The sequence below is a fragment of the Pseudomonas sp. GW821-FHT02H06 genome, assembly GCF_059421525.1.
Genome location: NZ_JBWKVD010000018.1, coordinates 57672 through 106610 on the forward strand (window position 1 = coordinate 57672; position 48939 = coordinate 106610).

28 protein-coding genes (1 of these 28 cut by a window edge) are annotated in these 48939 nt (G+C 63.5%); 12 read left to right on the forward strand and 16 right to left on the reverse strand.

Annotated elements, in window-relative coordinates:
• The 10 genes from AC07VF_RS22825 to AC07VF_RS22870 all read left to right on the forward strand — a co-directional run.
• A protein-coding gene (locus tag AC07VF_RS22825; RefSeq protein ID WP_495009048.1) for an amino acid adenylation domain-containing protein crosses the window boundary here: on the forward strand, window positions 1-5389 show its 3' portion. 4358 nt of this gene lie to the left of the window's left edge; 5389 of the gene's 9747 nt are visible here — the last part of the coding sequence; its start codon lies off the left edge, out of view; it ends in the stop codon at window positions 5387-5389.
• A complete protein-coding gene (locus AC07VF_RS22830) occupies window positions 5389-21567 on the forward strand; it encodes a non-ribosomal peptide synthase/polyketide synthase (RefSeq protein WP_495009049.1) in 16179 nt (5392 codons plus the stop codon). Before AC07VF_RS22825 ends, AC07VF_RS22830 begins: the two co-directional genes overlap by 1 nt.
• Window positions 21560-22990, forward strand: a complete 1431-nt coding sequence (locus AC07VF_RS22835; protein ID WP_495009050.1) for an aspartate aminotransferase family protein — start codon at window positions 21560-21562, stop codon at window positions 22988-22990. The genes AC07VF_RS22830 and AC07VF_RS22835 overlap by 8 nt, the downstream gene beginning before the upstream one ends.
• Window positions 22991-23166: 176 nt before the next feature.
• Window positions 23167-25365: a TonB-dependent siderophore receptor gene (locus AC07VF_RS22840; RefSeq protein ID WP_495009051.1), complete on the forward strand. Its 2199-nt coding sequence runs from the start codon at window positions 23167-23169 to the stop codon at window positions 25363-25365.
• An 817-nt stretch (window positions 25366-26182) separates the two neighbouring features.
• On the forward strand, window positions 26183-26383 hold the full coding sequence (locus AC07VF_RS22845; RefSeq protein ID WP_065986085.1) for an MbtH family protein: 201 nt from the start codon (window positions 26183-26185) through the stop codon (window positions 26381-26383).
• Window positions 26384-26417: 34 nt separating this feature from the next.
• Window positions 26418-27410, forward strand: a complete 993-nt coding sequence (locus tag AC07VF_RS22850) for a TauD/TfdA family dioxygenase (protein WP_495009052.1) — start codon at window positions 26418-26420, stop codon at window positions 27408-27410.
• Window positions 27411-27421: 11 nt separating this feature from the next.
• Window positions 27422-28255, forward strand: coding sequence for a formyl transferase (locus tag AC07VF_RS22855; RefSeq protein ID WP_495009053.1), 834 nt, complete (start codon window positions 27422-27424; stop codon window positions 28253-28255).
• A 42-nt stretch (window positions 28256-28297) separates the two neighbouring features.
• Window positions 28298-29011 (forward strand): siderophore-iron reductase FhuF, encoded by a 714-nt coding sequence (gene fhuF / locus AC07VF_RS22860; RefSeq protein ID WP_495009054.1) that lies wholly within the window; start codon window positions 28298-28300, stop codon window positions 29009-29011.
• A gap of 690 nt (window positions 29012-29701) precedes the next feature.
• Window positions 29702-29857: a hypothetical protein gene (locus AC07VF_RS22865; protein WP_282373564.1), complete on the forward strand. Its 156-nt coding sequence runs from the start codon at window positions 29702-29704 to the stop codon at window positions 29855-29857.
• The gene (locus tag AC07VF_RS22870; protein WP_282373563.1) at window positions 29850-30146 is read left to right on the forward strand and encodes a hypothetical protein; all 297 of its coding nucleotides are present in this window, start codon (window positions 29850-29852) and stop codon (window positions 30144-30146) included. Before AC07VF_RS22865 ends, AC07VF_RS22870 begins: the two co-directional genes overlap by 8 nt.
• A 341-nt stretch (window positions 30147-30487) precedes the next feature.
• Here AC07VF_RS22870 and AC07VF_RS22875 read toward each other — a convergent pair whose 3' ends face one another.
• The 7 genes from AC07VF_RS22875 to AC07VF_RS22905 all read right to left on the reverse strand — a co-directional run bounded on the left by AC07VF_RS22875 (window position 30488) and on the right by AC07VF_RS22905 (window position 37225).
• Window positions 30488-31720, reverse strand: a complete 1233-nt coding sequence (locus AC07VF_RS22875; RefSeq protein WP_495009055.1) for a sugar MFS transporter — start codon at window positions 31718-31720, stop codon at window positions 30488-30490.
• Between the two features lie 192 nt (window positions 31721-31912).
• Complete coding sequence (locus AC07VF_RS22880) at window positions 31913-32275, reverse strand: L-rhamnose mutarotase (protein WP_495009056.1); 363 nt, start codon at window positions 32273-32275, stop codon at window positions 31913-31915.
• Between the two features lie 10 nt (window positions 32276-32285).
• Window positions 32286-33062 (reverse strand): L-fucose dehydrogenase, encoded by a 777-nt coding sequence (locus AC07VF_RS22885; protein ID WP_495009057.1) that lies wholly within the window; start codon window positions 33060-33062, stop codon window positions 32286-32288.
• The gene (locus AC07VF_RS22890; protein ID WP_192174268.1) at window positions 33059-33940 is read right to left on the reverse strand and encodes an amidohydrolase family protein; all 882 of its coding nucleotides are present in this window, start codon (window positions 33938-33940) and stop codon (window positions 33059-33061) included. The genes AC07VF_RS22885 and AC07VF_RS22890 overlap by 4 nt, the downstream gene beginning before the upstream one ends.
• Window positions 33941-34104: 164 nt before the next feature.
• Window positions 34105-35382 (reverse strand): L-fuconate dehydratase, encoded by a 1278-nt coding sequence (locus AC07VF_RS22895; RefSeq protein ID WP_495009058.1) that lies wholly within the window; start codon window positions 35380-35382, stop codon window positions 34105-34107.
• Window positions 35383-35573: 191 nt separating this feature from the next.
• Window positions 35574-36419: a fumarylacetoacetate hydrolase family protein gene (locus AC07VF_RS22900; protein WP_495009059.1), complete on the reverse strand. Its 846-nt coding sequence runs from the start codon at window positions 36417-36419 to the stop codon at window positions 35574-35576.
• 65 nt (window positions 36420-36484) lie between these two features.
• The gene (locus tag AC07VF_RS22905; RefSeq protein WP_495009060.1) at window positions 36485-37225 is read right to left on the reverse strand and encodes an SDR family oxidoreductase; all 741 of its coding nucleotides are present in this window, start codon (window positions 37223-37225) and stop codon (window positions 36485-36487) included.
• A gap of 244 nt (window positions 37226-37469) precedes the next feature.
• On the opposite strand from AC07VF_RS22905, the gene AC07VF_RS22910 reads away from it, so the two are divergent.
• Window positions 37470-38231, forward strand: a complete 762-nt coding sequence (locus tag AC07VF_RS22910; protein WP_495009061.1) for a FadR/GntR family transcriptional regulator — start codon at window positions 37470-37472, stop codon at window positions 38229-38231.
• A 305-nt stretch (window positions 38232-38536) separates the two neighbouring features.
• Here the strand turns inward: AC07VF_RS22910 and AC07VF_RS22915 are convergent, their stop codons facing one another.
• The 9 genes from AC07VF_RS22915 to AC07VF_RS22955 all read right to left on the reverse strand — a co-directional run bounded on the left by AC07VF_RS22915 (window position 38537) and on the right by AC07VF_RS22955 (window position 47447).
• On the reverse strand, window positions 38537-39370 hold the full coding sequence (locus tag AC07VF_RS22915) for an oxidoreductase (RefSeq protein ID WP_495009062.1): 834 nt from the start codon (window positions 39368-39370) through the stop codon (window positions 38537-38539).
• A 246-nt stretch (window positions 39371-39616) separates the two neighbouring features.
• The gene (locus AC07VF_RS22920) at window positions 39617-40942 is read right to left on the reverse strand and encodes an MFS transporter (protein WP_495009071.1); all 1326 of its coding nucleotides are present in this window, start codon (window positions 40940-40942) and stop codon (window positions 39617-39619) included.
• Window positions 40943-41341: 399 nt separating this feature from the next.
• Complete coding sequence (locus AC07VF_RS22925; protein WP_192174263.1) at window positions 41342-41638, reverse strand: hypothetical protein; 297 nt, start codon at window positions 41636-41638, stop codon at window positions 41342-41344.
• A 93-nt stretch (window positions 41639-41731) separates the two neighbouring features.
• Entirely contained in the window at window positions 41732-42469 is a 738-nt protein-coding gene (hutC, locus tag AC07VF_RS22930; RefSeq protein ID WP_463582693.1) for a histidine utilization transcriptional repressor HutC, read from the reverse strand.
• Between the two features lie 53 nt (window positions 42470-42522).
• Entirely contained in the window at window positions 42523-43335 is an 813-nt protein-coding gene (locus AC07VF_RS22935; RefSeq protein ID WP_495009072.1) for an amino acid ABC transporter ATP-binding protein, read from the reverse strand.
• A 74-nt stretch (window positions 43336-43409) separates the two neighbouring features.
• Window positions 43410-44081, reverse strand: coding sequence for an amino acid ABC transporter permease (locus AC07VF_RS22940; protein WP_495009063.1), 672 nt, complete (start codon window positions 44079-44081; stop codon window positions 43410-43412).
• The gene (locus AC07VF_RS22945) at window positions 44078-44737 is read right to left on the reverse strand and encodes an amino acid ABC transporter permease (protein ID WP_463582695.1); all 660 of its coding nucleotides are present in this window, start codon (window positions 44735-44737) and stop codon (window positions 44078-44080) included. The genes AC07VF_RS22940 and AC07VF_RS22945 overlap by 4 nt, the downstream gene beginning before the upstream one ends.
• A 372-nt stretch (window positions 44738-45109) precedes the next feature.
• The gene (locus AC07VF_RS22950; RefSeq protein WP_346626409.1) at window positions 45110-45946 is read right to left on the reverse strand and encodes a transporter substrate-binding domain-containing protein; all 837 of its coding nucleotides are present in this window, start codon (window positions 45944-45946) and stop codon (window positions 45110-45112) included.
• Window positions 45947-46070: 124 nt separating this feature from the next.
• On the reverse strand, window positions 46071-47447 hold the full coding sequence (locus tag AC07VF_RS22955) for an FAD-binding oxidoreductase (protein WP_495009064.1): 1377 nt from the start codon (window positions 47445-47447) through the stop codon (window positions 46071-46073).
• 337 nt (window positions 47448-47784) lie between these two features.
• Here AC07VF_RS22955 and AC07VF_RS22960 point away from each other — a divergent pair, with 337 nt between their 5' ends.
• Window positions 47785-48747 (forward strand): isopenicillin N synthase family dioxygenase, encoded by a 963-nt coding sequence (locus tag AC07VF_RS22960; RefSeq protein ID WP_495009065.1) that lies wholly within the window; start codon window positions 47785-47787, stop codon window positions 48745-48747.
• The last annotated feature ends 192 nt before the right edge of the window (window positions 48748-48939 follow it).

The window sequence follows — 48939 nt, forward strand, 5'->3', positions numbered from 1 at the left end:
GCTGCCCAATGCCGTGGCGCTGATTCTCAACGACCAACTGCAGCCGGTGGTGCAGGGCGACGTCGGTGAGCTGTACATCGGCGGGCCGGGTCTGGCGCGGGGGTATCACCAGCGTCCGGCCATGACCGCTGCGGCCTTCATTCCGGATCCGAGCGGCAGCGGTGCTCGGCTGTACCGCAGTGGCGACCGCGCGCGGTTGCTGGCCAACGGGCAGATTCAATTCCTCGGCCGTGCCGACGATCAGGTCAAGGTGCGCGGCTACCGCGTGGCCCTGGGTGAAATCGCCCAGCGCCTGCGCCAGCTGGACGGCGTGCGTGACGCCCACGTGCGCGTCGATGATCGCGGCCAATTGATCGCTTATGCGCTGGTGGCGAGTGGTGCAACGGTGGACGGCGAGGCGCTGCGAACACAGCTGGCCCAGAGCCTGCCGGACTACATGGTGCCGAGCCACATCCTGACCCTCGATGCCTTCCCGCTGACCGCCAACGGCAAGCTCGACGCCAGCGCGCTGCCGACGCCGACCCTGGCGTCCAACGATTTCGAAGCGCCCCGTGAAGGGGTCGAAGCCGCACTCGCCGCGCTGTGGCAAGCGGCGCTGAACGTCGAGGCGGTGGGCCGTCACGACAACTTTTTCACCCTCGGCGGCGACTCGATTCTCAGCCTGCAGATCATCGCCCGGGCCCGGCGTCAGGGCATTCGCCTGACGCCCAAGCAGCTGTTCGAAAAACAGACCATCGCCGAACTCGCCCAGGTCGCCACGGTGGCCGAAGCCAAACCTGCCGCCGCGCCCGTCACAGCGGCGGTCGCACCCCGCGAGTTTGCCCTGACGCCGATTCAGGCGCGCTTCTTCAGCCTGCCCATCGCCCAGCGTCAGCACTGGAACCAGTCGCTGCTGCTCGACGTGCCCGAGGCGCTGGACACTGCGCGGTTGCAACAGGCCCTCGCGGCCGTACTGGCCCATCACGACAGCTTGCGCCTGAGCTTCCATCAGAACGATGCAGGCCAGTGGCAGCAGCGTTACCGCGACAGTGAAAGTGCCGAGCGCGTGCTGTGGACCTGTGAACTGAGCCGCGAAGACGACCTCGATTCGCTTAACGACGAAGCCCAGCGCAGCCTGAACATCGACACCGGTCCGCTGCTGCGGGTGGTCCATGCGCGCCTGCCTTCGGGCGAAGCGCGTTTGCTGCTGGCGATCCATCACCTGGCCGTGGACGGCGTGTCGTGGCGGGTGCTGCTGGAAGATCTGCAACTGGCTTACAGCCAACTGGCGGCTGGAAAGGGCGTGGCATTGGCCGATAAAACCGCCAGCTTCCAGACCTGGTCGCAGTCGTTGAGCACCCTGGCGCACAGCCCTGAACTGCAAAAACAGCTGCCGTACTGGCAAGGGCTGAATGCCGCCGATGCCGTACTGCCCGGCGATGCGTCCGTGGAAAGCCTTGTCGGCGACAGCGAAACCCTGCACCTGACCCTCGACGCGACCGCCACCCGCCGCCTGCTCAGCGAAGCCCCGGCCGCCTACCGCACACGCATCGATGACCTGCTGCTGGCGGCGCTGTCCCAGGCGCTGTGGCAGTGGAGCGGCCGTCGTCGCCACGTCATCAGCCTCGAAGGCCACGGCCGCGAGGACGCCACCCGCACTCTGGACCTGAGCCGCAGCGTCGGCTGGTTCACCAGCCTGTACCCGCTGGCGCTGGACGCCGCGGATGACGCAATCGCCACCCTCAAGTCGGTGAAGGAAGCCGTGCGCGCGGTACCGGAAAAGGGCCTCGCCTATGGCGTACTGAAATACCTCGCCGGCGCAGAGTTGCCGGATTTGACCGGCCAGGGCGTGACCTTTAACTACCTCGGCCGTTTCGACGACAGCGAGGGCGCGCTGTTCGCATTGTCGAGCCGCACGCCGGGCAATCTGCGTTGCCCCCAAGGGCCGCTGGCCAATGCCCTGGCGGTCGATGGTCAGGTGCGCGACGGCCAGTTGCAGCTGGACTGGACCTTCAGCCGCGCGCGCTTCAGCCGCGACAGCATCGAGCAACTGGTGGCGCTGTATGAAGCACAGCTGCTGCAGCTGATCGCCCATTGCGGCGATGAATCCAACGCCGGCCTGACGCCGTCTGACTTCCCTCTGGCCGGCCTGAATCAGGATCAGCTCGACGGGCTGGGCATTCCCGCGCGGGAGATCGAAGACATTCTGCCGCTGGCGCCGATGCAGCAGGGCATTTTGCTGCACAGCCTGCTGGAGCAGGGCAATGGCATCTACCTGATGCAGGACCAGTACGACGTCGGCGCCCACGTGGATTTCGACGCGTTCAAGTTCGCCTGGCAGCACGTGGTGCAGCGCCACCCGGCGTTGCGCACGGCGTTTCACGGCCTGGAAAGCGGCGTGCAGCGGCAGATTGTGATGCGTCGCGTGCCGTCGCCGGTGCAACTGATCGACCTCAGCCATCTGTCTCGCGAAGCCGCCGAAGCCGAGCTTGATGAGCTGCTGAAAAGCGAGCGCGAGCAGGGCTTCGATTTCGCCCGGGCGCCGTTGCTGCGCCTGCGCCTGATCAAGTTCGGCGAGGCGGACTTCCGTATCGTCCAGAGCCACCACCACGCGCTGATCGACGCTTGGTGCCGGGGCCTGATGCTCACCGAATTCTTCGCCCATTACCGTGCGTTCCTTGATGGCCGACAGGTCAGCCTGCCGCCGGCGCGGCCGTATCGCGACTTCCTCGCCTGGCTCGCCGAGCAGGACGAAGCGGTGAGCCGTGATTACTGGCGCAACGCGCTGGCGGGCTTCACCGACGTCACGCCGCTGCCGTACCGCCACAGTGTGCAGCGTAACCAGCAGGGTGAAACGCAGATGCGCGACGTCACCCTGGCGCTGGGCGTCGAGCAGACCGCAAAACTCGCCGAACAAGCGCGTCAGCATCGCCTGACCGCCAACACCTTCGTGCAGGCCGCCTGGGCCTTGTTGCTGATGCGCCATGCCGACCGCGACGAAGTGCTGTTCGGCGTCACCGTGGCCGGTCGTCCGACCGAGCTGGAAGGCATCGAAGGCGCACTGGGGCTGTTCATCAACACCTTGCCGCTGCGCATCCGCCGGCCCGGCATCGGCGCCTCGGCGCTGGAGCTGCTCAACGCGTTGCAGGGGCAGAACGCCGACATGCGTCAGCACGAACACCTGTCCCTGGCCGACATTCAGCTGCTCGCCGACACCCCGCGCGGCCAGCCGCTGTTCGACAGCCTGTTTGTTTTCGAGAACGTTCCGTTGGGGGCCGAGGTGCAGCAGGCCGTGAACGAATACCGCATCAACCCGCTGGCCAACCGCACCCACACCAACTACCCGTTGACCGTGGTGCTGCTGCCGGGCGAATCCCTGAAACTGCAGCTGACCTACGACACCCGGCACTTCAACGACGCCGACATGGGCACGCTGGTCAGCCACTTCCGTCGTCTGCTCACGCAGTTGATCGACAACCCGCAGCAGACGCTGAGTCAGTTGCAGATCCTTGAGCACAACGAGCGCGAGCAGTTGCTGGCCCAAGGGCTCGGCCCGGTGCAAAAGCATTGGTACGACATCAGCTACCTGGAGCGTTTCGAGGCGCGGGTGCTGGCCCATCCGGCCCAGGAAGTGGCCCGTTGTCAGGGTCAGAGCCTGAGCTACCGCGAACTCAATCGTCAGGCCAACCGCATCGGTCACGGCCTCATTGCGGCGGGCGTGCAGGGCGATGACGTGGTGGCGCTGTTTGCGCCGCGCGGCCTGCCGTTGTTGAGCATGATCGTCGGCGCGTTCAAGGCCGGTGCGGCCTATCTGGCCCTGGATGATCGTCACCCGGCCGGGCGCAGCGCGCGCATGCTGGTGAGCAGCGCCGCGCCGGTATTGCTGACGCCCCGCGAATGTCTGCCCCAGGTCGAGGCGATCGTTGCGCTGGCGGAACGCAAGCCCCGTGTGCGGGTGCTTGAAGAGCTGCTGACCGGAAGCGATTCCCTTGCTGACCAGAACCCCGGCCGCTACGCCACCGCCGAGCAACTGGCCTACGTCATCTACACCTCCGGCTCCACCGGCGAGCCGAAAGGGGTGATGGTCAACCAGCGCGGCATGCTCAACAACCAGATGTCCAAGCTGCCGTATCTGCGCCTGGGCGAGGGCGATGTCATTGCCCAGACCGCCGCCACCGGCTTCGACATTTCCGTGTGGCAGTTCCTGACCGCGCCGCTGTTCGGCGGGCGCGTGGAGATTCTGCCGGACGCCGTGGTGCAGGATCCGCAACGCCTGCTGGAAGAAGTGGCGGCCAATCAGGTCAGCGTCCTGGAGTGCGTGCCGGCGGTGATCGACGCCATGCTCGCGGTCGCGCCCCAGCGCCTCGATGCCTTGCGCTGGCTGCTGCCGACGGGTGAAGCATTGACCACGGACCTCGCCGCGCGCTGGTTTGCGCGCTACCCCGAGGTGCCGCTGGTCAACGCCTATGGCCCCGCCGAGTGCGCCGACGATGTCGCGCTGCACACCCTGATCGGCGCGCCGGCGCTCAACGCCAACATGCCGATCGGCCGACCCACCGACAACAACTGCTTGTACGTGCTGGATTCCCACCTGCAACTGGCAGCGCCCGGCGTGGTGGGCGAGCTGTACATCGGCGGCGTCGGTGTGGGCCGTGGCTACGCCGCGCGGCCAGGGCTGACCGCCGAGCGCTTCCTGCCGGATCCGTTTGGCGAGGCGGGTGCGCGGCTGTATCGCAGCGGCGACCTGGCCCGCTGGAACGCCGACGGCGCGCTGGAATACGTCGGCCGTGCGGACTTCCAGGTGAAGATCCGCGGCCAGCGCATCGAGCTGGGCGAAATCGAAAACCTGCTGTTGGCGCAACCCTCGGTGCACGACGCCGTGGTCAGCGCGCAACCGACGGCCCACGGTCCGCAACTGGTGGCCTACGTGGTCGCCGAGGCGCAGCAGGCGTTGTCCAGTGACGTGCTGAAAACCGCGCTGGCGCAAACCCTGCCGGCGTTCATGGTGCCGGCGCACATCGTCGTGCTGGCGCAGATGCCGCGCAACGCCAACGGCAAGCTCGACCGCAAGGCGCTGCCGGCGCCGAGCCTGGAAGAACGCGAGTTCGAAGCGCCACAGGGCGAGCGCGAGGAAGTCCTCGCCGAACTCTGGCAGAGCCTGCTCAACGTCGAGCAGGTCGGTCGTCACGACAACTTTTTTGAACTCGGTGGCCATTCGTTGCTGGCGACGCGGCTGCTGTCGCGGATTCGCGAGCGTCTCGGGGTGAGCATCCCGCTGGCCCAGGCCTTCGAGGCCACCACCGTCGCCGCTCAGGCGGCGCTGATCGACACCTTGCAGGGGCAGACCCTGACACTCGACCGGCTCGATGCCCTGGACGAGTTAATGAATGAGCTGGAGGAAAGCAACTGATGTCGCAACCGAGCATGACTTCCCGGAGCAAGCTGCTGGCCCTGGCCACGCGTTTCCTCAGCCTTGGCAGCGCTCAGCGTCGGGTGTTTCTGAACAAGCTGCGCGAGCAGGGCCTGGATGCGTCGTCGTTGCCGGTGCCGCCGGGCGTGGCGGGCGAGCGCAGCCCGGCGTCGTTTTCCCAGCAACGGCTGTGGTTTCTGGAGCAACTGGAACCGGGCAACAGCACGTATCACCTGCCGGGTGCCTTGCGCCTGAAGGGCGAGCTGGATGTTGGGGCCGTCCGAACGGCGTTCGAGCGCGTGGCCGAGCGTCATGCCAGCCTGCGCACGGTGTTTGGCACCGCTGAAGACGGCACGCCGGAGCAGGTGATTCTCGGCGATCAGTCGTTGCCATTCGAACGTCTGCACGCAGACGACGAGGGCGAGGTGCAGGCGCTCGCCGATGCGTTCGCCCGACGCCCGTTCGACCTGGCCCAGGGCCCGCTGTGGCGCGTGGCGTTGATCGAACGCGCGGCAGATGAGCACGTTCTGCTGGTGTGCCTGCACCACATCATCGCCGACGGCTGGTCGATTCAAGTGCTGCTGCTGGATTTCGTCGAAGCGTATCGCGCTGCCATTCAAAACGACACTGACTCACTGCCACCGCTGCCCCTAACTTACGCCGATGTCGCCCTGTGGCAGCGCGCCTGCCTGGACGCGGGCGAGGGTGATCGGCAACTGGCCTACTGGCAGCAACAACTGGGCGATGAACCGCCGGTGCTGGAATTGCCGGCGGACCGTCCGCGCCCGGCGCGCCAGAGTTTCCGTGGAGCGCGCCTGCCATTCAGCTTCGACGCGGCGCTGTCCGGGCGTATGCGAGAACTGGCCCGGCAGCGCGGCGTGACGCTGTTCACCGTCCTCCTCGCGGCCTATCAAGTGCTGTTGCAACGGCTGAGCGGGCAGACCGATCTGCGCATCGGCGTACCCATTGCCGGGCGTCAGCGCGCCGAAACCGAGGGCCTGATCGGCTTTTTCGTCAACACCCAGATTCTGCGCGGCGATGTCCAGTCCGACGCCAGCTTCAACCAGATCATCGATGGCGTTCGCCTGGCGTCCCAAGGCGCCCAAGCCCACCAGGACCTGCCGTTCGAGCAACTGGTCGACGCCCTGGCGCCGGAACGCAGCCTCAGCCACAACCCGCTGTTTCAGGTGCTCTACAACCATCAGCAACGCCAGGACGAAGCGCTGCAATTGATGCCCGGCCTCAACGCGACGCTGATGCCGCTGGACAACGGCAGCGCGCAGTTCGACCTGGCGCTGCACACCTGGGAAAACGCGGCGGGGGAGCTGGCGGGCAACTGGAATTACGCCACTGACCTGTTTGATCACGGCAGCATCGAGCGCCTGCATGGGCGTTTTGAGCAGCTGTTTGCCGAGTTGCTGGAGCGTCCGGACATTGCGATTGGCGACTTCGAGTTGCTGGACGCTGAAGACCGCGCGCAGTTGTTGTCGGTGAATGACACGGCGCGGGACTGGGGTGCCGAGCCGTTTGTTCATCGCCACTTTGAGCTTCTGGCGCAGGTGCATCCCGAGCGGGAGGCTGTACGCTTTGGCGATACGGTGTTGAGTTATCGGGAACTGGATCAGCGGGCCAATCAACTGGTCCATTACCTTCGCGAGCAGGGCGTCGGGCGCGAATCCCTGGTGGGCGTCGCGGCGTTGCGTTCGGTGGAAATGGTGGTGGCGCTGTACGCAGTGCTGAAAGCAGGTGCTGCGTACGTGCCGCTGGATCCCGAGTATCCCGCTGATCGTCTGCGCTACATGCTCGAAGACGCCGGGATTGGTTTGTTGCTGAGCCACAATGCGGTGATCGACGATCTGCCGGTTGTCGAAGGGCTGCGGGTGATCAATCTGGATCAGCTTTCAGTGTCGGATTATCCCGTCACGGCGCCGGTTGTAGACCTGCACCCCGAACAACTGGCCTACATGATTTACACCTCCGGTTCGACCGGGAAACCCAAGGGCGCGGGCAACACTCACGCGGCGCTGTTCAACCGTCTGGCCTGGATGCAGGACGCTTATTCCCTCGACACCACCGACGCGGTGCTGCAAAAAACGCCCTTCAGTTTTGACGTGTCGGTCTGGGAGTTCTTCTGGCCGTTGATGGTTGGCGCGCGTCTGGTGGTAGCTCAGCCAGGTGATCATCGCGATCCGCTGCTGTTGAAATCCTTGATCGAACAACAGCACATCACCACGCTGCACTTCGTCCCGTCGATGCTCGGTGCCTTCATGGCTCAGGACGATCTGAGCGGCTGCGCCTCCCTGAAACGGATCGTCTGCAGCGGCGAAGCCTTGCCTGCCGATCTGGCTCGGGAAACCCTGCAGCGCCTGCCAAATGCTGGCCTGTTCAACCTGTACGGCCCGACCGAAGCGGCCATCGACGTCACCCACTGGACCTGCGTGGATGAACCGGGCGCTTCCGTACCCATCGGCGCCCCCATCGCCAATCTGCAGATCCACATTCTCGACAGCCGCCTCAACCCGCAACCCATCGGCGTTCCCGGCGAACTGTACATCGGCGGCGACGGTCTGGCTCGCGGCTATCACCTGCGTCCGGGGCTGACTGCCGAGCGCTTCGTCGCCAGCCCATTCGGCAACGGCGAGCGTCTGTACCGTACCGGTGACCTGGCCCGCTGGCGTGCGGACGGCGTGGTGGAATACCTCGGCCGTCTCGATCACCAGATCAAATTGCGCGGCCTGCGGGTTGAAATCGGCGAAATCGAAGCGGCGCTGCTGGATCACCCGGCGGTCAACGAAGCCGTGGTCATCGCCCGTGAATTGGCGACCGGCATGCAACTGGTGGGTTATCTGGTCGCCAATGATTTCGATGAAGAACGCCTGCGCGCCCAGCTGAAACAGCGCCTGCCGGATTACATGGTCCCGGCCCACTTCGTCACGCTGGACAGTCTGCCGCTGTCGGCCAACGGCAAGCTCGACCGCAAAGCCTTGCCAGACCCGCAAATCCAGCAACGTGCTTTCGAAGCACCACTGGCCGGGGTCGAAGCGCAACTGGCCGCGCTCTGGCAAGACCTGCTCGGCGTCGCCCAGGTCGGTCGTCAGGACAATTTCTTTGCCCTCGGCGGCGACTCGATCCTCAGCCTGCAAATCATCTCTCGCGCCCGCAAGGCCGGCATCGTGCTGTCGCCCCGGCAGATGTTCGAACGCCAGACCATCGCCGAGCTGGCCCAGGTCGCTCAGGTGGTCACTCAGAATGTGACAGCTGTCGAACCCATCGAGCTGAACCGCGACATCCCGCTGACGCCGATTCAGCATTGGTTCTTCCAGCAACCGATGAAGAACCGCAGTCACTGGAATCAGTCGCTGCTGTTGAACCCGAGCGAAGCCCTGGACCTTCCGGCGCTGACCCAGGCCCTTCACGCCATACTTAACCATCACGATGCCCTGCGCATGAGGTTTGTGCAGCAGGACAACGGCCAGTGGCAGCAACGCTATCGTGCAGAGCTTTCATCCGAAGAGCAGGCTCACGAAGGCCTGTTGTGGCAGCGTGAATCCAGCCTCGCGCAACTCAATGCAGCCTGCGACGAAGCCCAAACCAGCCTCGATCTGAGAGACGGCCCGCTGCTTCGCGCCGTGCATTTCACCCTGGCCGAAGGCGGCGAGCGTCTGTTGCTGGTGATTCATCATCTGGTGGTGGATGGCGTGTCGTGGCGCATCCTGCTGGAGGACCTGCAAAACGCCTACACCCAGGCGCAAGCGGGCCTCGCCATCGACCTCGGCGACAAGACCGCATCCTTCCAGCGCTGGGCCAACCGCCTGCTGGATTTCGCCTACAGCGACGCCGTGCTCGCCGAAGCCGATTACTGGCGCAACCTGCCGTCAGCACCGGAATTGCCTTGCGCCAATCCCCAGGCCGAAGCGCGTCAAAACCACGTGCGTCAACTGCACCTGCAACTGGACGCCGCGCGCACTGACCGGCTGATCAGCGAGGCCCCGGCGGCGTATCGCACGCAGATCAACGACCTGCTGCTGACCGCGCTGGTGCGGGCGATGAAGCGCTGGAGCGGCGAATCCCGGGCGATGATCGCCCTGGAAGGCCACGGCCGCGAAGACCTGTTCGACGGCGTTGATCCGGCGCGCACCGTCGGCTGGTTCACCAGCCTGTACCCGGTCAGCCTGCATGCCGACGACGACCTCGACGCGGCACTCAAACACACCAAGGAAACCCTGCGCGCCGTGCCCAATGGCGGCCTCGGTTACGGCCTGCTGCGCCATCTGCGCGGCGAAGCCTTGCCGGCGCTGGACGGCTGCGTGCTGTTCAATTACATGGGCCGGCTGCAACACAGCAGCGGGCTTTTCAGCCTGGCCGAGGAGGGCAGTGGTGCCCAGCGCGCCGCCGATGCGCCGCTCAATGGCGAGCTGTCCATCGACGCGCAGATCCGTGACGGCCAATTCAGCCTGACCTGCAGCTTCAGCGACGAGCGCCACGAGTCCGCGTCGGTTCAGCGCCTGCTCGACGCCTATGCCGAAGCGCTGGACGAGGTGATCGAACACTGCCGTCGGCACTCTGCGGTCACGCCGTCGGACTTCCCGGCACTCGCTTTGACTCAGGCACAACTCGATGCACTCCCGGTTGCGGCTTGGGACATCGAACAGCTGTACCCACTGACCCCGATGCAGCAAGGCCTGCTGTTCCACACCGAGCTGAGCGGCAGCGAGGTCGCCGATCCCGCCAGCGCTCGCGACCTGTACATCAATCAGGTGGCGCTGGACATCGAACACCTGCCGGTGGCCCGCTTCAAATCGGCATGGGCGGCGGCGGTTCAGCGCCATCCGATCCTGCGTGCGGCGTTCCTGCGCGTGCCTGGCAGCGAACAGCCAGTGCAGCTGATTCGTCGCGATGCTGCGCTGGTCGTACGCGAACTTGACCTGCGCGCTGGCGATCAATCCCTCGCGGACGTGCTGGTGGCCGAGCGGGAAACCCCGTTCGACCTGCACGCGGCGCCGCTCATGCGCGTGTTGCTGGTTCGCCAGAGCGAGACGCTGTGGAAACTGGTCTGGACCTTCCACCACATTCTGCTGGACGGCTGGAGCAGCGCGGCGGTGCTGGGCGAGGTGATTCAGGCGGCGATGTCTGACACCACGCCGCAGCCCGCCGGGCATTACGCGGATTACGTCGATTGGCTGCTGGGCCGCGATGCCGAGGGCAGCAAGACCTTCTGGCAGACCCACCTGGCCGGTTTCGACCAACCGACCATGATGGCAGCAGCCCTGACCGCGCCGACGTCCAGCACCGGCGAGCCGTTGCCGAATCAGGTGCGCGTCACTTCCATGGACCTCAACAGCGAGCTGCTGAACAGCGCCGCCCGCCGTCAGCGCGTGACCGTCAACACGCTGATTCAGGCGGTCTGGGTCCTGCTGTTGCAGCGCTACACCGGGCAGCAGCGGGTCGCGTTCGGCGCCACGGTGTCCGGTCGTTCCGCGCAGGTGCCGGGCATCGAGCGCATGCTCGGGCTGTTCATCAACACCCTGCCGCTGGTGCAGGCGCCGCAAGCGCAGCAGAAGGTCGGCGACTGGCTCAATGACCTGCAAGCCCACAACCTGGAACTGCGCGAGCACGAACACACGCCGCTGTTCGAGGCCCAGCGTTACGCAGGTCATGCCGGCCGTGACCTGTTCGACAGCCTGCTGGTGTTCGAAAACTACCCGGTGGACGCGGTGCTGCGGGACAAGCAGGCCAACGGTGTCAACCTGGGTTCCGTCGAACTCAGCGACAAGACCCACTACCCGTTGAGCCTGGCGGTGGTGGCGGGCGAGCACGCCCACGTTCACGTCAACTACCACAGCAACGTGTTCAGCGCCGAACAGATCGAGCGCTTGTGCGGGCATTTTCAGGCCTTGCTGGACGGCCTCTGCCGCTTCCCCGAGGCGCGCATCGGCGAGCTGTCGATGCTCACCGAACGCGACATCAGCGCGATGCACGCCTGGAACACGCCGCCGTTTTCGCCGTACGTCGATCGTCCGATTCACGAGCTGATCGCCGACCACGCGCGCATTCGGCCCAACGCCATTGCGCTGGTCCATGGTGAACAGCGCCTGACCTTCGCCGAGTTTGACCGACGCGCCAACCAACTGGCCCATGCCTTGCGCGCCCGGGGCATCGGCACCGAAGTGCGCGTGGCGATTGCCATGGAGCGCGGCATTGATCTGTGGCTGGCGTTTTATGCCGTGCTCAAGGCGGGTGGGGCGTATATCCCGCTCGACCCGGATTACCCGACCGAACGCCTGCGCTACATGCTCGAAGACGGCGGCGTGAAGCTGCTGATCAGCCACGATGCGGCGCTGGATCGCGTGCCGGTGGGCGACGTGCCGCTGCTGAACATCGACGAACTGGATTGCTCGTCCGAACCGGAAATGGCACCGGATGTGGTGATTCACCCGCAACAACTGGCGTACCTGATTTACACCTCGGGCTCGACAGGCAAGCCGAAGGGTGCGGCCATCGCCCACGCCGACATTTCGATGCACATCCAGACCATTGGCGAGCGTTATCGCTTTACGCCGGAAGACCGCAAGTTCCACTTCCTGTCGATCAGCTTCGACGGCGCCCACGAAGGCTGGATGATGCCGCTGTGTTACGGCGCCCGAGTCGTGCTGCGGGATCAGGAACTGTGGAGCGTTGAGCAGACCTACGACACGTTGATCCGCGAAGGCATCACCGTGGCGTCGTTCCCGCCGAGCTACCTGCGTCAGCTGTCCGACTGGGCCGGGGTGCAGGGCAAGGGTCCTGGCGTGAAAACCTACTGCTTCGCCGGTGAAGCCTTCAGCCGCGAGATGCTCCACGACGTGATCCGCAATTTGCAGCCGCTGTGGATCATCAACGGCTACGGCCCGACCGAAACGGTAGTGACGCCGACCTTGTGGCTGGCCTCCGCCGAGACCGCCGACTTCACCACGGCCTACGCGCCGATCGGTGACCTGGTGGGGGATCGTCAGGGTTACGTGATGGACGCAGACCTCAATCCGCTGCCCCAAGGCATTGCCGGTGAGCTGTACCTCGGCGGTGCCGTGGCGCGGGGTTATCTGGACCGTCCGGGCGCGACCGCCGAGCGCTTCTTGCCGCACCCGTTCCGTGCCGGTGAGCGCCTCTATCGCAGTGGCGACCGCGTGCGGCTGAACAGTGAAGGGCTGCTGGAGTATCTGGGCCGTATCGACCACCAGATCAAGATCCGCGGTTTCCGCATCGAAGCCGGTGAGATCGAAGCCGCGCTGAAAACCTGCAAGGGCGTTCGCGAGGCCTTGGTCATCGTCCGTGACAGCACAAACGGCAAGGTCTTGCTCGGTTATGTCGGCGGCAACGGTCTGGCCGAGGACAGCCTCAAGCAGCAGCTGAAAAACACCCTGCCGGAATACATGGTGCCGGCGCACATCGTGGTCATGGAACGCCTGCCGCAGTTGCCCAACGGCAAGCTGGACCGCAACGCGCTGCCCGATCCACAGGTGATCTCCAGCGATTATCAGGCGCCGCAAACGCGCCTTGAACAGCAATTGGCGGCGCTCTGGCAGCCACTGCTGGGCATCGACGCCGTCGGCCGCAACGATCACTTTTTCGAGCTCGGCGGCCACTCGCTGCTGGCGATGCAGCTGATTTCCCGGCTGCGCCATGAGCATCAACTGAGCGTGCCGTTGCGCGCGCTGTTCGACGCGCCGCGCCTCAGTGATTTCGCCCAGCGCATTGCGGGCTTGGCCCAAACCGAGGCCCCCCAGCTTGAGCTGACCCCACGTTCGCAAGACCGGGCCGTGCAGTCGTTCTCCCAACAGCGCCTGTGGTTCCTCGATCAGCTGCAACCCGGCGGCCATGCCTACAACCTGCCGGGCGCCGTGCGCTTGTGCGGCGAGCTGAACGAGGTTGCATTGCAGGCGGCATTCGACGGCCTGACCGCGCGTCATGAAGTGCTGCGCACGCGGTTCCTGGCGGTCGAGGGCGTGCCGATGCAACAAATCGAGCCTGCTTCAAGGGTGGAGATCGAGCGGCTGGATATTAGCCATGAAGGGGATATCGACACCGCCTTCAACGCCCTGGCTCAAGACTTCGTCAAGCGTCCGTTCGACCTGTCGCGCAGCCCCGTCTGGCGACTGGCGCTGGTGCGTGTCGCGCCTGACGAACAGCGTCTGCTGCTGTGCCTGCACCACATGATCTCGGACGGTTGGTCGGTGCGCGTGCTGCTGCAGGAATTCTGCGAGCTGTACCGCGCGGCCGTGGAAAACCGCGCGCCGCAACTCGCGCCATTGCCGGTGCAATACGCTGACTTCGCTGCCTGGCAGCGCGAATGGCTGGCGGCGGGCGAGGGCGAGCGGCAGTTGAATTACTGGCGCGAGCAACTGGGTGACGAGCACCCGGTGCTGCAACTGCCGACCGACCGGCCGCGTCCGCCCCAGCAGAGCTATCGCGGTGATCGCGTGCTGTTCGCCTTCGATATCGCGTTCAGTCAGCGCCTGCGCGAGTTCGCCAGACAACAGGGCATCACGCCGTTCATGGCGATCCTGTCGGCCTATCAAGTGTTGCTGCACCGCCTGAGCGGCCAGAACGACCTGCGCATCGGCGTGCCGATTGCCGGCCGTTCGCGGCTGGAAGTCGAAGGGCTGATCGGCTTTTTCGTCAGCACTCAGGTGCTGCGGGCCGAGGTGTCTGCCGAGCTGACCTATCGCCAGGTGCTGGAACAGGCCAAGGCGCGGACCCTCGGTGCCCAGGCCCATCAGGACCTGCCGTTCGAGCAACTGGTCGAAGTGCTGCAACCCCACCGCAGCCTGAGCCATAACCCACTGTTCCAGGTGGCCTACGATCACCAGCAGCAGGACTTCGAATCCCTCGCTGGATTGCCCGGCCTGCGTGCCGACGTGCTGCCGCTGGACGACGGCAGCAGCCAGTTCGACCTGGCGCTGAACACCTTTGAGGACGCCGACGGCGGGCTGGGTGGGTCGTGGAACTACGCCACGGACCTGTTTGATCACGGCAGCATCGAGCGCTTGCATGCCCGCTTTGAGCAGCTGTTTATCGAGTTGATCGAGCAGCCGGACGCGGCAATTGGCGACTTCGAGTTGCTGGATGCTGAAGACCGCGCGCAGTTGGCGCTGGTCAATGACACGGCGCGGGATTGGGATTCTGAGCCGTTTGTGCATCAGCATTTTGAGCGGCTGGCGCAGATGCACCCTGAGCGCGAGGCGTTGCGCTTTGGCGAGCAGGTGTTGAGTTATCGCGAGCTGGATAAGCGGGCGAACCAACTGGCCCATTACCTTCGCGAGCAGGGCGTCGGTCGCGAATCGCTGGTGGGCGTGGCGGCGTTGCGTTCGGTGGAAATGGTGGTGGCGCTGTACGGGGTGTTGAAAGCCGGCGGGGCGTATGTGCCGCTTGATCCGGAGTACCCGGCGGACCGTTTGCGCTACATGCTCGAAGACGCCGGCATTGGTTTGCTGCTGAGCCACGATGCGGTGATCGCTGATCTGCCGGTTATTGAAGGCTTGCGATTGGTGAACTTGAATCATCTGGCGTTGGCGGATTATCCCGTCACAGCGCCGGTCCTAGAACTGCACCCCGAGCAACTGGCCTACATGATTTACACCTCCGGTTCGACGGGGAAACCGAAAGGCGCGGGCAACACTCACGCGGCGCTGTTCAACCGTTTGGCCTGGATGCAAGAAGCCTATGCACTCGATGCAACCGACGCCGTGCTGCAAAAAACGCCCTTCAGTTTCGACGTATCGGTGTGGGAGTTCTTCTGGCCGTTGATGGTCGGTGCGCGTCTCGTGGTCGCTCAGCCGGGTGATCACCGCGATCCTGTTGCCCTCAACAGGCTGATCGAAAAAGAGCAGATCACCACGCTGCACTTCGTCCCGTCGATGCTCGGTGCCTTCATGGCCCAGGACGATCTCACCGGTTGCGCTTCCTTGAAACGCATCGTCTGCAGCGGTGAAGCCCTGCCTGCCGATCTGGCCCGGGAAACCTTGCAGCGCCTTCCACACGCTGGCCTGTTCAACCTGTATGGCCCGACGGAAGCGGCCATCGACGTCACCCACTGGACCTGCCGCGACGAACCGGGTGCTTCCGTGCCCATCGGTCGCCCGATAAATAATCTTCAGATCCATATCCTCGACAGCCGCCTCAATCCGCAACCCATCGGCGTACCGGGCGAGCTGTACATCGGCGGCGACGGTTTGGCGCGCGGTTATCACCTGCGTCCCGGCCTGACCGCCGAGCGTTTCGTTGCCAGCCCATTCGGCACCGGCGAGCGGCTGTATCGCACCGGTGACCTGGCCCGTTGGCGTGCCGACGGCGTGGTGGAATACCTTGGCCGTCTCGATCACCAGATCAAACTGCGCGGTTTGCGGGTTGAAATCGGCGAGATCGAAGCGGCGCTGCTGGATTACCCGGCGGTCAGCGAAGCGGTGGTTGTTGCCCGTGAACTGGCGACCGGCATGCAGCTGGTGGGCTATCTGGTTGCCGAGGACTTCGACGAAGAACAGCTGCGCACCCAACTGAAACAGCGCCTGCCGGACTACATGGTCCCGGCGCACTTCGTCACGCTGGACACTCTGCCGCTGTCCGCCAACGGCAAGCTCGATCGCAAGGCGCTGCCCGATCCACAGATCCAGCAGCGCAGCTTCGAAGCGCCACTGGCCGGCGTCGAAACCCAACTGGCCGCACTGTGGCAAGAGCTGCTCGGCGTCGCCCAGGTCGGGCGTCAGGACAACTTCTTCGCCCTAGGCGGGCACTCGCTGCTCGGCATCCAGCTGGTGGCGCAAATCCGCCGCGACCTGAAGCTTGAGCTGCCCCTGCGTGCGCTGTTCGAGTCGCCGGTCCTCGCCGATCTGGCCCACTACCTGAACACCCAGGCGCTCGCCACGGCGATGCCGGTTCTGCAGCCCCGTGCCGACCGGGAATTCGCGCCGCAGTCCTTCGCCCAGCAGCGGCTGTGGTTCCTTGCGCAACTGGAGCCCGACAGTGTTGCGTACAACCTGCCGTGCGTGCTCAACCTCAGCGGCGCGCTGAAACTTGATGCCCTGCAACAGACCTTCGACGCCCTGGCAGGCCGTCACGAAACCTTGCGCACCTGCTTCCGCCCGTCGCCGATGCAAAACGGGGAGGCGGTGCCGCAGCAGCGGATTCTGCCCATCAGCAGCGTGCACATCGCCCGCCATGACCTGCGCGACAACGCTGCGCCGGAAGCAGCATTCGACGCGCTGGCCGAGGCGTTCATGAATCAGCCCTTCGACCTCGACGCCGAGCGCGCGCCGTGGCGTGTGGCCCTGGCGCGGGTGGCGGACGATCAATGGCGCCTGCTGCTGTGCATGCACCACATCATCTCCGACGGTTGGTCGGTGCAGGTCATGCTCGAAGACTTCGCCACGCTGTATCGCCGGTTTGCCCAAGGCAGCGACGCGCAACTGGCTGAGCTGCAACTTACAGAGCTCAGCGTGCAATACGCCGACTACGCCAGTTGGCAGCGCGAACACCTGAGCGGCGCCGAGCGCGAGCGCCAATTGAAATGGTGGCGTGAAGCCTTGGGTGACGAACAGCCGGTGCTGGAACTGCCGGCGGACCGTTCGCGTCCCGCCGAGCGCGACGGCAAAGGCGGGCGCCATGCCTTCGTGCTGCCGCAAGACCTGGCCGACACACTGCGCCATACCGCGAAAGCCCACGACGCCACGCTGTTCATGCTGTTCCTGGCCTCGTTCGACACGCTGCTTTATCGCCTCAGCGGCCAGCGCGATCTGCGCATCGGCGTGCCGGTGGCGGGGCGTGCCGAGGTGCAGACCCAGGGCCTGATCGGCTTCTTCGTCAACACCCTGGTGCTGCGCGCCCAGGTCAGCGGCGACCAGCCGTTCACCGCGCTGCTGGCCCAGGTCAAGGACAACCTGCTCGGCGCCCACGCCCATCAGGACCTGCCGTTTGAGCAACTGGTGGAAGCGCTGCAACCGGCGCGCAGCCTGAGCGTCAACCCGCTGTTCCAGGTCAGCTACAACCACCAGCAACAGCCGGATCTGTCGCTGCTGCAGTTCGATGATTTGAGCTGCGAAGCCCGGCAGGGGGACATCAAGGGCGCGCAATTCGATCTGGTGCTGGGCACCTTCGAACACCGCGACGGGCGCATCAGCGGCTACCTCGATTACGCCACCGACCTGTTCGACGCCTCGACCGTGGCGCGTCTGTTCGAGCAACTGGTCACGTTGCTGCGGGCGATCTGCGCGCAACCCCATGCCGCCATCGGCGACCTGCCGTTGCTCGGCGAAACCGACCTGGCCGCGCTGGATCAATGGAACACGCCGCCGTTTTCGCCTTACGTCGATCGGCCGATTCACGAGCTGATCGCCGACCACGCGCGCATTCGCCCCGACGCCATCGCGCTGGTCCATGGCGAACAGCGCCTGACCTTTGCCGAGTTTGATCGTCGAGCCAATCAACTGGCCCACGCCTTGCGAACGCGAGGCATCGGCACCGAAGTGCGCGTGGCGATTGCCATGGAGCGCGGCATTGATCTGTGGCTGGCGTTTTATGCCGTGCTCAAGGCGGGTGGGGCGTATATCCCGCTCGACCCGGATTACCCGACCGAACGCCTGCGCTACATGCTCGAAGACGGCGGCGTGAAGCTGCTGATCAGCCACGATGCGGCGCTGGATCGCGTGCCGGTGGGCGACGTGCCGCTGCTGAACATCGACGAACTGGATTGCTCGTCCGAACCGGAAATGGCACCGGATGTGGTGATTCACCCGCAACAACTGGCGTACCTGATTTACACCTCGGGCTCGACAGGCAAGCCGAAGGGTGCGGCCATCGCCCACGCCGACATTTCGATGCACATCCAGACCATTGGCGAGCGTTATCGCTTTACGCCGGAAGACCGCAAGTTCCACTTCCTGTCGATCAGCTTCGACGGCGCCCACGAAGGCTGGATGATGCCGCTGTGTTACGGCGCCCGAGTCGTGCTGCGGGATCAGGAACTGTGGAGCGTTGAGCAGACCTACGACACGTTGATCCGCGAAGGCATCACCGTGGCGTCGTTCCCGCCGAGCTACCTGCGTCAGCTGTCCGACTGGGCCGGGGTGCAGGGCAAGGGTCCTGGCGTGAAAACCTACTGCTTCGCCGGTGAAGCCTTCAGCCGCGAGATGCTCCACGACGTGATCCGCAATTTGCAGCCGCTGTGGATCATCAACGGCTACGGCCCGACCGAAACGGTAGTGACGCCGACCTTGTGGCTGGCCTCCGCCGAGACCGCCGACTTCACCACGGCCTACGCGCCGATCGGTGACCTGGTGGGGGATCGTCAGGGTTACGTGATGGACGCAGACCTCAATCCGCTGCCCCAAGGGATTGCCGGCGAACTCTATCTGGGTGGCGCCGTGGCGCGTGGTTATCTGGACCGTCCCGGCGCAACGGCCGAGCGTTTCCTGCCGCACCCGTTCCGTGCCGGCGAACGCATTTACCGCAGCGGCGACCGCGTGCGCCTGAACAGCGAGGGGCTGCTGGAATACCTCGGCCGTATCGACCACCAGATCAAAATCCGTGGCTTCCGCATCGAGGCCGGTGAAATCGAAGCGGCACTCAAGGCCTGCGACGGTGTGCGTGAGGCGCTGGTGATCGTCCGCGACAAAGGCCACGGCAAGCAGTTGCTGGGCTACGTCGGCGGCAACGACTTGTCTGAAGACAGCCTGAAGGATCAGCTGAAAAACACCCTGCCGGAATACATGGTGCCGGCGCACATCGTGGTCATGGCGCGCTTGCCGCAGTTGCCCAACGGCAAGCTGGACCGCAACGCGCTGCCTGATCCGCAGGTCGGCAGTCAGGCCTTCGAAGCGCCGGAAGGTGAGCGCGAAGTCGAGCTGGCGCGGGTCTGGCAGCAGTTGCTGGGCGTCGAGAACATCAGCCGTCAGGACAGCTTCTTCGAGCTGGGCGGCGATTCGATCCAGTCGCTGGCGGTCATCACTCGTCTGCGTCAGGTCGGTTTCAAGCTGCTGCCGAAGGACGTGTTCAGCCATCCCCGGCTCAAGGATCTGGCCCTGCGCCTCACGGTCATCGAGGCCAGCGCAGCGCTGTTGATCGAAGACGCGCCGAAGGGCGAGCTGCCGTTGACGCCGATTCAGGCGCACTTCTTCGAGCAACCGATGGCCAACCGCGCGCACTTCAACCAGGCGTTGTTGCTGGACGTGCAGCGCCCACTGGAAGCGCCGCTGTTGAGCCAGGCGCTGGCCGCGCTGCTGGGTCATCACGACGGCCTGAACCTGAGTTTCCATCAGCACGCCGACGGGTGCTGGCAGCAACAGTACCGAGCAACACCGGCCGCCGACAGCCTTTGGCTGCGTAACGTGGCGGATGACCAGGCCATGACCGCGCTGTGCGAACAGGCCCAGCGCAGCCTTGATCTGCGTGAGGGTCCGCTGCTGCGCGTGGTGCTGGCGCAGATGCCGGAAGGGCAAAAGCTGTTGCTGGTCGCCCATCACCTGGTGGTCGATGGCGTGTCGTGGCGGGTGTTGCTGGAAGATCTGGCGCGGGCGTACGCCCAGATCGCTTCGGGCGGTGCGGTGGATCTCGGTCCGAAATCCAGCAGCTTCCAGCGCTGGGCGCGGCATCTGGTCGACGCGGCGCAGGCACCTGAGCGTCAAACCGAAGTGGGCCAGTGGCTGAAACAGGTCGGCACCGCCGAGCCGGTCTGGCCGGTGGACCACCCTGAAGGCCGCGCCACGCAACAGGACCTTGAGCAGTGCGAACTGCTGCTGGGCGCGGGTCTGACCCGTCGCTTGCTGCGCGAAGCCCCGGCGGCACTGGCAGCGCGCACCGATGAAATTTTGTTGGCGGTGCTCGCCGAAGCGCTGAAGGGCTGGACTGGCCAGCCTGACAGCCTCGTCGCACTGGAAGGCCATGGCCGTGAAGCCTTGGCTGAGGGGCTGGAGGTCGGTCGCACGGTGGGCTGGTTTACCAGCCTGTTCCCGCTGCGGGTGCGTGCCGCTGCCGATATCCGCCAGACCCTCGTCGGCGTGCGTAACAGCCTGCGGGGCTTGCCGGACAAAGGCGTCGGCTTCGGCCTGCTGCGCTATCTGGGCGACGATTCGGCGCGGCAGTCACTGGCCGCGCTGCCGGAGCCCAAGGTGGTGTTCAACTACCTCGGTCAGTTCGATCAGGACCTGGGCGATGGCCGCTTCTCGCCGTCGAAGGTGTCGGCCGGCGCGCTGGTCGACCCGTCCACGCCGCTCAATCGCGAGCTGGAAATCAACGGCCAGGTGTTCGCCGGGCAACTGGGGCTGACCTTCCGTTTCAGCGGTCAGCGCTATCAGCGTCAGACCATCGAACGCCTGCAAACGGCCTATCGCGACGCGCTGGTCGCGTTGCTGGACAGCTTGCCTTCATCAAAACCTGCCGCGCCGCAAAGCGTGGTCGTCAGCCGCGACGGTGCGCCGAATCCGCTGATTCGTCTGAGCAGCGGCGCCAGCGACAAGCCGCCGGTGTTCTGTGTGCACCCGGTCAGCGGCACGGTGGTCGGCTACTACGCACTGACCCGGCGTCTGTCCGCGCAGTGGGACGTGTGGGGTATCCAGAACCGCCAGGTGCTGGACGGCCAGTGGCGCGACAGTTCCATCGAGCAAATGGCCCGCGACTACGTCAAGGCGCTGCTCGAACAGCAGCCGTCCGGCCCATATCGGCTGATCGGCTGGTCCATGGGCGGGACGATGGTGCTGGAAATGGCGCGGCTGCTGACCCGACTCGGCAAGCGCGTCGAGTTCGTCGGCCTGATCGACGGTTACGTGCCGGGCGCCGGTCAGCCGCGTCCTGCCGTGCCGGAAACCCCGGTTCTCGACGCCGATGACGAGGGTCTGGAAGCCGACGCGCACTGGCAACAGCTGCTCGGCGTCGAGCGGCATATGCGTCAGTTGGCCAATCAATGCCGCGAGATCCACGCCCTCAGCGTGCCGGTCTACGCCTGGTGGGCCGAGCGCTCGCCGGAAAATAACGATAACGCACCGGCTCTTCTGGAGCAGGGCATGGGTGTTCGCTTGCAGGTTTCGGCCTGGATCGACGCCGACCACCTTTCGATCGTCCGTGATCAGCTGTTCATCACTCAACTTGCCGAGGCCCTCGCGCAGGTCAACGAACGCCCCCATTCCCACGATTTCCAGGAGCACGAACATGCATAGCCAACACAACGTGACGCCGATTGCCGCCCGCCACAGCGAGGCGCTGTCGAGCAGCCCGGACGCCGCCGTCGCCAACGCCGACTACCGCTTTGCGCCGACCCCGCGACTGGAGCGGCAGGCCGCCGTGGAATCCAACGCGCGCAGCTACCCGCGGCGCATCCCCCTGGAACTCAAGCGCGCCCAGGGCATTCACGTGCAGGACAGCGAAGGGCGCTGGTTCATCGATTGCCTGGCCGGCGCCGGCACCCTGGCGCTGGGGCACAACCACCCCGAGGTGATCCAGGCCATGCGCGCCACCCTCGACGGCCAGCGCCCGCTGCACACCCTGGACCTGATGACCGAAGCCAAGGACGATTTCATCAACGAGCTGTTCGCGTTGCTGCCGAAGGAATTCGCCAAGGACGCGCGCATCCAGTTCTGCGGCCCGGCCGGGACCGATGCGGTGGAAGCGGCGCTGAAACTGGTGCGCACCGCCACCGGACGCAGCAACCTGATGGCCTACCACGGCGCCTATCACGGCATGACCCAGGGCGCGCTGGCGCTGATGGGCAATCTCGGGCCGAAGACCTATCTCGACGGCATGGCCGGTGGCGCGCAGTTCCTGCCGTTTCCCTATGACTACCGCTGTCCGTTCGGCGTCGGTGGCGAAGCCGGCGAGCGCATCGGCCTGCATTACATCGAGAACCAGCTGACCGACCCGGAAAGCGGTGTGTTGCCCCCCGCCGGGATGATTCTGGAAACCCTGCAGGGGGAGGGCGGTGTGGTGCCGACCTCGGCGAACTGGCTGCGGGAAATCCGCCGCATCACCCGCGACGCCGGCGTGCCGCTGATTCTCGACGAAATCCAGTGTGGCGTGGGCCGCACCGGCAAGCCGTTTGCCTTCGAACACGCGGGCATCGTGCCGGACGTGCTGGTGCTGTCCAAAGCCATCGGTGGCAGCCAGCCCATGGCGGTGGTGGTCTACAACAAGTCCCTGGACGTGTGGAAACCGGGCTCCCACGCCGGCACTTTCCGTGGCAATCAACTGGCGATGGTGGCCGGTTCGACAACGCTGCGCATCGTCCGCGAACAGCAACTGGACCTGCACGCCGCCGCCATGGGCGAGCGCCTGATCGGCCACCTGCGCTCGCTGCAGAAGGACTATCCGCAGATGGGCGATGTGCGCGGCATGGGCCTGATGCTCGGGGTGGAAATGGTCGATCTCGGTGGCCGCCCCGACGCCCTCGGCCACTTCCCCCACAGCGGCGCACTGGCCTCGACCATCCAGCGTGAATGTTTGCAGCGGGGGCTGATCATCGAAGTGGGCGGGCGGCACTCGTCGGTCATCCGCTTCCTGCCGCCGCTGATTGTCACTGCCACGCAGATTGACCAGATCGCCGACATCTTTGCCGCCGCCGTTTCAGCGGCCGTCAAACAGCGTTAAACCCTTGTTCTAACAGCGTTGAAACAGGGCGTAGGACCAGCGATGGCCCTTCGCCCTTTTTTTATGATAAGAATGGTAATGAGAAACGTTCTTTGTTACATTTTCACGCTTTTTTGACATTGGTGGTCAATTTTGGGGCGTTGCCCCGTGTGATTTTAAAGGGAGGGGGAGTTCGGATGGCGAGCAATAACAAGGGTCAATTCAAGGTCAATGCCTTGGCAGCGCTGATCGCAACGGTCGCCTGTCACGGCGCGGCATGTGCGGCGGACGCCCCGGCCAAGGCCGAGCAGGGCGCCACCATCGAACTGCAGAATTCGGTGGTCACAGGCGAAGCACCCGAAGGGGAGCAAACCGTTGGCTATCAGGTGAAAAACAGCACAGCGGGCACCAAGACCAGCACACCGCTGTCGGAAACCCCGCGCTCGGTGTCAGTGGTGACACGCCAGCGCATTCAGGATCAGGGCTCGCAAAGCCTGACCGACATCCTCGGTTACGTCCCCGGCATCTTCGCCCCGCCCTTTGCCGTCGGCGACGGCCTCGCGGGCGACCTGTTCTCCATTCGCGGCTACAACGCCACCGACTACGGTTACGGCCTGCTCAAAGACGGCCTGCGTCTGCAAGGCAACCGCTACGACACCACCACCGAACCCTATGGCCTGGAACGCACCGAAGTGTTCCGTGGCCCGAGCTCGATCCTCTACGGCGAAAACGCGCCGGGCGGGCTGGTCAACCTGGTCAGCAAACGCCCGACGGAAACCGCCCAGGGCGAAGCCAAATTCACCTACGGCAGCAATAACCGCCGCCAGCTGTCCCTCGACGTGTCCGGCCCGCTGACCGACGACAACCGCATCCTCGGCCGCGTGGTCATGCTCGGTCGCAACGCCGACACCCAGGTCGATTCGGTACCGGACGACCGCATTTACATCGCGCCGTCGATGACCTTCAACTTCGACGAAGACACCGCGCTGACCCTGCTGTCGTCCTACCAGCGCGACCGCACCAAGCTGCTGCTCGGCTACCCCGCTGCGGGCACCTTGCTGAACAACGTCAACGGCAAGATCGGCAAGGACCAGTTCAACGGCAACCCGAACTGGGACGACTTCGAGCGCGAAACCTGGACCCTGGGCTACGAGTTCAAGCACCAGCTCAACGACACCTGGCAGTTCCGTCAGAACTCGCGCTTCATGGAATCGCGCCTGGACCGTCACGAGACCTGGCCGAACAACCTGAACAACGCCGGTTTCGGCAGCACCCTGACCAGCACCGCGTACGATCGCGACAACAAGTCGATCACCTACTCGCTGGACAACCAGTTCGAAGGCCACTTCACCTCCGGCGCGCTGGACAACACGGTGCTGCTGGGCGCCAGTTACGACCGCACTTCGTATAACCAGGACTGGGCAGCCGGCAACGGCGGCACGTACAACGCCTTCAATCCGGTGTTCCCGTCGGCCAAGCCGCGCATGCTCGCGACGGTTCAGAACTCGCAGCTGGATCAGCAGATGTACGGCGTTTACGGCCAGTTGCAGAGCAAGTACGACAACTGGATCTACCTGTTGGGCGGTCGTCAGGACTTCGTCAACAGCCAGTACCGCAACCGCGCCGGCACTATCAGTGGCGTATCGGACCTTGACGGCTGGGACCATCGTTTCAGCTGGCAGACGGGTTTGATGTACCAGTTCGAGAACGGCATTTCGCCGTACGTGAGTTACTCGACGGCGTTCACGCCGGTGCAGCAGTCGTCGCAACCGAACGGCGAGTTGCTCGATCCGATTCTCAGCGAGCAGTACGAGATGGGTCTGAAGTACGAGCCGGCTGGCTGGAACACGACGTTCAGCGCGGCGGTGTTTGACCTGACCAAGACCCATGACGTGATTGCCGGTTCGAACGGCTTCAGCCGTCAGATTGGCAAGAGCGAGTCGAAGGGCGTGGAGCTTGAGGTCAACAGTGATGTGACGAAGAACCTGAGCCTGACGGCGTCGTATACCTACACCGATGCGCGGGTGACGAAGGACAGTCCGGGTTCGTTGTACGAGGATCATCAATTGACCGGCATACCGCGTAATCAGGCGAGTACGTGGGCGACGTATCGCTTCCTCGACGGTCCGATGAGCGGTTTCCGTGTGGGTGGCGGGGTGCGTTATTTCGATAATACGTTCGCGTATACCGCGCCGACGCTGTACGGGAAGTTGAAGACGGGTGATGTGACGCTGGTGGATGCGTTGGTGGGGTATGACATCGATAAGCATTGGTCGGTGGATGTGAATGCGAAGAATCTGTTCGACAAGGAGTATGTGAGCGGTTGCAATAACGCGGGTCGGTGTTATTGGGGCGAAGAGCGGACCGTGCTCGGGACTGTGGCGTTCCGCTGGTAACGCGCCAGGCTCGAGAAGATCAAGAGCGTCTGCCTAGGGGCAGACGTTTCGCCTTCGGCGAGTTACTTGGAAAAGCACCCCAAGTAACCAAAGGTGCTTGCTCCTGGTTGGGCCCGACTTCGTCGGGTTCCTTCACTCCGGTCCCGCTCCGTGGGCCCGCGCCGAACGGACATCCATGTCCTGACGGCGCTCTCGCGGCATCCATGCCGCTCGGCCCACTCCGCGAAACCTCCATTCAGCCTGCACCCAAGTCGCGATGGGTGTCGTCTGGACTTCATGCGTATGAAGATCAAAAGCAACGGCAACGGCAACGGCAACGGCTAAAGCCGGTCCTACAGGCGCGCGCGGTCTGATTAGTGGGACCGGCTTCAGCCGGGAAGAGGCCAGCCCAGGCGCCAGCAATTTTTGCTGATCGCACCCCCTCCCTGTATTGATGGAAAGGCTTCCCGGCTGAAGCCGGTCCTACAGTCGATGTCACTGCCGATCCCACTGGACGCATGCGATGCCTTGGTAGGACCGGCTTCAGCCGGGAAGAGGCCAGCCCAAGCGCCAGCAATTTTTGCTGATTGCACCCCATCCTGTGGGAGCGAGCTTGCTCGCGAATGCTGTATTTCAAACACCGGACATTCGGTGGATGTATCGACCCCTTCGTGAGCAAGCTCACTCCCACAGGTCCTCAGCATTTGCTCTGCCCTCGATCTGCCCTTGATCCGCTTTTACATTTTTCACCAAAAAAGACTAACCACTTAGCCCTCTCGTTCGTCTTTCAGGTAAGGCGCGCTTACCTGCGCCGTTCCAACACCACGAGGGATTACACATGAGCTTCGACAGCGAAAACACACAGTTCCGGGTCGTCATCAACCACGAAGAACAGTACTCCATCTGGCCCGACTACAAAGCCATCCCGGACGGCTGGAAAAGCGTCGGCGTCGAAGGCGACAAACAGACCTGCCTCAACCACATCGAAAGCGTCTGGACCGACATGCGCCCCCTCAGCCTGCGCAAGGCCATGGCCTGAACCCACCCCCTTCAGCCTCAGGAGCGTAACGCCCATGAACATGCGCATGCTCACCCCCGAACGCCTGCGCCTTGAAGCCGGCTTCCCCCTGCGCGTCCAGCCCGGCCAGACCGGCGTCTCCCTGGCCGCCGAAATCGACGCCCTGCGCAGCGTCGTCGACCACTCGCTTGAGCGCGACGGCGCCATCCTTTTCAGCGGCTTTTCCAGCGAAGGCGTCGAAGGCTTCCAGCAGTTTGCCGCCTCCTTCGGCCACCCGCTGCTCAACTACGAATTCGGCTCCACCCCGCGCAGCCAGGTGGATGGCAAAGGCGTCTACACCTCCACCGAATACCCGGCGCACCGCTCGATCCCGCTGCACAACGAACAGGCCTACACCACCGAATGGCCCATGCGCATCTTTTTCTACTGCGCCAAAGCCGCCGTCAGCGGCGGCGAGACGCCGATTGCCGACAGCCGCCGGGTGTTCCAGCGCATCAGTCCGGCGCTGCGCAAACGCTTTGAAGAAAAGCGCCTGATGTACGTGCGCAACTACGGCAACGGCCTGGACCTGACTTGGCAACAGGTGTTCAACACCGAGCGCCACAGCGACGTCGAAGACTATTGCCGCCCCCGTGGCATCCAGTGCGACTGGAACGATGACGGCGACCTGCGCACCCGACAGTTGGTGCAAGGCGTCGCCCAGCATCCGCGCACCAAGGATTGGGTCTGGTTCAATCAGGCGCACCTGTTTCACCTGTCGAACCTCGACGAGGAGATGCAGGAAATCCTCCTCGACACCGTTGGCGAAGAAGGCCTGCCGCGCAACGTCTACTACGGCGACGGCAGCCCGCTGGAGGCCGATGCGCTGGCGGAAATTCGCGGCGTGCTGAGCGAATGCGAAGTGGTCTTCCCGTGGCAGACCGGCGACGTGCTTATGCTCGACAACATGCTCACGGCGCACTCGCGCAAGCCGTTCAGCGGCGAACGAAAAGTCGTGGTCGCCATGGCTGAAGGCGTCAGCGGCAACACCCTGCACACCCTTTCCTGAGTCCGATATTCATGCAGAAAACCAAGCTTGTTTACGTCTGGTCGCTGCGTAACGCCGCGGCGGACAAGGCCGGTCAATACGTCGATTACCACGGCGAGCAGCGCTACATGACCTCGCCGCTGGAGTACCTGGTCAAGGCGCTCAACGACACCGCCCTCGGCGACCATTACTCCCTGGAAGCGATCATTTACGACGAAAACCCCGAGTCCGCACGGGACCGCGAGAGCATCAAGGACTACGGCTTCAAGCCGGGGCAGAGCGCCCACTGGTTCTACCCGGCGGGCCTGACGGTGCAGGGGCGCAAGGTCGATGACCTGCTGGAAAACGTGCCGTCGAGCTACCGCGCCTTGCCCTTGGGCGACAGCGCGCGGCCGGCCGGCAAGTCGGATTTCGAGCGCCGTCTCGGTGAGCGGTTGCACACACTGCAAGCCGATGTCGTGGTGCTCGACGGGCTGCTGGTGATCCTCGATGAACTGGTGCGCGAAGGGGCTGACTTCCATCGGCGTATCTTCAACGTGCACCCGGGCATCACGCGTCTGGAATCGCCCTACGAACGGCGCGGAGCCTATGCCACCCTCGACGCGCTGTACGGCGCCCGGGGCAAGAAAGTGGTCGACTGGACCACGCGGGAGATGGTCGACACGCCGGTGGTGAACATGACCGGCGCGTCGTTCCATTACGTCGACACCGGCATCGATTCCGGTGAGGTGGTGTTCGACGTGCTCGACACCCCCATCGCGCCGGAGGACACCATCCTCGAACTGCGCTGGAACAACTTCAACAACAGCCTGTTTCCCGCGCTGGAGCAGGGGTTGTGGGTGCTGGCGCGGCAGCGGTCTCATTGATCGCATCCCTATGAACAGGTGGCCAGCACAGCGAATCGGGCCATGATTCCTGCGCTGGCGCCGCTGTTCATCGCCGATTTCGAGCATTACCGCGACGCGCTCGTGCTGCCGGACGATCCCCGCGTCGGCGTGCCTATGCGCACCTTTCTCACCGGCGACTACCTGAACGATATCCTCACGCGATTCGCCAGCGCCTACCCCGACAGCGACCCTCGCGGGCTGGCGTCGATCTGGAGCAAGTATTACTTCATCAAACTGATTCCGCCGGTGGTCGCGGCGTCGCTGATACTAAACCATCGCCTGACGCTGCACCTCGATCAGTTGGAACTGATCCTCGACGAGGCCGGGTTGCCTGTCGCGTTCAAGTTGCCTGCCCCGGGGCAGCGATGGATGCCGTGTCCGGCCGATGCTTTCGAGCGTTTCGATGACTTGCTGGAGCAGCACCTCAGACCGTTCATTGATGCCCTCGCGCGGCATTTTCGACTTTCCCCAAAAGTGCTGTGGAGCAACGCCGGCAACTATTTCGAGTGGCTGTTGGGTGTGCTCGAAAACGCGATGCCCCATGCGGATGTGAGTCACGGTCACCACCTGCTCGACGCCCGACATCTCCCCGACGGACGCCGCAATCCGCTCTACCAGCCCGTGCGCTACATCAAGGTCGAAGGGCAAGACGAACTGAAGCGCCAACGCCGGGTGTGCTGCATCCGTTACCGTGTAAACGGCCTCGACTACTGCGGCAACTGCCCGCTGTCCTGACTGACCGCCTACAAACTGTGATCGTTCCCACGCTCTGCGTGGGAACGCCGGGTCGGGCGCTCTGCGCCCCTGAGACGACGCACAATCCGGCTTTCGCGCAAGGCGACGCAGAGCGTCACAAGATGCATGCCCACGCAGAGCGTGGGAACGATCATCAATAGCTAGATGCCTGATTGGTAGGACCGGCTTCAGCCGGGAAAGCGTCAATCCTCACGCCGCAAAAATGAGAGCGCTGCCACCGGCCTCTTCCCGGCTAAAGCCGGTCCTACTAAGGCATCGCATGCCTCCAGCGGGACTGGCTGGAACGCCGACTCGTGGGACCGGCTTCAGCCGGGAAGGCTGCACGCCTCATCTTCCACGCCCTGAGAATCAATCCGTCAACGTAAGTGGGGCGGGAGCCATATTTGGTAGTTCCGCGCGGACGAATCTGTGCGGCGGCGGCCAGTAAATGCCTTCCCTCTACCACCAAGTTTTATGCGCTCGTTCAGAAATGGAAAAGTGAAGATAGGTGGCCGCCGTTTCTGGTTGTGTATTTGTGAACCGCCGGGCAATGCTGCGCCTCACGGTTATGGAATGTGGCAAACCGATAAGGCAGGATTGGCGCCCGCTATTGTCGACCTTAGCCATCACCAGTGAGCATCAGGGTCGCGTACGCGAATACATGGACAGACTCTTTCCAAGGATTGTGAGATGAAAGCGGACCTCTTGGCCCTTGTGCCCAATTGGGGCGACATCGAGCGAAACCTGGACCAGAAATACAGCGACCTCAACCAAAGCGTCAGCAATGGTTTGCAGAGCGCCAACGACGCCTGGGACGGTTTCACTCGGAGGTGCAACTATGAATAACTCAATGCTTGTAAGTATGCTTTTAGAACTTAAGCATATATACCACGGGGAGGGGTGCAGAGATTTTGACAGAGGAATTGACGCGATTGTCAGCATATTGTCGGAGAGCGCTCTGGCAGGAACGCCTGCATGGGATGAGGCTGGTTCTATCTACAGAACTATGGCCGGTTCCAAATCTGGATTTTCAGATATCTACATAGACCGCGACACCGTCGAGGAGCGGATCGCGGCTAACGCGCGACTTGATGCTATCCGGCAAACTCTCTGGGATACCTTTGCCAGGACTTGATGCGGCGCGAGATCGTCGATGACGAGGGACCAACGCTCTTATCAACACCGGTGTTACAGCTTTGTGCTGAACCTGATGCGCTTATGGAAAAACCCGGCTGAGGCCGATCCCATGACATAATCCCGCGCCTCTAGTGGGACTGGCCGAAACCGGATAGTAGGACCGGCTTCAGCCGGGAAGGCATCAGTCGCCACACCGCAAAGTTTAGGCGGTGACCACAGGCCTCTTCCCGGCTAAAGCCGGTCCCACTAGTGGAATGCATACAGTCAGTGGCACCGCGTCCAGATAGTGGGACCGGCTTCAGCCGGGAAGGCGTCACTCGCCACGCCGCAAAAACGAGATCACGCCTCCCGCCCGCGCAACCCGCTGCGCCCATAGAACGCCACCACCACAAAGCATCCCAGCGGCAGCAGGTACGCCAGTGCCGTGGAGAAATGATCCGCCACCAGCCCCATGAAATACGGCATCAGCGCGCCGCCGACGATGGCCATGATCAGGAACGAGCTGCCGCGTTTGGTGTGGGGGCCGAGGTTTTTCACGCCCATGGCGAAGATGGTCGGGAACATGATCGACATGAAGAAGAACACCGCCACCAGCGCCACCACCGACACGCTTTCCACGCCGCTGACCACCACCGCGCACAGCGCGACGTTGATCCACGCGTAGACCATCAGCAGCCGCTGCGCCGGGATACGCCCCATCAGCCAGGTGCTGAAGAAACGTCCGCACATGAAGCAGATCATCGCCACCGACAGGAGGTACGCGGCGCTCTGGCTGGTCATGCTCGCCCAGTGTTCGGTCACGTAATTGATGAAGAACGCGCCGACACCCACCTGCGCCGCCACGTAGAAAAACTGTGTGACCACGCCGCCGACGAATTCCCGGTGCTGCCAGAGGGTCTTGTTGTCATGGCGCTGGATGCTCGACTCCTGCTCGCGCAGATCGGGCATCGGCGTGCGGGCGAACAGCGCCGCCACCAGTAGAACGATCACCGCGATGACCACGTAGGTGGTTTGCAGCGAGCTGTTGTCACTGCCGGCATTGCTGCCGCCGAAGAACAGCGCGCCTCCCAGCAGCGGTCCGACGAACTGGCCAAGGCCATTGAACGACTGCGCCAGATTGAGCCGACGTTCTGCGCCTTTAGGGTCTCCCAGAACAGTGGCGTAAGGATTCGCCGCCGTCTCCAGACAACCCAGCCCCAGGGCGATGACGAACAGCGCAAACAGGAAGAACGGGAAGCTCGCCGCATTGGCCGCCGGCATGAACAGCAACGCGCCGGCGGCGTACAGGCACAGGCCCAGCAGAATCCCGGCCTTGTAGCCGAAGCGGTCCATCAACAAGCCGGCGGGCAGGGCGATGATGAAATACGCGCCGAAGTACGCCGCCTGCAGCAAACCCGACTGGGCCTTGCTGACGTGCAGCGTTTCCTGAAAATGCTTGTTCAGCACATCGAGCAGCCCGTACGACAGGCCCCAGAGGAAAAACAGGCTGGTCACCAGCATCAACGCCACCCGCACCGACGGCGCAGCGCGTTGGTACACCGGGGTCTGGACTTTGCTGTGTTTGGTCAACATAACGCTCTCCTTTTTTGTTGTTGTTCAAGCGTGAAGCGTGACAAAGCGGATGTTCGGTTGTGCAGGGTTCGACGCCTTGCACTCGTACCTGTGGGAGTGAGCTTGCTCACGAAGACGGCGTTTCAGGCGCTAAAGATGTAGGGGGTGTTTCGGCCCCTTCGCGAGCAAGCTCGCTCCCACCATTGAAGGGCTTCAAGGCGGCTGATCCGACAGGCTGAAAATCTGCGCCATGGGCTGCCATTTATTCCCCGGCTCGGTCCACGGCGTCGGTCTCTGAAACCGCCACATCAACGCCTCCCATTCCTGCACCTTGGGGTTGGCCGCCGACGCCTGATCCATCGCGTCGGCGCTGAAGCCCGGGGCGGTGTCCATGACCATGAACAGCCGCGTACCCAGTCGCCAGATCTGCATGTCCAGCACGCCCTGACTGCGCAGGTGTTCGGCAATCTCCGGCCAGATGCGCCGGTGCAGTTGTTCATACTCGGCGATCAACGCCTCGTCATCGGCCATGTCCAGGGCCAGACAAAAACGCTGCGCAACCCTCCCGGTATTCATGTCAGCGCGCTCATGTCAGTGCCCGATCCAGATGCGTATAGCCACCATCGACCACCAGCCATTGCCCGGTGGTGTGGGACGCTCGCGGGGACAGCAGAAACAGCACGCTGTCGGCAATCTCCGTCGGCGTGGTCATGCGCTGGCCGAGGGGGATTTTCTCGACGATCTTCGCCAGCTTCGCGTCAGGGTCGTCGAAGCTGGCAATCCAGCGCTCGTACAGCGGCGTCATCACTTCAGCCGGAATCACCGCGTTCACCCTCACGCCATCGCTCAGCAAAGACGCTGCCCATTCCCGGGTCAGCGACAGTTGCGCGCCTTTCGAGGCGGTGTAGCCGCTGGTGCCGCCCTGGCCGGTGAGTGCAGTCTTCGAACCGATGTTGACGATGGCGCCCTTGCTGGCTTTCAGCGCGTCGACGCACAGATGGGCCATGACGTAGTAGTGAATGAGGTTCTTCTCCAGCGACTCGATGAACGCGCTGCGACCGGCCTCCAGCCCGACGTTGTCGTTGACCCCGGCGTTGTTGACCAGCCCGTCGATGCGGCCAAAGCGCTCCAGCACCTTGCTCACCGCCGCCGCACATTCGGCCTCGTCACGCAGCTCGACCTGGACGAACAGGGTCTGCGGCTGGCGACTGTCCAGCTCGGCGGCCAATTCAGCAGGCAACGGCTGATTGGCGAAGATCACCGGGACCGCGCCTTCTTCGGCCAGCCCCAGTGAGATCGCGGCGCCAATCCCCGAGCCGCCGCCGGTGACGATGATGACCTTGTCTTGCAGGTGCAGATTCATGGGCAGTTTCCTTGCAGGCCGTACAGGCGAATGGCGGTGCCGCCGCGCAGCGCGTTTTGCTCATCGACGGAGAGCGAGCTGATGGCGGTTTCGAACAACTGGTGGACGTCGCTGTAATTGCCCGCCACCAGACAGACCGGCCAGTCGGAGCCGAACATCAGTCGTTGCGGCCCGAACAATTCCAGCGCCAGATAGAAATACGGCAGCAGTTCCACCGGTCGCCAGCGTTGCCAGTCGGCTTCGGTAATCAGCCCCGACAGTTTGCAGGCCACGTGGGGCAGGGCGGCCAACGGGGCAAGGCGATCGGCCCAGGCGATGGGGTCTTCAAGGGACAGATCCGGTTTGCCGAGGTGATCAAGGATCAGGTGATGCCGGTCGTGGCGTTGGCAGAAGTCGGTGGCGGCGTGGAGGTCTTTGTCTTTTATCAGCACGTCGTAAGTCAGCCCGAGGGTTTGCAGCTGCCGCATACCCCGGGCCAACGCCGGGTCCTGGAGGAACAGCGACGGCGCCGGTTCGTCCTGTACCAAGTGACGCAGGCCGACCAGTTTTTCCGCGTCCGCCCAGCGTGCCAATTGCTCGTCGACACCATCCGCCCGCAGGTCCGCCCAGCCGACCACGCCGAAGATCCACGGATGCTCGGCCGCATGGGTCAGAAGTGCGTCCGTCTCGTCGACACTGTGCCGCGCCTGCACCGCGACGCAGCCATCGATGCCATGCCGATCGAGCAGAGGTTTTAAATCGCCCGGCAGAAAATCCCGTTGCAACGCAGCATGGCGCTGGTCAATCCAGGGGTAATCCCTGGCGTCGTAAGTCCAGAAATGCTGATGGGCATCCACCCGCAAGGGCGGTGCCGGAACGCTTGAGTGTCGGGACGACATTGTTGTTGTACTCCGTCCGTTTCATGGCCTCACGCAATTACTGTAGGAGTGAGCTTGCTCGCGAAGGCTTAGGTACAAACGACACACCTGCATCGGGTGTCCCGGCCATTTCGTCCGGTTGCCGCACAGACCAAGCGCGCTCCTACAAGGCTTCGGCAGTGTGCTCAGCCCTTGTATGCATACCGCGCCCGCGAGGCGGCTTTCATCTGAATCGAAAACCCCGGTGCGGCCGGTGGCAAATACGCCGCATCACGAATCACACACGGGTCTTCAAAGTGCTCATGCAGGTGATCAACGTATTCCACCACCCGACCTTCATGGGTGCCGGCGATGCACAGAAAGTCGATCATCGACAGGTGCTGCACGTACTCGCACAACCCGACGCCGCCAGCATGGGGGCAGACCGGCAGCCGGTATTTGGCGGCCATGAGCATCACCGCCAGCACCTCGTTGACCCCGCCGAGGCGGCAGGCGTCGATCTGCACCACGTCGATGGCGCCACGCATGATCAGTTGCTTGAAGACGATGCGGTTCTGGCACATCTCGCCCGTCGCCACCTTCACCGGGTGCACGCCAAGACGAATCGTGCGATGGCCTTCGACGTCGTCCGGGCTGGTCGGTTCTTCAATGAACCACGGTTTGGCGAACGCCAGCTCGCGGACCCAGTCGATGGCCTCGCCGACCTCCCAGACCTGATTGGCGTCGATCATCAGATGACGATCCGGCCCCAGCACTTCCCGGGCGATGCGCACCCGGCGGATGTCGTCCTGCAGGTCGCGGCCAACCTTGAGTTTGATGTGGGAAAAACCGCCGTCGACCGCTTCCTGACACAGCCGGCGTAGCTTGTCGTCGGGGTAGCCGAGCCAGCCCGCCGAGGTGGTGTAGCAGGGGTAACCGTCGGCAAGCAGCGTCCGCAACCGTTGTGCTTTGCCCTCGGCGCGCTCGGTCAGCAGGGTCAGGGCTTCGTCCGGGGTGAGGCAGTCGGTGATGTAGCGAAAATCGATGCAGCGCACCAGTTGCGCCGGGGTCATTTCCGCCACCAGTTGCCACACCGGCTTGCCCTCGGACTTGGCCCACAAATCCCACGTCGCATTGACCACGGCGCCAGTCGCCAGGTGAATCGCGCCCTTGTCAGGGCCGATCCAGCGCAACTGGCTGTCGCTGGTGACGTGACGCCAGAAACGGCCCATGTCTTCGGCGATCCATTCCAGCTTCAGCCCGACCATCACGCCCGCCAGCGCCTTGATCGCGGCGCAGCAGATCTCGTTGCCGCGGCCGATGGTGAAGGTCAGGCCGTGGCCCTGCAGGGTGGGGTGATCGGTCTCGAGAATGACGTAGGCCGCCGAGTAGTCGGGGTCCGGGTTCATCGCGTCCGAGCCGTCGAGGAATTGCGACGTGGGGAAACGAATGTCTTCAACGCGCAAGGCGGTGATGGTGGTCATGGCGGGTCCCTTTGGCATTGTTATGGGCAGCGCGGCGTATTGGAAAAACTGAGGAAAACACTGATCTCAAGTGCATGCAGAACCTGTGGGAGCGAGCTTGCTCGCGAAGCCTTTACTCCTGATGAATATGCAGGGAATGCACTGGCCTCTTCGCGAGCAAGCTCGCTCCCACAGGAATGGTGTTTGCTGCATCAGGCGTCGACTGTCAGCTGCTGCTGTTCACCCAGCCCTTCAATACCCAGACGCATGGTCTGGCCGGCACGCAGGAACACCGGCTCCGGCTTGATGCCCAGGCCCACGCCCGGCGGTGTACCGGTGGAAATCACGTCGCCCGGCTGCAGGCTCATGAACTGGCTCAGGTAACTCACCAGCTTGGGGATCTGGAAAATCATCGTGCGCGTGTTGCCGTTCTGGTAACGCTTTCCGTCGACTTCCAGCCACAGGTTGAGCTGGTGCGGGTCGGCGATTTCATCGCGGGTCACCAGCCACGGACCGATCGGGCCGAAAGTGTCGCAGCCCTTGCCCTTGTCCCAGGTGCCGCCGCGCTCGATCTGAAATTCACGCTCGGAGACGTCGTTGATCACGCAATAGCCCGCCACGTGCTCCAGCGCATCGGCTTCGTCGATGTAGCGACCGCCCTTGCCAATCACCACGCCCAGTTCGACTTCCCAGTCGGTCTTCTTCGAGTTGCGCGGGATTTCCACGTTGTCGTTGGGGCCGACGATGGCGCTGGTCCACTTGTTGAAAATGATCGGTTCTTTCGGAATGTCCGCCCCGGTTTCTGCGGCGTGGTCGGCGTAGTTCAGGCCGATGCAGATGAACTTGCCGATCTTGCCCACGCATGGGCCGAGGCGCGGATTGCCCTCAACCAGCGGCAGGCTGTTGACGTCCTGGGACTGCAAATGGGCAATGCTTTCCGGGCTCAGGGCGGTGCCCGACAGGTCACCGATGAGATCGGTCAGATCGCGAATGCGGCCGTCGCTGTCCAGCAGGCCAGGGCGTTCTTGACCGGGTTCGCCGTAACGCAGCAATTTCATGGGGTGTCCTCTAATGGTGAGTGATCAGAATTCGGTGTGGGTATTGGTGAAGGTCGTGAACAGGCTCAGTTGCTCCAGCCGCCATCGATGATCTGTGCCGTGCCGGTGGTGAAGCCGCTGGCCGACGAGCCGAGGTACAGCGCCAGTTGGGCGATTTCCTCGGGGGTGCCCAGGCGTCCCATGGGTTGGCGCGCTTCAAATGCCGCGTACACCTCGGCCTCTTCGCGTCCCTCGCGCGCCGCCTGATCAGCCACCCGCTGACGCAGGGAAGGGGATTCCACGGTGCCGGGGCAAATGCAGTTGCAGCGGATGTTCTGCCCGACGAAGTCGGCAGCGACCGAACGGGTGATGCCGATCACGGCGGCCTTGCTGGCGCAGTAGGCGAAGCGGTTGGGCACGCCCTTGATGGCCGAGGCCACCGACGACATATTGATGATCGAGCCGCCACCGTTGGCCAGCATGGCCGGCAGGAATGCGCGGATCATCTTGTACATCGCGGTGACGTTGAGATCGAAGGCGAAGCGCCAGTCGTCGTCGGAGCATTCGAGGATGTTGCCGCTGTGCACCACGCCCGCGCAGTTGAACAGCACGTCCAGCGCGCCCACTTCGGCGGCCAGCCGTTCGATGGCGGCGTGATCGGTGACGTCGAGCAAACGCTTGTGCACGCCCTGCAGGTGGTCCAGCGCTGCGCCGTTGATGTCCACGGCGAAGACTTCCGCGCCGGCCTTCAGATAAGCCTCGACGCTGGCTTGACCGATGCCCTGGGCGGCGGCCGTGATGAGCACTCGCTTACCGGTGAGGTCCATGTTGATCCCTTGTTTTTATTGTTGAGACGACCTGACTGGCCATGCTGCCGTCGAGGTCTGCTGATCGAACCGCGCAGCACGTCATGAGATTTGAAGCACGCCGAACCCCGACGGGTTTTGCTATGCTCCGCTCACTGCAGCGCTCCAATGGTCAGGCCATTGGTCCTGTTTTTAGCACTAGTCATGGACTGCAACAAGGCCATTTTTCGATCCAGTGCGCTGTAAAATTCCGAGCCGATTCCCGATGCCAATCCAAGTAATTGATAACCAGAGACTTTATCGCCAGATCGCCGATCAGCTCCGCGCGCTGATCGACAGCGGCGAATTTCCACCGGGCAGCCGCCTGCCGGCCGAACGTGAATTGGCGAAGATGCTGGGGGTGAGCAGGGCGTCGGTGCGCGAGGCGATGATTGCCCTTGAGGTGATCGGGCTGGTGGATGTGCGCGTAGGCAATGGCGTGCTGGTCTGTGAGCCGCCCGTGCAGAAGCTGTCCGATGAACCGGTGATGACCCAGGTCACCCGCGACCAGTGGAAAGACGTCGACCCCGAGCTGGGCATCGAGGTGGATTTCAGCGCGGAGATCCCGCCGTTTGCCTTGCTCCAGGCGCGGCGGTTGATCGAACCGGAAGCGGCGGCGCTGGCGGCACAAAACGCCAGCGATGAAGAATTTGAAGCCATCCGCGAGGCCTTCGAACGCAACGCCCGCGACAACCGCGAGCATTCCCACACCCACCCCGGCGATCGCCTGTTCCACATCCGCATCGCCCAGGCCTCCGGCAATCCGGCCTATGGGCTGATGATCAAGCACCTGCTCGGGCATCAGTACGGCAGCATGTTCCAGCGTTTGCAGGCGCACTACACCTCCGACGACATGCCGTTCCGCTCCGAACACGAACACCGCCTGATCCTCGACGCCCTGCAAAATCGAGATGCAGACGCTGCGAGGCAGGCGATGGCGGGCCATCTGGATGAAGTTATCCGCATCTTTAGCCGGGGCGGGGTTTAGCTCGTAAAGCGGGAACACAGCAGATGTCGTTGTTAACGGAGAACTTGTGGGAGCGAGCTTGCTCGCGAATGCTGACTTCCAGCCGCTAAATATGCAGTGGCTGGACCGGCGCTTTCGTGAGCAAGCTCACTCCCACAGGTCCTCGGCATGGCTCGAAATCTCAAGTCAGCCGCGGTCTCGTGGGAGCGAGCTTGCTCGCGAAGACTTAATGTCTGACACCAGAGAAATTGGCTGAATGCCCCGGCCTCTTCGTGAGCAAGCTCACTCCCACAGGTCCTCGGCATGGCCCACCTTTCCATGACGTCTCACCCATCCGTCGAGCGCGACACCTCTTCCCATTCCGCAAACTCGGCTTCCAGCTGCGCGAGCTTTTCCCGCACCAGCTTCAACGCATCGCTGCCCAGCAGCAGATGCGCCGGCGGGTTGGGGCTATCAATCAGCTTGAGCATCGCGTCGGCAGCCTTGACCGGATGCCCCGGCTGTTTGCCGCTGCGTTCTTCGCGGGCCTTGCGGATCGGGTCGAAGCTGGCGTCGTAGTCGGTAATCTGCCGCGCAGTACGCTGCATCGAACGACCGGCCCAATCCGTGCGGAACGACCCCGGTGCCACCGCGGTGACGAACACATTGAACGGCTTCAGCTCCTTGCCCAGGGATTCAGAAATGCCTTCCAGGGCGAACTTGCTGCCGTGGTAGTAGGAAATCCCCGGCATCGTGATGAAGCCGCCCATGGACGTGACGTTGAGGATGTGCCCGCTCCGGCGCTGACGGAACAGCGGCACGAAGGCCTTGATGATCGCCACCGCGCCGAACACGTTGACGTCGAACTGCCGACGCAAATCTTCCAGCGGTGACTCTTCCAGAATGCCTTCGTGGCCATAGCCGGCGTTGTTAACCAGCACGTCGATGGGCCCAAACGCGTTGTCGGCCTCGGTCACCACGCGGTCGATGGCGTCGAAGTCGGTGACGTCCAGCAACACGCCGTGGGCGCGACCGGGTGCCTGGGCTTCAAATGCCTGCACGGCATCTTCATTGCGCAGGGTGCCGATCACGGTATGACCCGCCGCCAGCGCCTGCTGCGCCAACGCCTGGCCGAAGCCGCTGCTGACACCGGTGATGAACAGGGTTTTGGTTTTGCTCATTGTGCGTTTCCTCATGAGGCCTAAGCCGTTGATGGCAGGCCCCCATGGTAGGAACCCTGCGCCCGAAACCGATGACCCAGTTCTACGCGATGATTGCCTGATCCTGCCCCGGCTTGGCGCTGCCATGGGAAGACTGCCGGTCCTGTAGGAGTGAGCTTGCTCGCGATCACGGTGTGTCAGTCAGCTCACCTGCAATTGACACGCCGCAATCGCGAGCAAGCTCACTCCTACAAGATCGTGGGCGTATCAAACTCGCGGATTGGCCGTGTTCTTGGTCACCAGCCGCAAGCCGCTCGCCACACTGCCCACCGCCGCAAAGCCCGCGCCGATGCTCAACGCCAGCACCGGGCCGTGGGTATTGGAAATCCCGAAGCTCAGTGCCACCAACGCCGCGCCCGTGGCCTGACCGATCAAACGTGCCGTCGCAATCGTGCCGCTGGCGCCGCTGGAGCGTTCCTTTGGCGCGCTGGTCATCAGGGCTTTCTGATTCGGCGCCTGAAAGAAACCGAAGCCGATGCCGCACAGAATCATCCGCGCAATGATCGACATCACGCTGGCGTCGGCGGGCATGGTCGCCAGGGAAATCATGCCCAGGCAGAGCATCGCCAGGCCAATCCCGCCCAGCAGCCCCGGCGCATAACGGTCCGACAGGCGCCCGGCGAACGGCGCGATCATCGCCACCACGACCGACCATGGCGTCATCAGAAACCCTGTCTGGATCGGGTCGCGGCCCAGGGTGCTTTCAAAAAAGAACGGCAGCGAGACGAATGCCAGCCCTTGGGTGGCGAACGAACATAAGGCCGTCAGCGCCGACAACGCAAACAGCGGCCGCTTGAGCAAATCCAGGGGAAACATCGGGGCAGGGTGACCGACTTCGCGTTTTAGCATCAGCGCGCCGCCCACCAGAAAGATCGCCAGGGCGATGAGCACGCTGGTCATGGAACCCAGTTGCGCCGCCTGACTCAGGGCAAAGATCAGCGCGCCGAAGGTGATGACATTGAGCACGGCCGTCATGCGGTCGAAGGTCAGGCTGCCGAGCCGTGTGGCGGGCAGCGAATTCCAGGCGAACACCAGGGCGAACAGGCCGATGGGCAGGTTGATCGCAAACAGCCAAGGCCAACTCGCTACCGACAACACCAGCGAGGCCACGGTCGGGCCGATGGAAAACGAGGTGCCGACCACCAGCGCGTTCATGCCCAGGCCGCGGCCCAGTCGTTCGTGGGGGAAGATCGAGCCGATCAGCGCGGCGTTGACGCTCATGATCGCACTGGCGCCGATGCCCTGCAGGACGCGGGCGATGGTCAGCGTCGGCAATGACCAGGACAGCGCACACAGCGCCGACGACACCACGAACAGAATCAGCCCGCCCAGATAGACCTTGCGATGACCGAGCACACCGCCCAGCGCCGCGAACGGCAACAGCGTGGCGACGGCGGCGAGCTGGTAAGCGTTGATGATCCACACCGATGCGGCCGGCGAGGCGTTCAGATCAGCCGCGATGGCGGGGAGGGCGGTGTTGGCAATGGCGGTGTCGAGGGTGGCGAGGGCGATGGACATCAGAATCGCCGCCATGCCGCGAAACTCGCGGGGTGTAAGTTTATTACCGACGCGCGGGGCATCCTGAGTGGCGGGCTGGACCATTATCGACAACGCTCCGGGGGATGAACTTCAGGCGGGTCTGCAGGCGCAGACGAAAGCGTGATGGTGCCGTTTTGTTAGGGTGCTACGCAATTAAAGATACGCGGGATAAGCGGATGGCGGCATACCAAGGTGCGGAGCTGAGGCTTCGCAGCCACTGAAGGTCCTGTGGGAGCGAGCTTGCTCGCGAAGACTCAGGCCCAGCCGCTACAAATCTTGCGGCTGTACCGTCCTCCTGCTGAGCAAGCTCACTTCCACCAGTGCCAGGCCGGAATCAAATCCAGTGATCAGACTCATGAACCTGATTTGGATCTCCGGTCCAGAAGGCCGACCTCAACCCCCCGCCGTATCAATGTCCTTGTCCAGCTCACCCGTCTGCCGTTCCTCTTTGGTGGTATCCGGCGACTCATGCTCTTCAGGCTCGAAATCAGGGGTGAAGCTGTTCTCGCCGGTCAGGTTGCCGTTGTTCTCCTGACTCTGCGCGCCGCCACCGGACTGGCTCTGTGATCCACTTTGGTTCTTCAGCGCATCGTTCTGCGCCAGGCTGCTGTCTGGCCTGACTTTCTCAACGGCAGGGTTAATCGCCGGGTCGTTGCGGTTGACGGTTTGATCGTTGTTCTGGGTAGCCATACGCACCTCTTCTGTCATGTCCCGTTCACAGGACGTACAGATATCGAGGGCAACGGCGCGCAAGGGTTCGATCCATGTGCTGACCGGCAGGCTTCAGCTGTCGCGATACGCACCCGTCACCGGCATGCGACTGCCCAGTCGATAGCGCGAGGACGGATGCACCAACCGCACGTAGGTCACCACGTTGCCGCTGTTCCAGGTGCGGCGCATCAGCACCAGACACGGCTCGCCCGGCTCGATCTGCAGATGCTTGAGCTCCTCGGCGCTCGGGTGGCTGGCCTCGACGATGTGCTCCATCTCATCGGGCTGAATGATCTGCAACAGATAGCGCGCCGACTGCAATGCGTCGCCGAAGGGCTGGTTCAGAAAGTCCGGCGCGGCGTGCGGGTTGACGTAACGGTCCTCCAGCTGCACCGCCACATCGTCCTCGTAATGCACGCACAACAGGTGAAACACCGACGCGCCAGTGGCCAGCGAGAGGGCCGAGGCGATGGGCATGGACGCCGATTCCCGTGCCAGATGCAGCACCTGGCAACGATAGCGATGGCCCCGGGCGAGGATTTCGTCGGCGATGTTGGTGATGCGCAACAGGTTGGATTGCGGCTTGCTCGCGGCGACGAAGGTGCCGACCCCGGACACCCGCAGCAGGCGGCCTTCTTCGGTCAGCTCGCGCAATGCCCGGTTGACGGTCATCCGTGACATGCCCAGCTCGACCACCAGGCGGTTCTCCGACGGAATCAGGTCGCCGGGCTTCCATTCGCCCGACGACAGCTTGCCGTGAACGAAGGATTTCGCCCGCCGATAAAGGGCCTGGGGTGCCGGCTTATCCATCGTTTCTCTCCCTTTCCGAACAGGCGTGCGTCGACGGCCCTAAAAAAAGCGCATCACGCTTTGGCGTCCTGCCAGAACGCGTTGCGGTCCAGGTAGTTCTGCAAGAACTGCTGCAGCCGGGGTTGTTCGGCGTTGTGGAAAATCTGCTGCGGCGTGCCGCGTGCGACGATTTCGCCCTGATCGAGAAAGATCACCGAATCGGCGACCTGGGCGGCAAAGCCCATCTCGTGGGTGACCACGACCATGGTCATGCCTTCCTTCGCCAGGGTCTTCATCACCTGCAGCACTTCACCCACCAGCTCCGGGTCGAGGGCCGAGGTGGGCTCGTCGAACAGCATGATGTGCGGTTCCATCGCCAGCGCCCGGGCAATCGCCACCCGCTGCTGCTGACCACCGGACAGTTGCGCGGGATACGCCTCGGCCTTGTGCGCCAGGCCCACCTTGTCGAGCATCGCCATGCCGCGTTTCTTCGCGTCGTCGGCCGAGAGTTTGCGCACCCGCCGCAAGGCTTCGCAGACGTTGCCGAGGGCGGTCATGTGCGGCCACAGGTTGAACTGCTGAAAGACCATGCCGACGTTGCGCCGCACCTGATTGATCTGCGATTGCGGCGCACGGCGACGGCCCTTGTCGGTGTCCTCCCAGCCGAGCAACTGGCCTTCGATGCGGATCTCGCCTTCGTCGTACTCCTCCAGAAACGCCATGCTGCGCAGCAGGGTGCTTTTGCCCGAGCCCGACGGACCGATCAGGCACACCACTTCCGAGCGCTGCACCTGCAAGTCGATACCCTTGAGCACGCGCAGGGTGCCGAAGCTTTTGCCCACCTGGCTCAGGGTCAGGACGGTCGAGGGCTCGCCGTTGGTTTTCATAGATTCATCCAGGGATTGGCCGGTCGTTTCGCCGGTCGGGGCGGGCGCGCTGCCGCCGGGGATCAGAAGACTGTTCATCGGGGTTGCCTGCTCATGAAGCGGCCGACGCGGGTTTCCAGCAGCATGCCCAGCCGCGAGCACAGCTCCACCAGAATCAGGTAGCCGATGCACAGCATCAGCAGGGTTTCGACGAAGGCGAAGGTTTCCGAACCGATGCCGGTAAGGACCATCGTCAGCTCGGGGATAGTGATGATCGACAGCACGGCGGTTTCCTTGCACAGCACCGTGACCATGTTCACCAGCGCCGGCAGAATCATCACCAGCATCTGCGGCAACTGGATGCGCCAGATACTTTGCAGGCGGGTAATGCCCAGGCAATCGGCGGCTTCCAGCTGACCCCGGGCGACCGACTCGAAGCCGGTGCGGAAGATCTCGGCGAAGTACACGCCGCCGTAAACCCCCAGGCCGAGGATGCCGGCGGGAATAGGATCGAGGCTGATGCCAAACGACGGCCCGCCGTAATACACCAGAAACAGCTGCACCAGAAACGGCGTGCTGCGGATCAGCTCGATGAACACCCGCAGCGGCGCGCGCACAATGTGGTTGCCGAATACCTGGGCGACCGCGATCAGCATGCCCAGCGCCAGGCCGAGCACGACGCCGCTGCTCCAGGTGCCGAGGGTGACCAGAAACCCCGAGCCGATGTCGCCCAGGTGGTCGGTGAAAATGCTGGGGTCGAAGGTCATGCCGTGCGCTCCTTCAGGCGTCGTTCGAGCAGGCTCGCGGCGTAGGCCAGCGGCACGTTGATCAGGCAGTAGAAGCCGGCCAGCATCAGGTAGTCCTGGACGAACATGTAATCGCTGGCGGCGAGGTTCTGCGCCGTGCGGGTGAGGTCGGCCAGCCCGACCACCGAAACCAGCGACGAGGCTTTGATCAGCAGAATCATTTCATTGACCAGGGCCGGCAGCGTCAGGCGCACGGCCTGGGGCACGCGGATGCGCATGAGCATCTGCGCGTCGCTCATGCCTAACAGCCCGGCGGCCTCCAGCTGACCGCCGGGAATCGCAAGAAACCCGCCACGCATGATCTCGGCGATATAGGCGCCAGCGGCCAGGGACAGGCCGATGATCGCCGCCACCGTGGGCGAGACGTTCGGCAGCCCGACCCGGGGCAGGAAGTAATAGATGAACAGCAATTGCACCAGCAGCGGAATGCCGCGGAACACGAAAATGTAGGCGCCACCGAGGCGGCGCAGCAAGGGGATCGGCGACAGGCGCAGGCTGCCGACGACGATGCCGATGACAAAGCCGAACACCAGCGCGGCCATCGACACCTGTAGCGTCACCCACAGAGCGCCAAGCAAGAGCGGCGCGTTTTGCTGCAGCAAGGGCCAATCGAACACGGTGGTACTCCAGCCGGTGAATTGTCACTGAGTGAATCGTCACACTGTGGATGATCACTGTATGAGTCATCACTGGGTGGATCTTCAGGGACAGACCTTGTGGGAGTGAGCTTGCTCACGAATGCGGTTTGCTTGCTACGTATGGGGTGTCTGGCATACCGCAATCGCGAGCAAGCTCGCTCCCACAGGTTATGTGTCGCCCCGCAAATCCGGAGTCGACGCGCGGATAATGTGGGAGTGAGCTTGCTCACGAAAGCGGTGTGTCAGACGACATCTCTTCCACTGCAAAAATGCATTCGCGAGCAAGCTCGCTCCCACAGGTTATGTGTCGTTCTGTCGGCCTTGAGTTAAAGCAGAAGGCTCAAACGCGCCTTACCACGTTGGCTCGAAATCACCCTTCGGCACGTCCATTTCCGCGCCCAGCCATTTCTTCTGCAGCGCGGCCAGGCGGCCGTCGTCGTGCATCTTGGTCAGGGCGGCATCCAGCGCGGCGATCAGGCTGTCGGCATCGGCGTCCTTGCGGCCCAAGTAGGCGAAGTAGGATTTCTTGCCGAACGGCGGCTGCACCACTTTGTACAGATTGCTTTTCTGCGCGGCGACGAAGGAGATGTTCGGCAGCGAGTTGGCCACGGCGACGATGCGCTTGGCGGCCAGGTCGGCGTAGGCCTGGTTGTTGTCGACGTATTCACGAATGGTGACCTTCTGCGGCAGGGTCGCGGCGAAGGCTTTCAGCTCTTCCAGCTGCGCCGAGCCCTTGCCGGCACCGACGGTTTTACCGGCGATGTCTTCAGGCTTGCCGATGCTGTCGTCCTTGGCCCCGGCCAGCAGCGCCACGGTCGCTTCGGCAATCGGCGAGACGAAGTGGTAACGCTCCTTGCGCGCCTTGGTCACGATGATCGGCCCGGCCACCACGTCGAATTTCTTCGCCTCAAGGCCGGGCAGCACACTCGGCCACGGCAGGTCGAGGAACTTGATCTTGACCCCCAGCTCCTGGCCCAGCGCCTCGAACAGCTCGGCGTTCAAGCCTTTCTGTTTGCCCGCTTCGAGGAAATCGAAGGGCGCAAACTGCATTTCGGTGCCGACCACCAGCTCACCGGCCTTCTTCACATCGGCCAGTTGGTCGGCCTGAACCGCGAATGGCAGCAGCGTCAACGTGGCAGCGATACTCAAGCTTTGAAACGTCCTGCGGAACACAGAGTCGAGTGACATGGGATGGCTCCTGGGTGGATGCGGCGTGTTTCGTCGAAGGCTGTGGGATGTTGGGTGAGCGGGTGAATGATTCTGCAACTGCAGTTAGCGTGCCATACCGGTATAGACAACCGGCATGGGACTATCAGCCGAGGATCTTTCCCGGGTTGAGAATGCCCTTCGGGTCGAAACTGCGCTTGAGCTCGGCCATTACTTGCAAGGCTTCTGCGCTCACCGAGTGATGGAGAAACTCGCGCTTGAGCAGGCCGATGCCATGTTCGGCCGACACCGCGCCGCCCAGCTCGCCGACGGCGCTGTACACCAGCTCCTCGATTTCCAGCACCGGCGCGGGCTGCGGCAGCGAGTTGCAGTCCACGGTCAGGTGCAGATTGCTGTCACCGATGTGGCCGAAATACACGCTTCGGTTACCCGGCCATCGCGCGTCGATGCGCTCACGGCAGCGTTCGGCAAACTCACCGATGCGGCCGATGGGCAGGCTGATGTCGAAATTCAGGGGCGCCATGCGCTGGGGAAACTCGCCGGTCGCCTCGCGAATCTTCCACAGCCCGCGGGCCTGGGCCTGAGAGGTCGCGAGGATGGCATCGACGACTTCACCGGCCTCGATCGCCGCTTCAAGGATTTCCTCCAGCGCATCGCTTGGGCCGGAAGACTCCAGCAGCACGTACAGCGGATGATGATCGGGCATCGGCGCGACGGGCTTCTCTAGCCACGACACACCGAGGCGGAAGAAATCCTGCCACATCAGTTCATACGCCTGGGGCGTGCCGACGCTCGATTGAATCCGCCGCAGCAGGGCGACCGCGCTGGGGTAATCGGGCAGGGCGCAGAGCAGCGTGGTGGTCGGACCGGGTGGCGGCGCCATTTTCAATACTGCTCGGGTAATCACCCCAAGGGTGCCTTCGCTGCCGATGAAGCACTGTTTTAGGTCATAACCGCAGTTGTTCTTGATCATCTTGTTCATCAGGTCGAGCACACGCCCGTCCGCCAACACCACCTCCAGACCGAGCACCAGGTCGCGGGTCATCCCGTAACGAATCACCGCATTGCCGCCGGCATTGGTAGCGATGTTACCGCCGATCTGGCACGAGCCCCGGGCGCCCAGATCCAGCGGAAACAAAAAACCGGCCTCGGCCACGGCGTGCTGGATGTCCTCCAGCGTCGTGCCCGCGCGCACGCTGACGGTGGCGGCGGCCGTGTCGATCTCCTCGATGCCGCGCAGGCGATCCAGCGACAGCGCGATGTCGGTGGTGCGCGGCACGGCGCCGCCCGCGAGGCCGGTCATGCCGCCCTGAGGCACCACGCTTTGCCCCGCCGCGTTACAGATGCGCAGGGCGAGGGAAACCTGTTCGGTGCTGGTTGGCAGGATAAGCGCAGCGGGGCAGGCCGGCGCGTGGCGGGTCCAGTCGCTGTAATGACGCGGGCTGATGGCCTCGCCGGTCAGCACCTGAGCATCGCCCAGGGCCTGGCGCAACTGGCTGATGGTCTGTTGCAGGTCGCTCATGGAATCCACTCGATCAATTCGCGTCAGGGGTGGGGCGTGCCTGAAAGCGGGGAGGCTGTATAGACAGCTGAGGCAAGATGCAGGCCAGTTGATCGACGCCGGTAGGTCAGGGCCGCTAAAAGCTTCCCGGCTGAAGCCGGTCCTACCTAGTGATCGTGAGATGTCTGTAGGACTGGCTTTAGCCGGGAAGGCGTCGTATGCCACACCGCAGAATTGAGGGTGCACGCACTCGCGCATTCCCGGCTAAAGCCAGTCCCACTCAAAGAAGCGGCGCGGCACAGTAAATGCTTGATCCGGTCTATACCGCCCAGTCCATTTCCTGCGCCCGGAGCCTGCCATGACCGTCACCGCCAACCTTCCTATCATCGACATGGCCGGCGTCCGTGAAGGCGACGAGGCCGCGATCCGTCGCGCCGGCGAAGCCATCCGCACTGCCTGCAGCGAGAGCGGCTTCTTCTACATCATCAACCACGGCGTGCCCCGACACGTGATCGACAGCACCATGGCGGCCGCGAAAACCTTCTTCGCCTTCGCGCCGGAAATAAAGCGCCAGGTGGCGGTGAACAAGCGCCACCGCGGCTGGCACGCATTGGGCGGGGCGCTGATGTACGAGGCGACCAAACCGGATTTCAAGGAGTTTTTCAGCATCGGCCTGGAGCTGCCAGAGGATGACCCGAGTGTGCTGGCGGGGGAGGCGTTGCGCGGGCCGAACCAGTGGCCGGATTTCATGCCGGCATTGCGGGTGGCCCTGGAGGCGTACTACGAGGAGATGGGCAAGGCCGGCGCTGATCTGTTGAAGGCTGTGGCGGTGGGTTTGGGCATCGAACCCGATTTCTTCACGCCGAAATACGGCAAGCGTTTGCAGCGTACGCAGATGGTCTATTACCCGCCCCATCCACCCCGGGCCGAAGCCGATCAGTTCGGCGTCGCGCCGCACACGGATTATGGCTGTATTACGTTGTTGCATCAGGACAACAGCGTCGGTCTGCAGGTGCGTGAGTTGGGCAGCGGGGCGTGGATTGATGCAACGCCGATCGAGGGCAGTCTGGTGGTGAACGTGGGGGATTTGCTGGCGCGCTGGTCGAATGATCGGTTCCGGTCGACCTTGCATCGGGTGATCAATCAGTCAGGGCATGAGCGGTATTCGATCGCGACGTTTTATGACCCGACCTATGGGGCGGTTGTTGATCCGTGCGATTTGGGAATCGAGGCTGCTGCCAGTCGGTATCCGGCGGTGGCGGCGGGGGATTACATACTCAAGCGGATTGATGATTCGATGGCGTATCGCAAGAAGGGTTAGTGATTGAGTCCTCTGTGCATATCCAATATTTGTGTGCGCTGTTGTTATGGTTCCGCCCTTACGGCGGGTCACTTTTTCCAACAGCCGAAAAAGTAACCAAAAAGGCCGTGCTCCTGGTTGGGCCCGACTTCGTCGGGTTCCCTCACTCCGACGACGCTCCGTGGGCCCGCGCCGAACGGACATCCATGTCCT

Coding starts and splice junctions, on each gene's coding strand:
- AC07VF_RS22830 (WP_495009049.1), top strand. CDS start 5,389: ATGTCGCAACCGAGCATGACTTCCCGGAGCAAGCTGCTGGCCCTGGCC.
- AC07VF_RS22835 (WP_495009050.1), top strand. CDS start 21,560: ATGCATAGCCAACACAACGTGACGCCGATTGCCGCCCGCCACAGCGAG.
- AC07VF_RS22840 (WP_495009051.1), top strand. CDS start 23,167: ATGGCGAGCAATAACAAGGGTCAATTCAAGGTCAATGCCTTGGCAGCG.
- AC07VF_RS22845 (WP_065986085.1), top strand. CDS start 26,183: ATGAGCTTCGACAGCGAAAACACACAGTTCCGGGTCGTCATCAACCAC.
- AC07VF_RS22850 (WP_495009052.1), top strand. CDS start 26,418: ATGAACATGCGCATGCTCACCCCCGAACGCCTGCGCCTTGAAGCCGGC.
- AC07VF_RS22855 (WP_495009053.1), top strand. CDS start 27,422: ATGCAGAAAACCAAGCTTGTTTACGTCTGGTCGCTGCGTAACGCCGCG.
- fhuF (WP_495009054.1), top strand. CDS start 28,298: ATGATTCCTGCGCTGGCGCCGCTGTTCATCGCCGATTTCGAGCATTAC.
- AC07VF_RS22865 (WP_282373564.1), top strand. CDS start 29,702: ATGAAAGCGGACCTCTTGGCCCTTGTGCCCAATTGGGGCGACATCGAG.
- AC07VF_RS22870 (WP_282373563.1), top strand. CDS start 29,850: ATGAATAACTCAATGCTTGTAAGTATGCTTTTAGAACTTAAGCATATA.
- AC07VF_RS22875 (WP_495009055.1), bottom strand. CDS start 31,720: ATGTTGACCAAACACAGCAAAGTCCAGACCCCGGTGTACCAACGCGCT.
- AC07VF_RS22880 (WP_495009056.1), bottom strand. CDS start 32,275: ATGAATACCGGGAGGGTTGCGCAGCGTTTTTGTCTGGCCCTGGACATG.
- AC07VF_RS22885 (WP_495009057.1), bottom strand. CDS start 33,062: ATGAATCTGCACCTGCAAGACAAGGTCATCATCGTCACCGGCGGCGGC.
- AC07VF_RS22890 (WP_192174268.1), bottom strand. CDS start 33,940: ATGTCGTCCCGACACTCAAGCGTTCCGGCACCGCCCTTGCGGGTGGAT.
- AC07VF_RS22895 (WP_495009058.1), bottom strand. CDS start 35,382: ATGACCACCATCACCGCCTTGCGCGTTGAAGACATTCGTTTCCCCACG.
- AC07VF_RS22900 (WP_495009059.1), bottom strand. CDS start 36,419: ATGAAATTGCTGCGTTACGGCGAACCCGGTCAAGAACGCCCTGGCCTG.
- AC07VF_RS22905 (WP_495009060.1), bottom strand. CDS start 37,225: ATGGACCTCACCGGTAAGCGAGTGCTCATCACGGCCGCCGCCCAGGGC.
- AC07VF_RS22910 (WP_495009061.1), top strand. CDS start 37,470: ATGCCAATCCAAGTAATTGATAACCAGAGACTTTATCGCCAGATCGCC.
- AC07VF_RS22915 (WP_495009062.1), bottom strand. CDS start 39,370: ATGAGCAAAACCAAAACCCTGTTCATCACCGGTGTCAGCAGCGGCTTC.
- AC07VF_RS22920 (WP_495009071.1), bottom strand. CDS start 40,942: ATGGCGGCGATTCTGATGTCCATCGCCCTCGCCACCCTCGACACCGCC.
- AC07VF_RS22925 (WP_192174263.1), bottom strand. CDS start 41,638: ATGGCTACCCAGAACAACGATCAAACCGTCAACCGCAACGACCCGGCG.
- hutC (WP_463582693.1), bottom strand. CDS start 42,469: ATGGATAAGCCGGCACCCCAGGCCCTTTATCGGCGGGCGAAATCCTTC.
- AC07VF_RS22935 (WP_495009072.1), bottom strand. CDS start 43,335: ATGAAAACCAACGGCGAGCCCTCGACCGTCCTGACCCTGAGCCAGGTG.
- AC07VF_RS22940 (WP_495009063.1), bottom strand. CDS start 44,081: ATGACCTTCGACCCCAGCATTTTCACCGACCACCTGGGCGACATCGGC.
- AC07VF_RS22950 (WP_346626409.1), bottom strand. CDS start 45,946: ATGTCACTCGACTCTGTGTTCCGCAGGACGTTTCAAAGCTTGAGTATC.
- AC07VF_RS22955 (WP_495009064.1), bottom strand. CDS start 47,447: ATGAGCGACCTGCAACAGACCATCAGCCAGTTGCGCCAGGCCCTGGGC.
- AC07VF_RS22960 (WP_495009065.1), top strand. CDS start 47,785: ATGACCGTCACCGCCAACCTTCCTATCATCGACATGGCCGGCGTCCGT.